We start from the raw sequence: 53,568 nt of genomic DNA, 5'->3' as shown, positions 1-53,568 counted from the left end.
ATGCGGACACACTTTTCTTTACTTAACCCCGTAGCGTGGACAACCGTCTTTTTTAGTGATGCATCACAGTGCCCAACCGCCGAAGGAGGCCATACCGGAATTGAAGGAGAACACCACAGCCACACTCCAGCCTCCAGCAGATGACAAGCTGGTCACCCCCGCATTCGCCCTCGCGTGGGTCATTAACTTCACCCAGTACCTCGCCTTCTACATCCTGGTCACGACGATGGCCCTCTACGCGGTGAAACAGTTCGCCGCCTCGGATGCGGCGGCGGGTTTCGCCTCCAGCTCCTTCGTCGTCGGTGCCACGGTGGCGCGCTTGTTCTCCGGATACCTCGTGGACGCCTTCGGCAGGCGGCGGGTGCTGTGGATCTCCCTGGCAGTGGTGGCGGTCAGCAGCGTCGGCTACCTGCTGGAGGGCTCCTTCTGGGTGCTGATCCTGGTTCGCATGCTGCACGGCCTGAGCTACGCGATCGCCTCCACGGCGGTGATGACCACCGCCCAGCGGGTGATCCCGCCGGCTCGCCGTGCGGAGGGCACCGGCTTCTTCGCGCTGGGTAATACGCTCTCCACGGCGCTGGGCCCGGCATTCGGGCTGTTCCTGGTCGGTCAGTTCAGCTACCGCGCATTGTTCACGACGACGATCGCGGTTGCGGTGGTCAGCCTGGTTCTCGGCGTCCTCCTCGGAATGACGGCGGGGGAGCGCGCCGCAGCGGAAGAGGCCCGCGACGGGGAACGACCGAGCTTCCACGCCTCGGACATCGCGGACGGTCGGGTCGTGCCGATCGGTGTGTTCATGCTGATCGTGGGCGTGAGCTACTCGGGCGTGATCACGTTCCTGATGAGCTACTCGGAAGATCGGGGCACGCAGACGGGCGCCTCGGTGTTCTTCCTGGCTTATGCCGCCGCGATGTTCATCTCCCGCTTCTTCCTGGGCCGTATTCAGGACGAGCGCGGCGATAACGCGGTGGTGTACTTCGGCGTGGCCATGTTCATCCTGGCGCTGGTTGTGTTGGCACTGGCGGGTAATGACGCGCTGGTCATCGTTGCTGGTGTGCTGAGCGGTCTGGGTTACGGGACGCTGATGCCCGCTTCGCAGGCGATCGCGGTGCGGTTGGTGGACGCCTCCCGGCTGGGCACCGGGATCTCTACGCTCATGCTGCTTGTTGACGTAGGTGTGGCTCTGGGGCCGATCTTCCTGGGCTCGCTGATCAGCGCGACGGGGTACTCGGCGTTGTATCTGCTGCTCGCGGGGCTGGTCGCGGTGGCTGGAGTGTTCTACTTCTTCGTCCACGGGCGGCGGCCGCAGGCCAGGCAGGGCTACGCGGAGGCTTAAGCCGACGCCTGGCTGCACAACGCGGTGGGCTAGCGTTAGTTGATATGGCACGTGATGGTGAGGAGTTAACGCAGGGGGAGGGGCCCGAAGAAAAGCCTGCGCTGGTAGCTGGAGGGGAGTCGAACTCGGCGACCGGCATGAAGCCCGATGCGGGGGCTGGCGAAAAGCCGGGCTCGGCGAAGGCCGAGAAACCAGCGGTACCGCAGTCCATCTGGGTGCTGGTCGCCGCGGCGTTCATCATCGCGTTGGGCTATGGGCTGATCGCGCCGATCCTGCCGCAGTTCGCGCAGTCCTTCAACGTGGGCGTGGCCGCGGCTGGTGCGGTGGTCAGTATCTTCGCCTTCTCTCGCCTGGCCTTCGCTCCGGTCTCAGGGCGGCTGGTGGATCGCCTGGGATCGCGGCGCGTCTACCTTTCGGGCCTGCTCATCGTGGCTCTCACGACCGGGCTGGTCGCGTTCGTGGGGGAATACTGGCACATCCTGCTGCTGCGCGCGGTCGCTGGCATTGGTTCTACGATGTTCACGGTTTCCGCGATGGGGCTGATTGTGCGGCTCTCCCCACCGGAGATCCGCGGGCGCTGCTCCAGCCTGTACGCCACGGCTTTTCTGCTGGGTAATGTGCTGGGGCCGGTGCTGGGTGCGCTGCTGACGGTGCTGGGGATGCGCGCGCCCTTCGCGATCTACGGCGCTGGGGTGTTCTTGGCTGCTGTGGTGGTGTGGTGGCGCATGCCCGCCTCGGTCGGGGTGCGGCCCACCGAGGGCGGGCGGCCGACCACCCCGATGCGTTTCCGCGAGGCCTTCGCGGATTCCGCATACCGCAGCGCCCTGGTTGGTGGTTTCGCCAATGGCTGGCTGAGCTTCGGCGTGCGCGTGGCGACGCTACCGCTGCTGGCGGCGGCGATCTTCGAATCCGGTGCGGCTTATGCGGGGCTGGCGATGGCGACTTTTGCTGCGGGCAATGCCGTGGTGCAGCAGTTCAGCGGGCGCGCGGCTGACCGAGTGGGACGCAAGCCGCTGATCCTGGTGGGGCTGTTGGCCAATGGTGCGTTCACGGCGGCGCTGGGCTTTTCGGACCGCGTGTGGTCGCTGTTGCTGCTCAGCGTGCTCGCGGGAGCGGGTGCCGGGCTGTTCAACCCGGCCCAGCAGGCGGTGCTCGCGGATGTGATCGGTGCGGAGCGTTCGGGTGGCCGGGTGCTTGCGAACTTCCAGATGGCGCAGGACACCGGTGCGATCCTGGGGCCGATCGTGGTGGGGCTGCTGATTCAGTGGGCTGGCTTCCACGCGGGTTTCCTGGCCTGTGGGGTGGTCGCGGGGCTCGCGGTGGTGGCGTGGTGCTTCGGGAGGGAGACGCTGCGCAAGCCGAGCTCGGTCTCCGCGCTCTAGGGGGCTGGAAAGTCTGCTCCCCGCGATAGCTGCGCGCCATGGCGAAGCGGGGAGGGAAGCGGAGATGTAGGGGAATGGGAGCCCAGTGGGAAAGAAGACAAAAAGGGGGTTAAGCAACAAAAAGCGGGGCCCGAGGGTGATCCTCGGGTCCCGCTGGGGCTCAGGCCGACTGTTGAGCCGGGCAGAGCGGCAGATTACTTGGTGAACTGCTTGGCGATCTTCTCGATGTTCGCGACGAGAGCGGAGATGGAGCCGAGCAGAGCCACGACCGCGGCGACGGCGCCAGCGATATCCTTGAACTTCTTGCCGAAGGTGGTCTTCTCCTCAGGCACCGGGTTGCCCTTGGCGTCGAAGACCGGAACACCGTTCTTGTAAGCCTGCTGGGTGCCGTCCTGCCAGCCGAAGATCTCGCGACCGAGGTCGCGGTCAGAGGAACCCTTGGCCTCATTCCCGCCCTTGTTGGAGGAGCCGGCGGTCTGGCCAGCCTCAGCGGTGACTTCGGTACCGACCTTGGAATCCTCAGCGACGGCGACGCCGTGGGACAGAGCGACGGAGGAAGCAGCTGCGAGTGCGATGATGGTCTTCTTCACGAAGAATCCTTCCCGGCCCCTGATTACGAGGACCGATTGTGTCAATGAAGTGTGAGAACGATCCGGCGCTGAATCCTCATGCATCACCGGCTCCCCGGTGCTGCCACGAACCTGGCGAAAAATTTTCGACCACGTCCAGCGCGTACGCAGCAAAGTATAAGCGAAAGATGATAAAAAACAACCACTATTTTTATTTCTTTCCAGCTTTTCGTGCAGTTAGCCGGTAAAGCCCCAGCCCGCGCGCGAAAAACAGGCTGAAAAGCGCGCTCAATGTGCGGAAATTCACAATCCATCGCCCTGGGGTTTGGCTGAAGCCATAGCACCTCGACAGTCAAGATTTGGGAGGCCAGTCAGCCTGTGCCATAATGTGCAGGTTGCCTCGCGCGGGCACGCCTTGTCGTGCGCGCACAACCGAGGCAAGGACCGCGTGCGTGAGGGTCGGAAATCCCGCGCACACCAACTACTAGGTTCTAGGAGACTCTAAAGTGCTTCAGCAAGAATCGCGCGTGCGAGTAGCTGACAACTCGGGTGCCCGGGAAATCCTGGTCATCCGCGTGCTCGGCGGCTCCGTCAAGCGCAGCGCTGGCATTGGCGATGTCGTGGTTGCAACCGTCAAGGAAGCAGCCCCAGGCGGCACCGTCAAGGAAAACGAAATCGTGCGTGCAGTCATCGTCCGCACCAAGAAGCCAACCCGCCGCCCAGACGGTTCCTACATCTCTTTCGATGAGAACGCAGCCGTCATCATCAAGGCCAACGATAACGACCCACGTGGTACCCGTATCTTCGGCCCAGTCGCTCGTGAGCTTCGCGAGAAGAAGTTCATGAAGATCGTTTCGCTTGCTCCGGAGGTGCTGTAAATGAAGATCCGCAAGGGCGATACCGTCATTGTTATCTCCGGCCCGGACAAGGGTGCTAAGGGCAAGGTCATCGAGGCCTACCCGAAGCGCGACAAGGTTCTTGTCGAGGGCGTCAACCGCATCAAGAAGCACGTAGCCAACTCCGCCCCTGAGCGTGGCGCAGAGTCCGGCGGCATCGTGACCCAGGAGGCACCGATCCACGTCTCCAACGTGATGGTCATCGACTCCGACGGCAACCCGACCCGCATTGGTTACCGCTTCGAAGACGGCAAGAAGATCCGCGTATCCAAGCGCAACGGGAAGGACATCTAAGGATGAGCGACAACTACACTCCTCGTCTGAAGGCTCAGTACCGTGAGGAAATCCGGGAAAAGCTGCAGGCCGAGTTCAACTTCGACAACGTCATGCAGATCCCTGGCGTGACCAAGGTTGTCGTCAACATGGGCGTCGGCGACGCTGCACGTGACTCCAAGATGATCAACGGCGCAATCGCTGACCTGACCGCAATCACCGGCCAGAAGCCGCAGGTCCGCACCGCGAAGAAGGCAATCGCTAACTTCAAGCTGCGCGAGGGCATGCCGATCGGCGCCCGCGTCACCCTGCGTGGCGACCGCATGTGGGAGTTCCTGGACCGCCTGCTCACGATCGCCCTGCCGCGTATTCGTGACTTCCGCGGCCTCTCCGACCGTCAGTTCGACGGCCACGGCAACTACACCTTCGGCCTCTCCGAGCAGACCATGTTCTACGAGATCGACGTGGACAAGATGGACCGTCCGCGCGGTATGAACATCACCGTCGTCACCACTGCCACGAACGACGAAGAGGGCCGCGCACTGCTGCGCCGCCTCGGCTTCCCGTTCAAGGACAAGGACGGCAAGATGCAGCAGGCTGACTAGTTTCTAGTCTTCTGTAGCACTCTGGCAGCGCCCCACCGATCACGGTGGGGCGCTGTTGCCATCTGGGAGAGGGGTATTCGCGGAACAAGGTGATACGTCATCGACAGGGGTGGGGTTTCGTCGCTAGGCTGGGGACCATTCTGCATTTATTAGCATCCCGGCGTTTCCGTGCCGGAGGTGCGAAGAACAGCAAAGGAGCAAAAATGTCTTTCCTGCCTAGCGCAATCCTGCGTTCCGTCCCGGGCGCCTACATCGTTAACTCTGCCATCGAGAAGTTCGGTGCCGAGCCAGCCAAGTCCGCCGGCCTCCAGCAGTTCGCTGCCTCTGGCGTGCCTGCCCTGAAGAAGCTGCCCAGCGATCAATTCGCCAATATCCTCGGCGGGGCAGAACTCGCGGTCGGCGGCGCCCTGCTCGCGCCCTTCGTCTCCAACAAGCTCGCCGGCGCGGCCCTGGCCACCTTCGGCGCCGGGCTGCTCTCCATGTACTTCCGCAACCCCAACATGACCCACGAGGACGGCATCCGCCCCACCGAGGAGGGCCTGCAGCTTTCCTCCAACGTTTTCCTCGTCGCGATCGGCGCCGGGCTCGTCGCCATGGATGCCGCCGACGGTGCCAATAAGTTCGCCACGAAGCGGAAGATCAAGAAGGCCGAGAAGCGCGCAGCAAAGCGGGCGCTCAAGGCCGACAACTAACCCCGCGCAGGTTCTGGCGCGGCGCACTCCGGGGGAGCGCAAACGAGTAGGGGAGGCGCCACGCCAGGGGGTACAGACAATTAATGCCGGATTCACTCTGGCCTCCCTTGCAGGTCACCTCGCTTGCCTATCTTGTTCTTCGCAAGACCCACAAGAAGAAGGACAATTACGTGGCAATCAAGGGCATGAACCTGCTGTTCCAATCTCGTCGCTCGTCCCGCACCTGTACCTACAAGTGCGGTAACGCCTGCTTCGGGGAGTGCTCAAACACCTCCTCGAACCCATACTTCGGGGACATCTCCCGCCGCAGCGTGCTGCGCGGCGCCGGTCTGGCAGCGCTGACCATCGGCGGCGGAACGGCACTGGCGGCCTGCGCGGACGGCAGTACCGCCCAGTCCTCCGGTTCCTCGGAAGGTGGCAAGGCTCCCGGCCCGCTGAAGGGCATGCAGTTCGAGCCAGTGGCTGCCAACGAGAAGGACGAACTCGTGGTCCCGGCAGGCTACGCCTCCGGCGTCCTGATCGCCTGGGGCGACCCGATCTTCCCGGACGCCCCGAAGTTTGACCCGTACAAGCAGACCGCCAAGGCCGCGGAGCGCCAGTTCGGCTTCAACAACGACTTCGCCGGCCTGCTGGAGCACCCGAAGGACCCGAATCGCCTGCTGTACGTGTGCTCCCACGAGTACACTACCGAGCCACACATGTTCCCGCGCTACGATGCGGAGAACCCCACCGATGAGCAGATCAACATCGGCCTGGCCAACCACGGCCACACCATCCTCGAGGTCTCCAAGGTCGGCAAGACCGGCGAGCTCAAGCGCGAGTTCGGCCCGCTGAACCGCCGCATCACCGGCGAGACCATCTTCGAGATGCGCGGCGTGGCCGCCGGCCACGATCTGGTCAAGACTAAGGCCGACCCGAGCGGCAAGAAGGTCCGCGGCACTCTGAACAACTGCTCCGGCGGCATCACCCCGTGGGGCACCTTCCTCTCCGGCGAGGAGAACTTCGAACAGTACTGGGCCAACGCCGACAAGGCCCAGGTCGAGGGCAAGGCCAAGGAAGATATCAAGCGCTTCGATGCCCCAGAGGGTGCCTCCGAGCGCAAGTGGGAGCGCCTCCACGACCGCTTCGACCTTTCAAAGGAGCCCAACGAGTTCCACCGCTTCGGCTGGATGGTCGAGGTCGACCCGACCGACCCGTACTCCACCCCGGTCAAGCACACCTCCATGGGCCGCTTCAAGCACGAGGCCGGCAACATCTACGTCACCGACGACGGCACCGTCGTCTGCTACTCCGGCGACGACGCCCGCTTCGAGTACATCTACAAGTTCGTCTCCTCCAAGAAGATCAGGGAGGGGGACATGAAGCACAACATGACCATCCTCGACGAGGGCACTCTCTACGTCGCCACCCTGAAGGGCAACTCCCCGGACAAGGAGATCACCGGCGACGGCGAGCTGCCAGAGGATGGCAAGTTCGACGGCACCGGCCAGTGGAAGAAGCTGCTGACCGTCACCGCGGACGGTGCGGAGTCCCACGTCGAGGGCTTCACCCCGGAGGAGGTCGCCGTCTACACCCGCATGGCTGCAGACAAGGTGGGTGCGACCAAGATGGACCGCCCGGAGGACTTCGAGGCCAACCCGCACACCGGCCTGCTCTACGTCTCCCTGACCAATAACAAGTACCGCGGTGCGACCGGCGAGAACGCCGAGAAGAACCAGGAAGACCCGACGGAGTACGCTCCGATCAAGGAGAACAAGAACGGCCTGGTCATGGAGATCGACGATGAGCACGCGGGGGAGAAGTTCACCTGGAACCTGCTGCTGGTCTGTGGCGACCCGGAGGAAGCCGAGACTTACTTCGGCGGCTTCGATAAGTCCAAGGTTTCCCCAATCTCCTGCCCGGATAACCTGGCCTTCGACTCCCACGGCAACCTGTGGATCTCCACCGACGGCAACGCCCTGGACAGCAACGACGGCCTGTACGCGGTCGGCCTGAAGGGCGAGAACCGTGGCGAGACCCGCTGCTTCCTCACCGTTCCGGTGGCTGCGGAGACCTGTGGCCCGATCGTTACGGACGAGCGCGTCATGGTGAACGTCCAGCACCCAGGCGAGGACGACGACGCCACCTTCGAAAAGCCCGCCTCCCACTGGCCGGAGGGCGGCAACTCGGTGCCGCGCCCGGCCGTGGCGGTGGTCTGGCGCCGTGACGGTAAGAAGATCGGTATTGAGGCCTAGCGGAAAGGCCTAGCGGAAAGGCCTTGTGGAAGGCCTTGGGGGAGGCCTAGAGGGGGAGCCACAGGATAAAGCCGCGGTGCAGCGAATGGGTCTGCGCCTCGGCTTCGTGGTCAGTCGCCCAAGGAGAGCGCGCGAACTTGGAGTGGATAGCTAGCGGGCCCACCGCCCTCGGCTTGGCAATAAATACGCAGGTTGCTAAGCTTGTTGAGTCTTGTTGCGGGAAAAGTGTGCCCACAGCACACTTGACGTGCGCAGATCTGCTCACACAGTCAACAAGAGCTAGTAAGAAAACATCCACTTTGTTGTAGGCCCCCTGCCCATAGCGGCCGCGGACACATCTTGGTAGCGAGCGCCCCAAGCTATTGGGCTTGGAAGTGCGTTAGTCGCCAGCGAGTCGCGGTGCACGCGAAAAGGGTGGGAACGGGAACCGCAACGAGAAAGGTAAAGGTCACCTAAACCATGACCATGACTGACCCGATCGCGGACATGTTGTCCCGCGTGCGGAACGCTTCCAACGCGTTCCACGACAGCGTCACGATGCCTTCCTCCAAGCTCAAGGCTCACATTGCTGAGATCCTGAAGCAGGAAGGCTACATCGAAGACTTTGCCGTCAACGACCGCACGGATGGCAAGGCAGGCAAGGAGCTTGAGATCACCCTCAAGTACGGCCCGACCCGCGAGCGCGCTCTCGCCGGTGTCCGCCGCGTCTCCAAGCCAGGCCTGCGTGTGTACACCAAGTCCACCAATCTGCCAAAGGTTCTCGGTGGTCTGGGCGTGGCGATCATCTCCACGTCCCACGGCCTGCTGACTGACCGTGAGGCCTCGAACAAGGGCGTCGGCGGCGAAGTGCTCGCCTACGTCTGGTAATAGAAGGAGGAACCAAGCATGTCTCGTATCGGCTTCGCTCCGGTGTCCGTCCCTTCTGGCGTCACCGTCACCATCAACGGTCAGAACGTTGAGGTCAAGGGCCCAAAGGGCACCCTCAACACTGACATCCCAGCGCCGATCGCAGTGGCACAGGAAGGCGACGAGATCGTCGTCTCCCGCCCGGACGATCACCGCAAGAACCGCTCCCTGCACGGCCTTTCCCGCTCCCTCGTCAACAACATGGTTGTTGGCGTGACCGAGGGGTACACCACGAAGATGGAGATCTTCGGCGTTGGTTACCGTGTGCAGCTCAAGGGCAAGGACCTCGAGTTCTCCCTGGGCTACTCCCACCCAATCCTGATCAAGGCTGACGAAGGTATCACCTTCGCCGTGGACGGAAACACCAAGTTCTCCATCTCTGGCATCGACAAGCAGAAGGTCGGACAGATCGCCGCCAACATTCGTGGCCTGCGTAAGGATGACCCATACAAGGGTAAGGGCATCCGCTACGAGGGCGAGCAGGTCCGTCGCAAGGTCGGAAAGACGGGTAAGTAATGAGCAACAACGATTCCAACAAGGCTGGCAAGCGCCTTCCGCTGGGCAAGGACATCTCCACTCGCCGTCGCGTTGCGCGCTCCCGCCGTCACAACCGCATCCGCAAGACCATCCAGGGCACCCCGGAGACCCCGCGTCTCGTCGTGCACCGTTCTTCTCGCCACATGCACGCACAGATCATCGACGACACCGTCGGTCACACCCTGTGCGCTGCGTCCACCCTCGAAGCAGAGGTCCGTGGAGTCGAGGGCGACAAGAAGGCACGTGGCGCCAAGGTTGGCGAACTGATCGCACAGCGTGCGAAGGAAGCTGGCATCGAGGCAGTCGTCTTCGACCGCGCTGGCTACCAGTACCACGGCCGCGTCGCCGCTCTGGCAGACGCCGCCCGCGAAGGTGGTCTGAAGTTCTAATGACCACCAACACCATGAACTCCAACGGAAGGAACGCGTGATGTCGGAACGTGACCGTAACGGCGGACGCTCCGCCGAGAACAACCGCAACGATCGCAACCAGCGCGGCGGCCGCAACGAGCGCGGTGGCCGTAACGATCGTCGCAACAACCAGCAGGACGAGCGCAACCAGTACATCGAGCGCGTCGTCACCATCAACCGTGTGTCCAAGGTCGTCAAGGGTGGTCGTCGCTTCAGCTTCACCGCTCTGGTGATCGTGGGTGACGGCCAGGGCATGGTCGGTGTCGGCTACGGCAAGGCCAAGGAAGTCCCAGCCGCTATCCAGAAGGGTGCCGAGGAAGCTCGCAAGAACTTCTTCCGCGTCCCGATGATCAACGGCACCATCACCCACCCGGTGCAGGGTGAGGCCGCAGCAGGCGTCGTCATGCTGCGTCCGGCTGCCCCAGGTACCGGTGTTATCGCCGGTGGCGCAGCCCGCCCGGTGCTGGAGTGCGCTGGCGTCCAGGACATTCTCTGCAAGTCGCTCGGCTCGCCGAACGCCATCAACGTTGTTCACGCAACGGTGGCCGGCCTCAAGGAGCTCGTGCGCCCAGAAGAGGTCGCCGCACGTCGTGGCAAGAGCCTCGAAGAGGTTGCTCCGGCAGCCATGCTGCGCGCCCGTGCTGCAGGACAGGGGGCATAACCCATGGCACTGAAGATCCGTCAGATCAAGGGCACTGTTGGTAAGAAGCAGAACCAGCGTGACACGCTGCGTTCCCTCGGCCTGAAGCGCATCGGTCAGGAGGTCATCCGCGAGGACAACTCTGTCACCCGCGGCATGGTCCACACCGTTCGCCACCTGGTCGAGGTTGAAGAAGTGGCAGGGGAGTAAAAATGAGCGATCCAATCAAGCTCCACGACCTCCGTCCGGCCAAGGGTGCAAACAAGGCTAAGACCCGCGTGGGTCGCGGTGAAGCATCCAAGGGTAAGACCGCTGGTCGTGGTACGAAGGGCACCAAGGCCCGCAACAAGGTTCCTGCATACTTTGAGGGTGGCCAGATGCCACTGCAGATGCGTCTGCCGAAGCTCAAGGGATTCAAGAACAACAACAAGGTCATCTTCCAGGTCGTGAACGTCTCCGACCTCGAGAAGGCCTTCCCGAACGGCGGCGACGTCGCAGTTGCAGACCTCGTCGCAGCTGGCCTGGTCCGCGCTAAGCAGCCGGTCAAGGTTCTGGGCAACGGCGAGATCAGCGTCAAGCTGAACGTCACCGCAAACAAGTTCTCGGGCTCCGCTAAGGAGAAGATCGAGAAGGCAGGCGGCTCCGTCACGGAGGCTTAAGCCTGAAAAAGCGCAGCCCGGTGAGGGACTTTCCTCGCCCGGTAGCGATATAGCAAGACCCCGCTCGGTGCATCTCGCACCGGCGGGGTCTTGTGCTTTCTGCGAACCATTCCCTTAGCAGGCCGAAGACTTTCTAAACCAGTAGCCAAACTGTTACTCTGGTTTGGTTATCTGCCTAGGCGCCTCTCACTCAGTGGCCGCCTAGGGGTGGCATAATAAGCAACCGGCAGCGTGGCAAAGAAAACCGTGTCCGCACCGGCTGCTACTTTGCTACTAGAGACTTCAATTCCATGGCGCACGCTCTGCGGCACCGGCCCTGCGATAACTCGCGCGGCCACCACAGCGCGGGCCCACCAACACAGGAGGCCAGTTTGTCCGCCATCACCGGGGCGTTCAAAAACGTTGATCTCCGCAAGAAGATCCTTTTCACTCTTGCGATGATCATCCTGTACCGCATCGGCTCGCAGATCCCAACGCCGGGCGTCGACTACGCAAACATCACCAAGCAGATCTCGGAACTCACCGAATCCTCCGCCGTCTACTCGCTGATCAACCTCTTCTCCGGCGGCGCGCTGCTGCAGCTGTCCATCTTCGCGATCGGCATCATGCCGTACATTACGGCGTCGATTATCGTGCAGCTGCTCACCGTGGTGATTCCGAAGTTCGAGCAGCTGAAGAAGGAGGGCCAGACTGGGCAGGCGAAGATGACGGAATACACCCGTTATCTCACCGTCGCGCTGGCCCTGCTGCAGTCCGCGGGCATCGTCGCCCTGGCGGACCGCGAGCAGCTGCTCGGCCAGGGCATCCCAGTCCTCAAGGACGAGGTCGGCATCTTCGGCCTGATCGTCATGGTGCTCATCATGACCTCCGGCGCTGTTCTCGTGATGTGGCTCGGCGAGCTCATCACCGACCGCGGCGTGGGCAACGGCATGTCCCTGCTCATCATGGCGGGTATTGCAACCACCCTGCCGGGGGAGGGTGTGTCCATCCTCTCCAACTCCGGTGGCTTCATCTTCGGTGCGGTGGTCTTCGGCATGCTGCTGCTCATCGTCGGCGTGGTCTTCGTCGAGCAGGGCCAGCGCCGCATCCCGGTGCAGTACGCCAAGCGCATGATCGGCCGCCGCCAGTACGGCGAGACCTCCACCTACCTGCCGCTCAAGGTCAACCAGGCCGGCGTGATCCCGGTGATCTTCGCGTCCTCCCTGCTGACCGTCCCGATCCTGATCACCCAGATCATCCAGTCTGGTGCCGCTGCAGGCGAGGACGTCGCGAACAACTGGTGGAACCGCAACGTCATGTCCGTGCTGCAGAACCCCGCGGCATGGCAGTACATCCTGGTCTACCTCGCGCTGATCATCTTCTTCTCCTTCTTCTACGTCTCCGTCCAGTACGACCCGTACGACCAGGCAGACAACATGAAGAAGTACGGTGGCTTCATCCCGGGTATCCGCCCGGGTCGCCCAACCGCCGAGTACCTCGGCTACGTCATGAACCGCCTTCTGGTCGTGGGCTCCCTGTACTTGGGTATCATTGCGGTGTTGCCCAACATCCTCATTAACTTGGGAGTGGACACGTCCCAGGCCTCCGGCGGCGGCATGCCGTTCGGTGGTACCGCGGTTCTGATTCTCGTGTCCGTGGCCCTGACCACGGTCAAGCAGATCGAATCGCAAATGATGCAAGCTAACTACGAAGGATTCCTCAAATGAGACTAGTTCTCCTCGGCCCTCCCGGTGCCGGCAAGGGCACCCAGGCCCAGCTGCTCTCCGACGCACTGAACATCCCGCACATCTCCACGGGCGACCTGTTCCGCGCGAACATCTCCCAGGGCACCGAGCTTGGCAAGCAGGCTCAGGAGTACATGGACGCTGGCAAGCTGGTCCCGACCGAGGTCACCGCGAACATGGTTCGTGCCCGCCTCGACGAGGGCGACGCCGCCAACGGCTTCCTGCTGGACGGTTTCCCGCGCACCATCGAGCAGGCCGACCTGCTCGAGGAGATGCTCAAGGACAAGGACCTGAAGCTGGACGCGGTGATCAACTACCAGGTCTCCGAGGACGTCGTGGTCGAGCGCATGCTCTCCCGTGGCCGTAACGACGACAACGAGTCCACGATCCGCACCCGCCTGCAGGTCTACCGCGAGGAGACCGCACCGCTGATCGACTACTACCAGGGCCGCATCCTCAACATCGATGCCGAAGGCTCCGTCGAGGACATCTCCGAGACCACCCTGTCCGCCCTGGACAAGTAAAACCGGGACTAGCCGCCACCCGCATGCGCGGCGCCGATCCTGGTAGGGCCCAACGGTCCGCCTTTTCCCGCCCATCTTCCGGACGTCACCGGTGGGCGGGTTTAACTTTTGGCCCACCAATCCGGGCTACAAGAACACAAGAACAAGGAGGCTTTCGGTGGCTTTCCGAAAGAAGAGCAAGAAGATCGCCGCGAAGACACCCGCGGAACTCGACGCCATGCAAGCCGCAGGCGAGGTCGTCGGCCGAACACTGCAGGCCGTGAAGGCCGCCGCGAAGCCAGGGGTGAGCACCCTCGACCTCGACGAGATCGCCGAGGCCACCATCCGTGACGCCGGTGCAACCCCAGCCTTCCTCGGCTACCAGGGCTTCCCGGGCTCCATCTGCAGCTCCGTCAACGACATGGTCGTCCACGGCATCCCGGCGGCAGATGTGGTCCTCAAGGAAGGCGACCTCGTCTCCATCGACTGCGGCGCGATCCTCGACGGCTGGGTAGGGGACTCCGCATGGACCTTCGGCATTGGCAAGATCGCCCGCGAACACGAACTGCTCAACCAGGCCACCGAGTGGGTCCTCATGGAGGGCCTGAAGGCGATGCGCCCGGGCAACCACCTCACGGACATCTCCCACGCCCTCGAACTCGCGACCCGCAAGGCCGAGGAGAAGTTCGGCGTGCCACTGCACATCATCGACGGCTACGGCGGGCACGGCATCGGCCGCAGCATGCACGAGGACCCGTACCTCGCCAACGAGGGCCGCCCGGGCCGCGGTCCGGTCATCCAGGAAGGCTCCGTGCTCGCGATCGAGCCGATGCTCTCGCTCGGCACCATCGACACCGCCGTCCTCGACGACGATTGGGGAGTGGTCACCGTGGACGGCAGCTACTCCTCCCACTGGGAGCACACCGTCGCCGCCACCGCCGGCGGCCCGCGCATCCTCACTCCGCGCCGCTAATCCACCGGCCTCCTCCGCCCTGGCCAGCAGTTGTTAAAGCCCCAGGTCACGTGTACGATAGACCGATGGTGCAGGTGACGCACCCCAAAAACGGGGAGCCAAGCAGACCGCACCATCGTAGCGATACACGCACAAATAGCCGATGACCAGCATGTTCATCGGGGAAATGTGGAGGATATGGCCAAAGAAGGTGCCATTGAGGTTGAGGGCCGCATCGTCGAGCCCCTGCCGAATGCAATGTTCCGAGTCGAGCTGGATAACGGGCACAAGGTGCTCGCACACATCTCTGGCAAGATGCGCCAGCACTACATCCGCATCCTTCCTGAGGATCGCGTTGTAGTCGAGCTTTCTCCATACGACCTCTCTCGTGGTCGTATCGTCTACCGCTACAAGTAAAAAAACTCTGTCAGCCTTCGTACATCCAAATCTCACCCGCCCATGGTCACATGCGGCACGGCCGCGCAACACGTGGCCATGTGGGTGAGGTTGCCTACCTCTGGCCGCGGCGGCCGGAGCCCGCTGCTGAACCTCTTAAGATTGATCCGCCCCATTGCGGGTGACGTCGTCAAAAGAAGGAAGCAGGCCACCGGGATGAGTACGGAGAAAACCGCCGTAAAACCGGAAGGATAATGCCATATGGCACGCCTTGCTGGTGTAGACCTGCCACGCGAAAAGCGCATGGAGGTCGCACTGACCTACATCTTCGGAATCGGCCCAGCCCGATCCAAGGAGCTGCTGGAAAAGACCGGCATCTCCCCGGACCTGCGTTCCAAGGACCTGAGCGACGAGCAGCTCGCAGCTCTGCGTGACGTGATCGAGAACAACTGGAAGGTTGAGGGTGACCTCCGCCGCGAAATCCAGGCCGACATCCGTCGCAAGATCGAGATTGGTTCCTACCAGGGACTGCGCCACCGCCGTGGCCTGCCAGTCCGTGGCCAGCGCACCAAGACCAACGCTCGTACCCGTAAGGGCCCGAAGAAGACGATCGCAGGAAAGAAGAAGTAATGGCTGCACCGAAGAGCACCGCTACGCGCGCCCGCCGCGGCCGTCGCGTAGTCAAGAAGAACGTGACCCAGGGTCACGCGTACATCAAGTCCACCTTCAACAACACCATCGTGTCCATCACGGACCCGAAGGGCCACGTCATCTCGTGGGCATCCTCCGGCCAGGTCGGCTTCAAGGGTTCCCGCAAGTCCACGCCTTTCGCCGCACAGATGGCTGCCGAGTCCGCTGCCCGCAAGGCAATGGAGCACGGCATGAAGAAGGTCGACGTTTTCGTCAAGGGGCCGGGCTCTGGTCGCGAGACCGCAATCCGCTCCCTGTCCACCGCTGGGCTTGAGGTCGGCACCATCGCCGACGTCACCCCACAGCCGCACAACGGCTGCCGCCCACCGAAGCGTCGTCGCGTCTAAGAAAAGAAAGGTTAAGGGATAAACAATGGCTCGTTATACCGGCCCAGTTACCCGTAAGTCCCGTCGCCTCCGCGTCGACCTCGTCGGTGGCGACCGTTCCTTCGAGCGCCGCCCGTACCCACCGGGTCAGGCTGGCCGCGCTCGCATCAAGGAGTCGGAGTACCTGATCCAGCTGCAGGAGAAGCAGAAGGCTCGCTTCACCTACGGCGTCATGGAGAAGCAGTTCCGTCGCTACTACGCAGAGGCCAACGCAATGCCGGGCAAGACCGGTGACAACCTGGTCATCCTGCTGGAGGCACGCCTCGACAACGTGATCTACCGCGCTGGTCTGGCACGCACCCGTCGCCAGGCACGTCAGCTGGTCTCCCACGGTCACTTCACCGTGAACGGCAAGAAGATCAACGTTCCGTCCTTCCGTGTCTCCCAGTACGACATCATCGATGTCCGCGATCGTTCCCGCTCCATGCTGTGGTTCGATGAGGCACAGGACAACCTGGTTGACGCCAACGTTCCGGCGTGGCTGCAGGTCGTTCCGTCCACCCTGCGCATCCTCGTGCACCAGCTGCCCGAGCGCGCTCAGATCGACATCCCGCTGCAGGAGCAGCTCATCGTCGAGTACTACTCCAAGTAGTCCGCGACAACGATCTGAAAAACAGACATTTACTCCCCGCCGTCTACCACCACGGTGCACGGCAATCCTGCTACCGGCGTCAAATAGCGGTCGCCGACAAGGAGAAGTAACACATGCTGATTTCCCAGCGTCCAGAGCTGTCCGAGGAGTTCATCGACGACTCCCGCTCCCGGTTCGTCATCGAGCCGCTCGAGCCGGGCTTCGGCTACACCCTCGGCAACTCCCTGCGCCGCACCCTGCTGTCCTCCATCCCAGGTGCAGCCGTGACCTCCCTGCGGATCGATGGTGTGCTCCACGAGTTCACCACCGTCCCGGGCGTGAAGGAGGATGTCTCCGACATCATCCTGAACATCAAGTCCCTCGTCCTGTCGAGCGACTTCGATGAGCCGGTCACCATGTACCTGCGCAAGGAAGGCCCAGGAGCGGTCACCGGCGCAGACATCGAGACCCCAGCAGGCGTGGAGATCCACAACAAGGACCTGCACATCGCCACCCTCAACGAGCAGGGAAAGCTGGATATCGAGCTGGTCGTTGAGCGCGGCCGTGGCTACGTCCCAGCCGCAACCTCCACCGACGAGATCGGTCGCATCCCAGTCGACCAGATCTACTCCCCGGTCCTGAAGGTCAGCTACAAGGTCGAGGCAACCCGTGTCGAACAGCGCACGGACTTCGACAAGCTGATCCTCGACGTGGAGACCAAGAGCTCCATGTCCGCGCGCGACGCCATGGCGTCCGCCGGCAAGACCCTGGTCGAACTCTTCGGCCTGGCACAGGAGCTCAACACCGAGGCGGAGGGCATCGAAATCGGCCCGTCCCCCCAGGAATCCGAGCACATCGCCGCATACAACATGCCGATCGAGGACCTGGACTTCTCCGTGCGCAGCTACAACTGCCTGAAGCGGGAAGAGATCCACACCGTTGGTGAGCTGGCTGCTCGTACCGAGTCCGATCTGCTGGACATCCGGAACTTCGGCCAGAAGTCCATCAACGAGGTCAAGGTCAAGCTGGCTGGCTTGGGCCTGGCACTCAAGGACTCCCCAGAAGGTTTCGACCTCTCCGACATCGAAGGCTACGACGCCGAGACCGGTGAGTGGGTCGAGACCGAGGGCGAAGACATCGCGGAGTAAATCGCACTTAAGCGCTCAAAGCTTTTAACCCACTCGAGGAGAAGACATGCCAACCCCTAAGAAGGGCGCCCGTCTGGGCGGATCTGCTTCCCACCAGAAGAAGATCCTGTCCAATCTCGCAGCCCAGCTGTTCGAGAACGGCGCAATCAAGACCACGGACGCCAAGGCGAAGCTCCTGCGTCCCTACGCTGAGAAGATCATCACCAAGGCCAAGAACGGCACCCTGGCTGATCGTCGCAACGTTCTGAAGCTCATCCCGAACAAGGACGTCGTGTCCCATCTGTTCACCGAGCTGGCCCCGAAGTTCGAAGGCCGTGAGGGCGGTTACACCCGCATCATCAAGCTGGAGAACCGTAAGGGCGACAACGCTCCGATGTCCCAGATCTCCCTGGTGACCGAGGAGCTGGCTTCCAAGGAGGCAGAGCGTGCAACCCGCGCTGCTGCATCCAAGAAGGCCGAGGAGAAGAAGGCTGCTGAGGCAGCTGAGGAGAAGGACGAGGCCGCAGAGGAGAAGTAATTCTCCACTGAGGTGATCCTTCGATCTCTTCAACCGGCGGGTTCTGTAGGGCCTGCCGGTAAGCCGGGTACTACGCACGAGCGTGGTGCCCGGCTTTTGCTATTGGAGGGGTTTCGGGGGCAACGAGCCCGCCGGGTAGGTTTGGGGGCATGAGTTCAACGGACACTGGGGCAGCGACGACCGCGGCTGGGGCGACGGGGACTGGGACGACGGTGACGGGGGCGGACGTCGACGTCGCAGCTAACGGTGCGGTGAGCGACGTCGTCAACGACACCGCGGACGGTGACGGAGAGACCGTTCGGGTGCGGATGGACGTCTCCTACGACGGGACGGATTTCCACGGCTGGGCGGCGCAAAAGGGCGGCTTGCGGACCGTGCAGGGCGTGCTGGAGGAAAAGCTCTCGCTGGTGTGCCGTACGCCCGTTGAGCTGACGGTGGCGGGGCGGACGGATGCCGGCGTACACGCCGATGGGCAGGTCTGCCACGCGGATATTCCAGCGGAGGCCTTCACGCAGCGGAGCCTCGCTAGGCCGGAGGATCTGGTGCGGCGGCTCTCCCGGATGCTGCCGGAGGATATTCGCCTGAACGCGGCGGTGGCTGCCCCGGAGGGTTTCGACGCCCGCTTTTCTGCTTTGCGGCGGCACTACGTGTATCGGGTGTGCACGGCCCCGGGCGGACCGCTGCCGCGGCGTGTGCGGGATACCGCCCGCTGGCGCCGACCCGTGGACCTGGAGAAGGTGCAGGTTGCGGCGGATGCGCTGGTGGGGCTGAATAACTTCGCTGCCTACTGCAAGGCCCGCGAGGGGGCGACGACGATCCGGGAGCTGCAGGAGTTCACCTGGAAGGATGTGTCCACGGCCTCGGAGCCGCAGACTTATGAGGCGCACGTGGTGGCGGATGCGTTTTGCTGGTCGATGGTGCGCTCCATCGTGGGGGCGTGCCTGACGGTGGGGGAGGGTAAGCGGCCGGAGACTTTCACGGCCGAGTTGCTGGAGATGGATGAACGCAGCTCCCAGGTGCCGGTGGCCCCGGCGGAGGGGCTGAACCTCGTGGGCGTGGACTACCCGGCACCGGAGGAGCTGGCGGCGCGGGCCGCGGAGACGCGGGCGGTGCGGGAGCTATAGGGGCGGTAGAGCTGCTTGGCGAGAGCTGGGGCAGCTCCGACGCGTAACCACTGGGCGTGGGGCTGAAGCCCTGGCTAGCGGGGCACTTCCGCGTGCTCTAGCGTGCTGGAACTTGGCAAATGCATCGGATCGAAGCGAACCTCATGCCGGCGGTGGCTCACGGTGCCCCGGGAATCGATCACTAGATCCGCGATGATGCCGTGGCGAGTGGCCTCCTCGGTGGAGGAAGCCAACACCACCCGGCAGACTGTCGGTGACCACGCCTCGCGCCAGCGGGCCCCGAGATCACGGGGCTCCTTAGCCGGTGTCGAAGCCCCGGCGAAGGACTGCGTGTTCGTGGTCTTTGCCTCGCCGCTTGGGAGGGGGAGGGTTTCCGCGCGGAGAACCCGAACCCAGGGCAGGTCTGCGGGCAGGCGTTCCAGCAGGCGCTCGGCGGAACCAGCCCCATGCAGCAGCACGGTCGCCCCCGGCACGAGCTGCACCTGCACCGGATTGCCCGTAGCGCTCAACCCCAGCAGCCAGCCGGGCGCAGGCAGCGCCTGGAACGTCGGGCCCGGGTCAGTGAACTCCCGCTGCGCGCCGTTCTCTGGCCCTGTGTCGGTGGACGGAGCAGCACCATCTACCGGCCAGGCCACCACCCCGGAGCCGGCAGCCGCGAACGGCACACGCCCGCTGAATGGCGCCGGGATCGAGGCGAAAGTTGCGCCCACGTTCCCGGTGAGCAGGGCGGGCAGTTCCCCGCCGAGATCCTGCTGGTGTACCAGCAGCGGCGGGGCGGCCACCGCGCTGGCGCTCGTGCTGACGTCCCCAATGGAAGAAGACGGAGCGTGAGAAACGCTGCTGGAGTGGGCGGCGTCGACGTCCTCTCCCGGCACCTCGGAGCCGGACGCGCCCATGCCGGCAACCAGGCGCGAAACACCCACGGTGACCGGCTCCGGGGCGTGGAAAAAATCGTGCGGAGCAGGCGCGATCCGCCACACCTGCCGCTCCTGATCCTCCGGACGGACACGGGCGCTCCACAGCCACCAACCACCCGCAGCAGCCAGTGCCGCAATGATCCCGATGAGCAAAACATGCACTACAACCACGCGAATTCCCCCTGAATATCCCCCGGGATGCCCCACATCCCTTGTTGATTCTCCCGAATTTTGTCACAGCGGACCGGCGCGCGCATTAGATTGAAGAAATCGCCCTCGGGGGAGGGCAGCGGTGCGGCTCCTGCGGCAGGACTGCGGGGAACGAGCGTTAAGCACCGCGCACCAGGGACAACGCACAGAATTCAGGGGGAGATCGTGCGCACCACAAGTCTGCAAGTATCGGGCTACCGTTTTCTGCTCCGACGGCTGGAGCTCGCGCTGATCATCGGCGATCCGCGCATGGCGCACGACCCGCTGCGCGCCCAACGCCGCAGCATCGGGGTCGGGCTTCTGCTGAGCGCACTGATCGCAGGTGGTGCGGTGATGCTTTCGCTGTTGCGGCCGGCCCCTTCCATTGACGACGCCGCCCTCGTCGCCGATGAGCAGGGAAGCCTTCATGTCCGCTTGGAGGACGGTTTCCACCCGGTGAGCAACGTGGCGAGCGCCCGGCTGGTGCTGCGGCAGCCGGTGGAGGTGAAGAACTCCACTGCGGCGCTGATCCAGGAGGGCAATGGGGGAGCTCCGATGGGGCCCGCGGTGGGCATTGGGCACGTGCCGGGGCTGAACCCCGCGCCGGTGCGGCAGTGGCTGGTGTGCGATACCTCGGAGGCTGCGGGGAAGCCGGATACGCTGCAGGTCCGGGCCGTCGGGGAGGTGGCAAGCTACCAGCGGGGCGTGGTGCGCTCCGGCAAGGCGGTCTGGCTGATCGACGGGACGAAGCGCAGCCTCGCGGAGGGTGGGGCCGCGCGCGCCCTCGGGGCGGTGGAGATCCCGATGGCCCCGGAGCTGCTGAATCGCTTCGATGAGCAGGCCGATAGCTTGATCCCGCGTGGGCTTTCCGGGTTGAAGAAACCCTTCCACCGGGCGGGGACGGTGGCGCACGCCGGTGACCGGGCATTCCTGGTTGGCCACGGCGGGGTCTCGGAGGTGACCGGCCCGCGCCGGGAGTACGTGGAGGCCCTCGCACCGGGTGGGAGCTTCGATGCGGAGCTGGGGGCGGTCATGGCGCAGCCGATGATTGACCTGCTGCCAAACGTTCCCGACCGGGAGGCCTCTTGGGCGCACCCGGAGCAATCCTGCCTGGGGGAGAAGGGCTTGGCGGAGCCGGCGGGTGACGGTGACGGTAAGAGCACCGGGACTGACGGGGACGGCGACGGTAAGCGCACCGGTGCCGGTGACGGGGCCGCTGACGGTTCTGCTGGCGGGGCTGGGACCGAAAGCAAGGACGACGCCGCGGGGCAAGACCCCCGGGCGGCTTACGTCGGACCTGCGGGCACGAGCGCGCTACTCACCGAGCGCGGTTTCTTCCTGATCGACGCCACCGGCACCCGCTTCACGGTGGGCAAGGCCGAGGACCTCACGGCCCTCGGCTTCACCGAGCACACTCAGGTGCCCTGGCGGGTGATCTCCGGGCTGCCGGAGGGTGGGGTGCTCTCCGAAGCGAATGCCCGGGCAACGAGCACGAGCACCAAGGCCACCGCCAACACCGCAGAGAGCGCCAACGGCACCCGGTAGTCCGTCACCTGCTCGGCGACGGGCGCGGCGGTGACCGCCACCGGGACGTCGGCCACGGCATCGCCGGGCGCATCGAAGGCACCGGAAGTGGCCGCGTCGTGGGCCCCGGCTTCGTTGCCGGGGCCTTTATCGTGGGGGCCGCCGGGCAGGCCCGCCTGGGCGCGTTCCACGGCACCGTCCCCACGGTGATCCTGGCCCGCCGCGTCCGCCACGTGGTTCCGTTGCTGGTCGCGGGCCAGGCTCAGGGCGGCCGAAGGATCCACGACCCTCGCGGTCTGCAACCCCTCCACACCGTCGATGGCGCCACCTGGTTGCGCGGTTTCCCGCAGCAGGCCTGTCACCTCTGCGGCCGTGAGCTCCGGGCGGAGCTGCCAGACCATCGCAGCCACCCCACTGACCACGGGGGCGGCGAAACTCGTGCCGATGAAAGGCTCCGGCGAGCCCACCACCGGCGGACTATCGCCCACCTGCGCGACCACCGGGCCACCCGGCGCGTAAATGTCCGCGGGAACTCCGGCCAGCCCGTAGGCGGCGGGCACCCGGCCGCTGTTGAGGACGGCCGGGGCGGGCTGGTCGCCCGGAGAACCCCCGCCCGTGGCGGCGCGTCCTGCACCAGCTCCGGCGGTGCTCGTCGCCGCGGAGCCTCCGGCAGACCCCGCACCACCAGCGCCCATGACGGTGTCGTTCTCCACAGCCCCGACGGACAGCACCCCCGGCAGGGAAGCCGGGAACGTCGCGGCCCCGGCGTCGCACTGCCCCATATTTCCGATGGGTGCGACCACCAGTGCGTTGTCGGCGACGAGCTCGCGCACCGCTTTCTCCAGCGCCGGGGCGGGTTCGCAGGTGACCATCGAGACGTTGACGATCTTGTGCTTGGCCTTGACCTTCCGCGCCTGGTCGAGAGCCGTGACCAGCTCCTCGACGGTGCCCTCCACCGCGTCGGGCCTAGAAGCGTGTCGGAGGCTGTGGATGTGCGCGCCGGGCGCGGCCTGCGCGGCGGTCGTGGCCACCGCGGTGCCATGCAGAATGCACGAATCCCGTTCCCCAGTCGCCCCCGGCAGGGCCACACCGGTGTCCACCACGATGATGGTGCTGCCATGGCCAGTGGCCAGGTCGTGCGGATAAGCCGGTGCTGGTAGGTGGAGGTCCGGGTCGCGAGCCTGTTCCTGGCAGTTGAGGTTGATGTTCCCGCGTGCGGGAGCTGCTGGTGGGGGAGTCATCCGAGCCCCCTGATCAGCTCAAACACGCCCGCGCCATGCAGCGTCAGCGGGACTGCGGCGCAGAAGGCCACGGCCTCCAGGGCGTCGACGATCCGGCCCACCCGGGGCGAGGAGATCTGCACCAGAGGTAAGGCCACCAGCACCAACGCCAGCACCCCCCACGGCACCTGATGACCCAGCCACACGATCGAACAACCCGCCATCACGGCCAGCGCATTGGCGTGGAAGGGGCGCGTACCGCGGGCAGACAGCGCGGCTACGACCAGCGCGATCACCAGCAGCACCGTCCACACTGACGGGGTGGGCCCACCCCACGGCACCAGCTGAACCACGGAGGCGAATAACCACGTACAGGCCGCCGCCACCAGAGCGGAGTGCACCTGCACCACCGGGCCGGCCTCGTTGGCCACCGGATCGCGGAACACACCCGCAGCCGGTACGCGCGGGACCACGACCTTCGCAATCGCCAGCGCCAACTGGCCGGAGTAGATCAGCAGCACCACCGCGGCCAGCGCAGTGATCGGCGACCAGAAATTGATGGCCGCCAACACCGCAGCCGCGATCGTTCCCACTCGCACCGGCCCCGGGCGCCACACCAACAGCGCGGCGACCACGCAGCCCACCAGCACGTTCACGTTCAACCCGACGGCAAAACCCAGGGCCGCTGCCACCGGGACAAACCGCCGATCAAACAAGCTCAGTGCGGCCACTGCCACCGCAGCGAAGGTGCTGAAGACCAGCGGCAACAACACTGCGAGGTCGACCCCACCGCCCGCGGCGGCGTCCTGAAAACCAAAATGAGCGGCACTGTGGAAATCCAACGGATGCCACAACGGGGTCGCGCGGAAGGCGAGCAACACCACGGCAGCAGCGATGATCCACGCGGCGTAATTGGTGCCGACGTCCCCGGAAAGCTCATCCGCCGCCTCCAACGGCGGGGCGGGTGGTTCGGCGGGCTTGCGGCAGTGCAAAGCCAAGGCCTCGCCCGCGTGGATGCCGGCCTCCGCGAGCGACTGCTCCGGGGCAACCACCCCCACCGCGCGGCGCAGCTCCCACAGCTGCCCCGGCTCCGGGTCCACGAGATGCGGAATGAGCTCAGCGACCGGCACGTGATCCGCCACCGCGGCGTTAATCACCTTGCCCGTGCTGGGCACCGAAATGCTGATGGCAATCAAAATATCCCCCTCAAATTTTCCCCCAATTTTTCGCCCCGACCCGAATACCCCAGCCAGGACTGAACAGAACAATAGCGGGTGGGGCGGACACGGGGGTGGCAAATTGGGGGATTTCGCCACGCGATGTCTGCACCGGGGTCTATGTTTAGGCGCACACGGCCATTGAGCTGACCCGTCCGGCGCATTCCCGCTGGGCACACGGGGTGGCGGTAGTGCCAGCAACCTGCGGGGGCAGGGGCGCGAGTGGTCAGTTGAGGGGTTCAATACAAGGGGGAAACGCGGTGAAAGCGCAATCACCACCAACTTTGCCGAAGGAAAAACAGCCCTTCGTCCGCATACTCATGCCCGCGATCATGCTGGTCGCGGTGCTGGGAATGGTCGCGGCGATGGTGATGTCCGGGGCGGGACGCTCGCCAATGACATTCATCTTTCCGCTGATGATGCTGGGGTCGATGGCGATGATGTTCCAGTCCGGCACGGACGTCAACGAGGTCCGTAGGGGGTTCCACCGGCACCTGGACGCGCTGTCCGATTCGGTCAAGAAGGCCCGGCGCGAGCAGCTGGTTCGCATGAACCGCGAGCACCCACACCCGGGCACGCTGTGGAACCACATCCATGCCGGCGAGTTGCCGAGCGCGGCCCCTGGGGTGGTGCGCATCGGGGTGGCGGTGCAGGCACCGGATGATCCGCTGGAGATCCCGGTTAATGCTCCGCCGGAGGACCTGGAGCCGGTGAGCGCGATGAGCCTGCGTGACCTGGCGCTACGCACCGCGACGATCGAGGCACCGGTGGCGGTGGATGTGCGTGCATTCCCGTATATCGCGATCGTCGGCGACGGTGCGGCGGGGTTGGCGCGTGCGATGCAGGCGCAGCTGGTTGCCCAACCGCCGGAGGACGTCGGTGTGCGCGGGCCGCATGATCAGTGGCTGCCCCACGATGGGGCGGTGCGGGTGAACTTCTGCACGGGCGCGGACCCGGTGACGTTGAACTCGGTGGTGGTGGAGCCGAGCAGCGAGTGGGTGGATGCCGCACAGAGCCAGGGGTTGTACCTGCACGTCGCGGGGGCTGAGGAAGGCTTCGCGATGAGCGCGTGGACCGTTGATGGTTGGGCGCCGTTCGGCCTGGCGGACCAGCTCAGCGACGTGGAACTGGCGATGGTGTGCCGGTCGCGCTCCCAGGTGACTTCCGGCACGAGCCTGCTGGAGCTGCCGGGCGGGGACCTGCGCGCCCCGATCGGGTTCTCTGGCGCGCCGGTGTACCTGGACATTAAAGAATCCGCACTGGGCGGGATCGGGCCACACGGGTTGTGCATCGGGGCGACGGGCTCAGGTAAATCCGAACTGTTGAAATCCGTGGTGGTCAGCTTCGCGCACAACCACAGTCCGGAGGAGTTGAACTTCATCCTCGTGGACTTCAAGGGTGGCGCGGCCTTCCTGGGCTTGGACAAGCTGCCGCACACCTCTGCGGTGATCACCAACCTGGTGGATGAGGCCGGGCTGGTGGATCGCATGCAGGACTCGCTGCTCGGTGAGATGCACCGGCGGCAGGAGCGGCTCCGGGCGGCAGGGATGTCCACGGCCCTGGAGTTCAACGAGGCCTTCCCGGGTCAGATGCCGGCGCTGTTCATCGTCGTGGATGAGTTCTCTGAGCTGCTGCAGAACCGGCCGGAGTTCGCGGAGGTCTTCGCCGCGATCGGGCGGCTGGGCCGCAGCCTGCGGATGCACCTGTTGCTGGCCAGCCAGCGCTTCGAGGAGGGGAGGCTGCGCGGCCTGGAATCCCACCTGAGTTACAGGATTGCGCTGCGGACATTCTCGGCGGCGGAGTCGCGGGCGCTGATCGGTTCCACTGCGGCGTTTGAGCTACCCGCGAATCCGGGTGCCGCCATCCTTTCAGCCCACGACACGGTGCGCTTCCACAGCGCCTACGTCTCCGGCCCAGAGCTGCCCCGTGACCAGCGGCTGATCCAGGAGCTCGGCAGCGAGGTGGAGTCCACGACCACCACCCTGCAGCTGGTGGTGGACCGGCTGCAGGGGCCGAACAAGAACCCGATCTGGTTGCCGCCACTGCCCACGATGCTGCCAGCCCACGAGGTGCTGGCGGAGTCGGATACAGGCGCACCGGAGGCTGGACCAGAGAACACCGGGACGGGGATCGGAGCGGGTGCGGCGGCAGCGGCGTCGTCGTCGGTGAAGATGGAACCGCTGACGGCGACGATCGGGCTGGAGGACCTGCCGTTCGAAGGGGTGCAGCGGGCTTACCGGATGGACCTGAACCGGCGGCACTGGGCGATCGTCGGGCAACCACGGACGGGCAAGACAATGACGGTGCGGGCGCTGGTGCTCGCACTTGGGCTGAGCAGCCCGGGCGTGCCGATCTACATCTTCGACCCCGGTGGTTCGCTGCGCGATCTGGCGCGGTTGCCGCAGGTCGCGGCGGTGGTTGGCCCGGAGCATGCGGGGCGCCTACTGGACGAGGTGGACCTGGTGGAAGGCCCGCGCGTGCTGATCGTGGACGGGCTGGATCAGCTCACCGCGATTGGGGAGGAGGAGCAGCGGCTCATCCAGCTGGCCACCAGCGGGCTGGAACGTGGCCTGCACGTGGTGGTCACCGCACTGCGCTGGAACTTCCGGCCCTCGCTGCGTGACGTGCTGACCGGACACGTGGAGATGAAGATGACCGCGCTGGATGCTGAATTCCGCGATGCGCAGAAGTCCCTGCCGGACGTGCCGGGGCGGGGCGTGTCGCATAACGGCAAGCACATCCAGGTGGCGTTCTGCGCTGCCCAGGATGTGGAGCACGTGCGCAAAGTCAGCGTGGATCGGGGCGAGAAGGATGTTGCGATGCGGGTTCTGCCGGACCGGATCGGGCTGGCGGAGCTGTTGGACGGCGTGCCGGGTTGTGGATCCGCGCCGGACGTGGATGCCGGGACCAGCGGTTTTGGCACGGGTACAGCTACGGCTGGCAAGCACGCTGCCGTGGACTCAACGGGGGAGGTCGCAGCAGGCAGCCACGCGATGGGTGCACACGCCCCGGTGGTGCCTTTCGCCCTGGGCGGCCCCCGCCTGGATGCGGTGGCCTGGGACAGCGGGGAGTTCCCGCACCTGGTCGTCATCGGTCAGGCCGGGGCAGGCGCGACCAGCGCGCTGCGCACGGTGGCCGCCAGCATCAACCAGCTTCCCGAGGGGCGCGCGGAAGTGTTGGCCACGGACACCCGGCGCGGCCTGCTCGGCAGCCCCGGTTACCTGGGCGCGGAGCAGTTCCGCCAGCGCCTCGCCGAATGGGGCGAGGTGCTGCAGTCCCGCGTGCCGAAGGACGTCTCCGTCGAGCAGCTCCGGGACCGTTCCTGGTGGTCCGGGCCCGAATTGTTTGTGATTGTCGACGATTCGGACAACGACCCTGGCCTCGACGCGCTCGTGCCGTTGCTGCCCTACGCGGCGGACATTGGCTTGCACCTGGTGCTCGCCCGTCGTTCGGGGCAGTTCGCCCGCTCGGCCTTCCAGCCCCTCATGCAGGCGATGCGCGACCACAGCGCGTGGCTGCTGCTCTCCGCGCCGCGTGAGGACGGTCCGATCGCGGGCCAGAAACTGTGCCGACGCCAACCCGGCCGCGGCGTGTACGTCCACGCAGAATCCTGGCTGGTCCAGGTCGCAGAAGCGGAGGTCGGTGCATCGTCAAAACCAGTTGAAGCTTGTGAACAAACCGGAACCGACGCCACGGGTGCGTCCGAGAAGGAGGAAGAGTGATGAATCCGAGTGCAACCAAACCCCCGATCCCAGCGATGGGGCTGCTCGCGGAGGCCGTTGCCCGTTACGAGTCGGGGTTGCTGGTCCACGGTGACCAGGTCACGGACCTGCTCACCGGGTTCAGTCTCACGATGCCTCCTATCACCGGGCCCGATACAGCCAGCACACTCGCGTTCCGCGGCAGCGGGATTGACCTGCAGGAGCTGGACGACCTCACCGAACTGGTCACCCAAGTAATGCAGCAGCGGATGAATAGTCCGCACGCAGCGGGGCTGGACTCCGGTATCCCGCGGGACCACTTCCCCTATGGAGTGGGTGAGTCCGAGCCGGACGTGCTGGTCACGGGTGGGCAGGCTGCCCCGATTGCTACCTATCTGCGTGCGGCTGGGTTCCGAGCGCGGGTGGTGGACACCCAGTACGCGATGAACCTGGCCAGCAGCCTCGCGGTCGCACAACAGGAGCTATTGGCGCTGAGCCCGGAAGAGCCGATGAGGGCAGGCGCCGGGGCCACGGGTGGCGCCGGAGGTGGCGCGGATGCTGGGAAGCTCACGCACGCGGAAGCACTCGGGCAGGGAGCACCCGCGCCGGGCGTGCCTCCCGGGGAAGAGGCACGGGCGACACCCAACCGGGTTCTGTCCTGGGACTTTTCAGGCTCACGGGACAAGGCTGGGCCAACTCGGCCCGCAGTAAACCGTGGGGAAGCGGGTGCGGCGGCACCGCGGAAACTCCCGCTGGGAGCCAGCCCGGTGGCTGCGGCCTTCGTCGCGATCATCATCGTGGCTGGAGCAATGGCCGCCGGGCTTGCGCTGGACGCTGCCGGTGGTGCCGGGGAGGACACCCAGGCGGTCGCGAACGCCGAAGGCGGTGCCGCCGGGCAGGCCGGGCAGGTCGAGCCAGGTGCCGGGGAGAGCGCCGGCGGGGAAGATTCCGACGAGGAGGACGCGGATCGCAACCGCCAGCCAGAGACCCCGCCACCATTCACCCCGCCGCCGAACCGGCCGGGCATGCAGGACCCGAAGATCAACGGTAAAGGTGCCGACCACCGCGCCGCCGACCGTGCCGACGTCCCTGTGACAGCGGACTGGCCGAAGGGATGGAACCTCGCCGAAGCCACCCCGCAGCGGGAGACCTACCAGTCTGAGAAGGACGCCGGAATGCGCGTACTGCTCGCCGCGAAACCCGCACCACTAAAGAGCCAGGCCGAATTGGACAAAGCCGTGCTCAAAGCGTTGCGGGACGCGCCGGGCACGAAGGTCGCCAGCGAATCCCCGGTTAGCTACCGGGAGAAGTACCCGGACTCCGAAACGCTCTGGTACGTCCGGCTCGTGGATGGCCACCAGGTATCCATCGGCTGCCAATATCGGGAACCCAACCCAGTGCGCTCGCGGGTCTGCGAACAGGTGGTGGACTCGGCCCGGCCGGAGAAGTAAGCGCTGCGGCACCGGCGCCCTTTCCGCCGCACCCGACGGGGAGAGGTGTCCGCCGGGGTGAAGCGCCCCCGCCACGCCGGGATGAGGTGCCCGCGCCAGGCGGGTGAGGCGTGTGCGCCAGTTCCGCCTCGACCAATTCGCCACGCCGGAACGATGCCATTGCCGAGTCAGTGCCGGGCCGAGGCCACGCCAGGGCCGCTTCGGTAGGGTGCAGCCGCTTCGGTAGGGTGCAGGCAGAAGCGGTGCTTAGTGACAGCACCACAGGAACGGCTGGGAAGAGCGGAGGTGAACGCGGTGACGTCCCCGGAAAACATCCTGCTGCACCTCGCGGAAGAACAAGAAGCGCAGGTCCGGGAGATCTTCGCCGCGCTCGAACAGCGAGGTTTTCCCACCCAGCACCAAACCCCGCACATCACCATCACCTTCGCCCCGCGCATGGAACAGCCCGTCGTGGATCTGGCCGAAGAACTCCTCGCGCCCCTGATGCCCGCCACCCTGCAGCGGATGGGCACGGTCGTGTTCGGCACCCGGCGCAAGCAGACCGTCGCGTGGCTGCTGGAAACCAGCGACGAGCTCGACGCTGCGGCGCGCGCGATCAGCACCGCCAACCCGGAGGGGCGCGGCCCGCGTTGGATCCCGCACCTGACGATGGGGCTGCGCCTACCGCGGGCCATCGTCCCGGACTACATCCGCGCCCTCGACGAACTCAGCCCGCCAGAACTGCGCCAGCTCACCGCGGCGGAAGCCGGCCTCCGCGTGCCGAGCACAGGCCAGTTCTTCCCCTTTTAAACCCGCTGTTTTCCCGGGGGAGGGCGATCCCCCTCCCGGAGCTGGCTAATCCCTCCAGCCAGTCCCAGGCAGCTACGCCTTGCGCCGGAAGACGAGCAGCGCGTCGCGGATGATGTCGTGCGGATACTCATCCCATTCGATCTCCACCACGGCCACCTGCTCTAGGTGCTCTGCCAGCAATTCGGCGCAGTCCACGATCAGCGGGGTCAGCACCCCGGCATGCTGAATATCGCCCACGTTCCACACCACGTGCCCACCGGGAACCACCAGTCGCGCGCATTCGGCCGCCACCTCGCCCAGCTCCGCGAGGTAACGCCGATAGTCCCCGCCGCCGCACTCATAAGCCTCCAGCGGATCGGCCTCGCCCTCCGTCGCGGCCATGTACGGCGGGGACGTGAGAACCAGGTCCACCGCAGGTCGCGGCCCGTTTTCTTGCCGATGTTCTGACGACGACGCCAACATCGGCAGGATCCGGCGCGCGTCTCCTGCGACCATGCTCGCCCCCGGTGCGGCGGCGCGAATTTGAGCCACCCGTTCCGGCAGCAGTTCGATGCCCCCGGCCCGCCGGCCGAGCCGCACGGCACGGATGAGTGTGGTTCCAAAGCCCGCGAAGGGATCAAAAACCATGTCGCCAGGAGCGGAATATGCACGGATCACGTGGTCCACGATCGCGGTGCACATGTGGACGTCCTCGTCCGCGCCGGCAGGGCGATCCACGAGGAACTCGGCGATGCTCGTCCGCAGGGGTGTGGCGGGGGCTGCCGTTGGCGCATCCAGGGGCGGGGAAGGCGTCATGACCTGCAGTTTAGCCCGACGTCCTGAAAAGACCAGTGACCGGTCCGTGGCGTTTTGGGGCATCCCGGCCCCGTGTGTTTCCCTCCACCCCGTGTGTTTTGCGCTCCGCCCTCCCGTGGGTGTTGCACTCCACCCGTGCGTTTCGCGTTCCGCCCGTGTGTTTTGCAGAGTTTGATGCCGGAAATCGGGCCAAAAGCGACATCAAACTCTGCAAAACGTGCTGGGAGTGCGGGGAACGCGAGGGGAATACGCGGGGCACAGGAACGCAGGGGGTGGGGAGGAGAGGGATGGGCCGGAACGCAGGGGAACGCGGGGGAGTGGGCAGGCAGCGCGAGGAATTTAAAGGATTTTTGGGAAACCGGGAACCTTTTGGGCCCGTTAGTTGTCTAATACTTCTGACGGACCGATAACCGGTTCGCGAAAACATGGGGAGGGAACATGAGTTTTAGGACAGATGTCGCAACGATGACCGGGGCGGCCAGCAACGTTGACCAGGTCAACGCCAGCATCCAGGGGGAGCTGTCCCGGCTACAGGGTATCGTCGCGGAAACCTCAGGCGTGTGGCGTGGCCAGGCGCAGGGGGCATTCCAGAACCTGATGGAGCGGTGGAACACCAGCGCCCGGGAGCTCAGCGAGGCGCTGAACAGCATCTCCGAGAACATCCGGGCCAACGCACGCTCCTTCGACGACACCGAGCTCGAGAACATGCAGGCATTCCGCTAAACCAGCGACTGATGCGGCCGCTTCCGCAACAGAGGCCGCACCGCACAGAGAAAATCCAGGGGGGATTTGAGAACAATGATCAAGTACAACTTCGGCATGATCGCGCAGACAGCCGACGATATTAACCAGACCCGGGGGCGGATCAACGGCAATCTGGAGGATCTCAAGCAGCAGCTGCAGCCACTGGTTGCGGACTGGGAGGGCGAATCCTCCGAGGCCTACCAGCAGGCGCAGCTGCGCTGGGACCGTGCGGCCGCTGAGCTCAACGAGGTGCTCGGTCAGATCAGCGTGACGGTCCGCCAGGCCAACGATCGCATGAGCCAGATCAACACCTCGGCGGCCCGCAGCTGGGCGTAACTGACCACACCAGCCCGATCAGCTGAACCGGCCGAAGCGCTTGGAAGCCTGAACGGCTGCGCACGCACCCCGTGGGGAACTGTCCCTGCGGGGTGTTGCCGTGCGTGGGGGTGCAGTGAAGAGCGCGTGGGCAAGGGACAGGACACCACCGTTTTCCCGGGCACGGGTCGTTCAAGAGGAGGACGTCGCCGTGCCCAGTGTCACCGCGAATCGCGCCCTGCGTGGCCATGAGGCGCTCGGCTGGCGGGCCAGGAGGCGGGCGTAGCGACGTCCCAAAATTTGGCGTATGAGCTGCGGATAGCTAGGGTATTAAAGGTTGCATAACGTGTCCTCGGGTCTCCACCGGCCGCCGAGGATCCTTGAGCAGCGGAAGAAACTGCCTCTGAGCAGTACATTGACCGCGCTCGAGCGCAGCTCTGGCTGGCAGTTCCGATTCGACCTACAGGAGTCCAACGTGACTACTTTCCACCCGAAGAGCGGTGACATTACCCGTAAGTGGTACGTCATCGACGCCACTGACGTGGTGCTGGGTCGCCTGGCCGTCACCGCAGCTGACCTGCTGCGCGGCAAGGGCAAGCCGACCTTCGCGCCGAACGTTGACTGCGGCGACAACGTCATCATCATCAACGCCGACAAGGTTCACATCTCCTCCAACAAGCGTGACCGCGAGATGCGCTACCGCCACTCTGGCTACCCAGGTGGCCTGAAGTCCATGACCCTGGGCCGTTCCCTGGAGCTGAACCCAGAGCGCGTCATCGAAGAGGCTGTCCGTGGCATGATGCCGCAGAACAAGCTGTCCAACGCTTCCGTTAAGAAGCTTCGCGTCTTCGCCGGCTCCGAGCACCCGTACGCTGCTCAGAAGCCAGAGACCTACGAGATCAAGCAGGTGGCACAGTAATGGCTGAGAACTTCGACAACACCGAGGCCTTCGAGAACGAGGCCGCACAGTACACCTCCACCGACGCTGCCAACGAGGAGTTCGTGGCATCCATCGGTGACTCCCTCAACGTTGAGGGCCAGGAGGCCGAAGAGGCCGCACCGGCTGCTCCGCTGTACGAGGGCCCGATCCAGACCGTTGGTCGCCGTAAGCGCGCCATCGTCCGCGTCCGCATGGTTGAGGGCTCCGGCCAGATCACCTGCAACGGCCGCGCACTGGAGGACTACTTCCCGAACAAGCTCCACGAGCAGCTCATCAAGGACCCACTGGTCCTGCTGGAGCGCGAGAACCAGTTCGACATCCAGGCAACCCTGTCCGGCGGCGGCCCGTCCGGCCAGGCTGGTGCGATGCGTCTGGCTATCGCCCGCGCCCTGAACAAGTACAACCCGGAGGAGCGCACCCAGCTGAAGAAGGCTGGCTTCCTGACCCGCGACGCTCGTGCTGTCGAGCGTAAGAAGGCAGGTCTGCACGGTGCACGTCGTGCCCCGCAGTACTCCAAGCGCTAAACCTTCACCGGTTTTACTGCCCCACACCCCCGCATCGGCTTTGTCGGCCGGTCGGGGGTTTCGGCGTTCCTGGGGGAGGTACGGATGCCGGCCCAGGGGCAGACGGGGGCATGGGTGCGCGAGCCGCCCTGGGCGCTGAAACGGGCCGACTCCAGCTGCGGGGCTGGCCTCACGCCAACCCCAGCACTGCAGTTGCTAGGCTGTGGAGCCACAGGTCAAAAATAACGCAAGGGGTGCGGCCCCGCACGCGCGCAATCCGCGCAAATGCGCAGGTGGCAGACACTCGCCACCCGCCACCGAGGCCGCTGAGAACACACCCTAAGAACCTGATCTAGTTCGTACTAGCGAAGGGATGCTCGCACAATGCACAACTCGAATCTGCCCACCGCCAACCCAACCCCCGCGATCCCGCGCGTGCTCTCCATCGCGGGCACCGACCCCACAGGCGGCGCGGGCCAGACCGCGGACCTGAAGTCCATCGCAGCAGCCGGCGGCTTCGGCATGTCCGTCGTCACCGCCCTGGTCTCCCAGAACACCCACGGCGTGCAGGCCATCGCGGAGATCGACCACGACTTCGTCCGCAAGCAATTCGACTCCGTCTTCGGGGACGTCACCGTCGACGCCATCAAGATCGGCATGCTCGGCGACGCCGCGACCGTCGCCCTCGTCCGGGAGGCGCTGCGCGACAACCGGGCGCCCGTCGTCGTCCTCGACCCGGTCATGGTCTCCAGCTCCGGTCACCGCCTGCTGGAAGAGGACGCGGAAGAAGCGGTGCGCGGCCTGGTCGCGGACGTGGACGTCATCACCCCGAACGTCCCAGAACTCGCCGTCCTGACTGGGAAGGACGCCGCCACCGACTACGACGCCGCCGTCGCCCAAGCGCAGCCGCTCGCGCGGGAGAACGGCACCATCGTCATCGTCAAGGGCGGCCACCTCAGCGGGGAGCGCGCGGACAACGCCGTCGTGTACCCGGACGGGCGGGTCGACCGCGTGCCGACCTACCGCATCGATACGCGCAATACCCACGGCACCGGCTGCAGCCTCTCCTCGGCGCTGGCTACCCGCATGGGGCTCGGTGAGGACGCCGGGGCCGCGTTGCGCTGGTCGACCCGCTGGCTGCACGAGGCGATCGAGAACGGCGAGCAGCTGCAGGTCGGCGACGGCACCGGCTTCGGCCCCGTCGATCACAGTCATCGTTCCCGTCGGCTGGAGCAGGTCGCGAGCAGCGAGATCTGGCCGCACCTGCGCGGCGAGCTGCCGGAAGGTCAGGGCTACGCCGCCGCCCCGACCCCGCACCTGGAACCGGCGGGCCCGCACACCCGCCGCCTGTGGGAGCTGACGGGCCAGGTGTGGCAGGAGATCATGGAGCTGCCGTTCATCCGTGGGCTGGCTTCCGGGCGGCTGCCGGAGGAGGATTTCAACTTCTACCTCGCCCAGGACGCCCTGTACCTGAACCGCTACTCGCGCGCGCTGGCGGAGCTGTCCACCAAGGCCCCGGATTCGGCGGGCCAGGTGATGTGGGCGAATTCCGCGGCCGGCTGCATCGAGGGAGAGGCGGAGCTGCACCGCTCCTGGCTGGCGGGTCGTGGCATCGAGGACGCGTCCGCTAACCCGGTCGCGCCCTCCCCGGTCACGCTCGCGTACACGAACTTCCTGGTCGCGACAGCCGCCGTGGAGCCGTATGTGTGCGGTGTTGCCGGGGTGCTGCCGTGCTTCTGGCTGTATGCGGAGATCGGCCTGGAGCTGACGCGGGCGAACCACAGCGGCCACCCGTTTAAGGCGTGGCTGGATACTTACGCTGACGAGGAGTTCCTCTCCGGGGCGCGGGAGGCGATCCAGCGCACCGAGGCAGCCTTCGAGGCGGCGAGCGAGGCGGAGCGGGAGGCGGCGACGTCCGCGTATCTCAACGCTGCGGTTTACGAGCGGGAGTTCTTCGACCAGGCGGATCGCCGCTGGTAGCAGGCGGTGGCGCTCGTCCCCACAGTGTGGACGATGACGTCCGTCCCTTCCGCTTAGCTTTCGACGGGGACGTCCCTGCTGGTTAGGGCCCGCCCTTTGGCGCGCCACCGCACCCGCTCGCGCCGCAACCCGGTGGTGTCGCAGGCCTCTTGTAAGCTATTGAGCCATGGGAAGATTGTTCGGAACCGACGGTGTCCGTGGCCTTGCTAACGAGAAGCTGACTGCCCCGCTGGCTATGCGGCTGGGTGCGGCGGCGGCCCGGGTACTGACGGAAAAGAAGTCCACCGACCGCCGCCCGACCGCGATCATCGGCCGGGACCCGCGCGTGTCCGGGGAGATGCTGACTGCCGCCCTGTCCGCGGGCTTGGCTTCGCAGGGGGTGGACGTGCTGGACGTGGGCGTGCTGCCTACCCCGGCGGTTGCGTTCCTGACCGATGATTATGGCTCCGACATGGGGGTTATGGTCTCCGCGAGCCACAATCCGATGCCGGATAACGGCATCAAGTTCTTCGCCATCGGTGGGCGCAAGCTCGAGGACTGGATCGAGGACGAGATCGAGCAGGAGATGGGCAAGCTGCCGGAGGAAGGCCCCACCGGTGCGGCCATCGGCCGGGTTTTCGACCAGTCCCACAGCGCGCTGGACCGCTACCTGCACCACTTGCAGCAGGCGGTGCACACCCGCCTGGACGGCATCAAGGTCGTGGTGGACTGCGCCCACGGCGCGGCGTACCAGGCCGCCCCGATGGCCTACGGGGCCGCGGGCGCGGAGGTCGTCGCCGTGTCGAATAAGCCGAATGGCTACAACATCAACGACGGTGTTGGTTCCACGCACATCGACCAGCTGCAGAAGGCTGTCGTCGAGCATGGTGCGGACCTGGGCCTGGCGCACGACGGCGACGCCGACCGCTGCCTCGCCGTGGACGCGCAGGGCAACGTCGTTGACGGGGACCAGATCATGGCCGTCCTCGCGCTGTCGATGAAGGACGGCGGTGAGCTGAAGCGCAACACGCTGGTCGCGACGGTGATGTCCAACCTCGGGCTGAAGCTGGCGATGGAGCGCAACGGCATCACGCTGCGGCAGACGCAGGTGGGCGACCGTTATGTGGTGGAGGACCTGCGCGCTGGGGATTACTCCCTGGGTGGCGAGCAGTCCGGCCACATCGTGATCCCGGAGCACGGCACGACCGGGGACGGTCTGCTCACGGGGCTGTTCCTGATGGCGCGGATGGCGACGACGGGCAAGACGCTGGCGGAGCTGGCGTCCGCGATGCAGGTGTTGCCGCAGACGCTGATTAACGTGCCGGTGTCCAACAAGGCCGCGATCGCTGGTGACGAGCGGGTGAAGCAGGCCATCGCGAAGGCGGAGGAGGAGCTCGGCGAGACCGGCCGGGTGCTGCTGCGCCCGTCCGGCACCGAGGAGCTGTTCCGCGTGATGGTGGAGGCCGCGGATTCCGCGACGGCGCGCAAGATCGCCGGCCAGCTGGCCGCAGTCGTCGCCGAGGTGTAGCCGGGCGCGGGCCGGGGCTCAGTCTGCGCGTAGGCGTTGCATCCGGGCCTGGGGTTCGCGCCACGTGCCCACGAAGCCCCGCGGATTTCGGATTTTCGGGAACCTTTCGCCCCGTGGCGTTGTCTAATAGGGCGGAAGGTTTTTTGCTGCCCGGTGCCGGCCACGACCGGTAGGTGTTGGGCGCGATGCGCGAAGGGGGCGCGGGGGACGTGTCTGAGGGGTCGAAGTCGCTTGCGGTGGAGCCGCAGAAGCTGATCGAGTACGCGGAGCTGCTGGGGCGGCACCAGCAGTCCTGGTCGCAACTTTTGGCAGGTCAGCGGCCAGACATCGCGGCCGGTGCGTTCGGAGAGGGCTTGAGCGCGCAGGGGCACCGCATCGAGCGTGTGCTCGCGCAGCTGCATGAGCTGCGGCAACGCCAGTCCGAGCAGGTCGCAGCGGAGGCGCGGGCGGCCTCCAAGCTCGCCCGTGATGCCGAGGACGCCGACCACAGCGCGGCAGGTGCGATCGCTGAGGTGCTCCGATGAGGCAACAGCAGCGCGTGGAGCGCGCCATCAAGCAGCTAGCCAGTTACGGGGTCCCGGTGGGCCCTGCGGAGTCCGCCGCCGGATTCACCCGCGGCCTGGACCCGGATGCCCTGCAGTCCGCCGCCCATCTTCTGTTCCGGACGCCACCGCCGGTGCTCCAGGCGGACCCGAAGGATCTTGCGGGCTGCGGGGGCGTGCAACTAGCCCAGGCGTGTGCTGCGCAGCAGCAGTACGACCAGGGCTTGGTGCATGTTGCGGAGTCCGGCCGGGGTGCCACGGAGCTCATCGGCAACCTCTGTGAGCACACCGCCGCGGAGGTGGAGCGGATCGTCTCCCGCTTCGAGGACCAGGTGGAGCAGTCCCGCATCGCGTTGCCGGAGTGCCCGCCGGAGCTGCTGAAGGCGATGGGGGATTCGGCCCAGCGCGCGGTGTGCGAGCAGCTGGAACGCCGCAACAAGGCGCTCACCGAGGCGGCTGATCAGCTGGTCGTAGATTGCGAAGCGGCCGTGGCTGGCAGCGAGGGGGAGGTACAGCTCAGCACCACCGATCCGGCGGTGCTGGAGGCGGTGATCGGACAGGACGCCGCCGGTGGCCACGGTGAGCAGCCGGAGCAGGGCAGTGCGGTTGTTCAGGGCAGCCCGGAGGGGCAGGACGCCGCGCCGGTGGCCGGCACGGACTCGCCGGAACATGGAACCCCAGGGGCCGAGGATTCGGCAGCCGGAGCGGAACAGACGGAGGAGCCACCGCAGCCCCAGGAAGCCCCGAGTCCTGAGGCTGACGCGGCAGATCCAGGCAACGGTGATTCTGCGGCCCACGATGCAGGAGGAACCCCGACGGACGGCGGGGAGGGGCAGTCGGGTGATGAGGCACCCGTCGTCGAACTGGAGACCTCCGGGGCGCTGCCGCAGGACGTCGAGCCTGCCGAGGTGGCGGCCTGGAGCCCGGATATCTGGCTGGCCGAGGGCGCGGGCACCGCCCAGGCAGAGCAGGCTTTCCATGCTTCCGGCGATGGGGCGATCGGTGGGGTGAATGCTGAGCCCGGAGGCTCACCCGCGGTGAAGCCCGCGACCACCGGGATCACCCTGGAACGGACCTATGAGGTGGGGATTGAAAGGAGCGGGCAGTGGTAGACCGCGATAAGTACGAGGCGATCATGGGGGAGTTCCTCGCCCGCATGGACGAGGCAGCGACGGCCTTCGAGCGGGAGATGTCCCAGCACCGGGACACCCTGGAGAAGCTCGTGGAACGCCAAGCGCAGGCGGGGCAGGACGGCAAGAACACTCACGGGGGATTCGAGGCGAGCACCGCGGGTGGCCGGGAGGCAGCGGACCGGGCGGTCAGCGGCACGGCCGTCGATAGTGAAGAAACCGCGAGCCGCCGGGCGGGGGCCGAACGCCCCGGCCCGGGTCTGGCGGAGCGTGACCTCAAGCGGGCCGGCTGGTGCGTGCCCTCGAACCTCTTCGATTAGACGGCATTCGATTAGACGGCATTCGATTAGGAAAACTCACCACGCTACTCTGAATCCATGGCGTGCTTCGATACTCCGCTTATCAAGGCTTTCTTTGCGGACGAGACGATCCGGAACGCCCGAGCTCTCGACTACCCGGTCCAACTGAGGGATACTGCCCCTTTCGTCTACCGCACTACGATCGGGGGTGCGGAAGTGCAACTCGACGGAGCTATGTTTCCTGGTTGTAGCGACTGCAGTTGTGCCGATTTCCGGGCGGGGGACCTCTGTGCGCACCTATGCGCCGCTGCCGCCCATCATTTCTCGAACACAACGAATGAATTGGAGTTCTTCCTGCCGGACGCCTCTGCCGCGGTACGTCCAGAGCTTCTGGAACACCCGCTCTTTTATGAGCTGCGAATGGCCTTGGTGACCTACTCTCCGGCCTACGAAGAGCAGACACTGACCGAGACTATTTTGAATAAGGCTGTGCCGTGCCGCGGCAAAATAGCCGACGAAAAGATCGCAGCGGAGGTTCTTCGCCTTCTCAACGAGAGTTTCCGCTTTTTGAATGAAAAAGAGGACCCTGCGCTCGAAGCGCTCTTCGATCTTCTCGAGGAGTTGAATGCACCAGAAGGGGAGATCGAATCTCTGAGGGCACAATGGGAGTACCTGTGGGAGCCCCGCGATGACGAGTGGGAGTTTGAATGGCTCGATGACGAAGAAGAGGATTCTTGCTAGCTGACTCGAATCTGATCGAGCGCTCGCCGGCGCAAACATTCGGAAAGCTCACGTTGTGGTCAGAAAATGCCATGAAATTGACCGGAACGTGAGCTTTCCGAGATCGGAACATGTGCGCAGAGCGGGACTCTAAAACTGTGCGATTAAGCATTGTGACGCTACATACTCTCGAGGAATTCCTCGACACTGCCCCTGAAAGCGCCAAACGTGAGTGCCTGGTGGGCGTGTTCGGCTAGGTGAAGGCAACTATCCCTGCTGGGTTATCGCCTGGGCTGCTACCAGGCGATGGTCGGGAAGCGCAGCTAGCGGTCGTCCAGCTGCCTGAAGGTGATGTTGATCCGGCCTTCCTTGAGCCCGCATCCGTCGGGCAGGGTCTCTGGCCTGGTCTGGGGGACACCGTGGAAGGCGAGGCGTTTCGGTCCACCGAAGACGATGACGTCGCCGCTGATCAGGGTCACTTCATCCCACGGTTGATTGCGAGTCTCGGTGCTCCCGATGCGGAACAGGGCCTCATCACCGATGGACAGCGAGACGACCGGTGCCAGCGAGTTCTCGTTGCGGTCCTGGTGCATGCCCATGGTCGCGCCGGGCGGGTAGTAGTTGACCAGCGCCATGTCGGGTCGGAAAGTGTCCGCCCAGGCGGACAATGCAGCGTCGTAGCGTCCGGCGCTGGTCAGCGCCTGCCTAGCGATCTCCGCGAGGTTCTTCGGCACTTGGGGCACGCGATGCCCTGCGACGTGGGTGACGTAGCGGTACGTCGGTTCGGTCACCCACATGCGGCCCAGGTGCAGCATGAATACCTGCATGCGGCCGCTTTTCAGCTGCGGGCGGCTCATGCTCAACGGGGTGCCCGCCAGCTCACGGGCGATCTCACGGAGCTGGGAGACGACCGCGGCCTGCTGCCCAAGCTCGAGCCATCCCGGAAGGTGTACGACGCCAGGGGTGATGCGGGCGTCGTCACGCGGGAGGTCGTCGAAAAGCATGATGCCCCAGTCTAGGACGCCTCGTGCCGGCCCGCCCGAGCTAAAGGGAAGTGACATCAAACAAGGGATAGTGACCTCACGACGTGACCTATTGTCTTGTGGCCGGAATTGCGATAGTCTTGAATCAAGAATCTAAAAGTGATTCAAGGTTCGGGGGTGAGTGAAATGATTTCGGCAATTGAGAGCGCTCTTAGCTCTGCAGGCCTCTCGCAGCGTGACCTGGCCGCACGTACTGGACTTTCACAGTCAACGGTGCATCGCATACTCAAGGGGGAGCGGAACGTGAAGATGCCGGAGCTAATTCGCATCGCCGATGCAACTGGCTGCACCGTTGCGCAGCTCACGGGTGAAGGGGTTGCGAAACGTGTCGTGTGCGCGGCGCGCAGCACCAATGGAGCCAAGATGGAGGCAATGCGCCAGAGATTGCTCCACTTTATGGAGCTGGATGCCTACCTGGACGATCAAGCGATCGCGAAGGTCCTATGAACAGCTCGAACGAGACCCAAGCGAAAAAGGCAGCCCAAGAATTTCGCACTGCCCATGGGTTGGGCGTGCAACCACTAGGAGACCTGGTCGGGCTCGTCGAGCGATTCACGGGGTACGACGTCGCGGTTGTTGATGCGGATGCAGACGAACATGGGCTGACGATGTTTGATCCGGTGCGCGAACACATCCTTATTGGTGTGGCTCGCACCCGTCATCCGATGCGGCAGCGCAGCACTCTTGCACATGAGCTCGGGCACGTAATTTTCGAAGATTTCCGTGAAAACCTGCAAGGATCTCCAGTTGGAGGAGGCCCCAGACGTCCAGCTGAAGAGATCCGCGCCGATGCCTTCGCCCGGCACCTGTTGATCCCTCAAGAGGGCCTCAAGGCGTGGCTGGGGGCCGAGGAGCCTGTCTCAGAGGTGACACTCTCGCGGGTTGTGCAGCGTTACCTCGTGTCGCCAGCGATCGCTGCTATCGCGCTACGGGACACGGGTTATATCAATTCTGATTTAACGGAAAAGTGGCAGCAGATCTCCACTGGCGCCCTGGCGACGAAATACGGTTGGCGTGACTATTATCACGGACTCCAGGAGGAATCAGATCGGATCCGGGCGCCGCAGAAACTTTTAGCTCGCGCAACCAAGGGGTATATCGAAGGCGTGGTGAGCGCCCAAACCATTGCCACGCTGCGTGGCATTCCGGAGGCGGATCTGCTTGCTGAGTTCGCCGAAGCAGGAATTGCGCCGAAGCCTCAGCCCGACGATGAATTTGAGATTCAGCACTTGCCGCCTGTGAACGTGGATCTCAGCGGTTTGGAATAGATACGGTCATCGCGCATGCCGTCGTCGCTGCTGAACAGGGGAACGACATTATCGTCCTGATCGATGACGGAGAGGGACGCCGGATGGCAAATCAGGAGGCCCGCCGCCTTCAAAGGCTACGGGCGAGCGGATCCTCGGTCGGCAGCCTGGCGCTCATAAGTACGGTGACGGTTCTGAAAAATGCCGCCGGGAAAGAAGAGTTGCCGGATCGTTCGTCATTGCGGAAGCTGTACGCCCGGCTGCGCAGCCTTGATGACGGCTTAAAACCGCTGGAGGAGACAGGACTATTAGGCCTGGATGTGTGGAGATGAGAGGCCGGAGGAACCTACACCACAGTTCCGGCATCATCGGAAAACCGGAGCGCAGCCCTGCGCGTCCAGCAGCCAGCTAGCCCAGCCGGATGTTGCTCAGCGCTTCCTCAACGTCGATGTTCTCCGGCAGCTCGCGGTACAGCTCCAGCTGATCCTTCACGCTCGTGTCCTTCAGTTCCGCGCGAGGGTCGCGGAAAGCCTTGTACTTCCGGGACTCATCAGCCAGCACGAAACCAGTCATCAGGCCACGCACCGTCTCTTGTGCGGCGAACTCCGGCAGCCCAGAGCCCATCACCAGGCGGCGGCCGTAGTTCTCGTGGAAACCGGCCTGCGAGGCCTTATCCATCCGGCGGTACACAACTTCGCCCTGCCAGTTCGCGGCTAGGCGCTCCGGGTTGCCGGACGGGGCGGCGTGAATACCACCAGGGGAGAGCACCAGGCCCGGGGCATCCACGTGCTGCGCGGCGTCATACGGGCTCGGATTCGCATCAGCCGGGTACACAGCCATCACACCAGCCAGGGTCGGCTTGTCCCCATAAGAATCAAAGCTGTCCTTGACGTACTCGCGGGCCGTTGCCGCCAGCACCGCTGCCGCCGCGCCCATGCCGTGACCAGCCAGGTACAGCTTCGACGGGTGCACCGTCACGTTGCCCTGACCCAGCTTCACGCCAGCCAGGATCTGCAGGGAGGTCTCCAGGTCGGAGGCGAAGCCACGGTGGTTCGGCAGCACGCCGCGCTCCGTATCGGGAGCGGCCACGGCGAAACCCCAGCTCGCAAGGTGCCGCAACGTCGCGTGGTAGGCCTTCGCGCCCACCCGCCAGTCGTGTCCGAACGCGATGCCCGGGATGCCCTTGCCCTCGGCAGGGGTGTACACGCGGCCCGGGATGCCAGCGAAATTCAGGTCGCCGGTGAGCACCCGGTGCGGGCCACGCTTGCCGAGCCTTGGAACGAGGTTTTTCAAACTATCAGCCACGTAACTCACACTAGTAGAAACTGCTTCCGCATGGGCCAAGCAGGCGTGTATCGTTTCCATTTATGTGCGCAATCGTTGGATACGTAGGAAAGAACCAAGCCCTGGAAATCGGGCTCGATGCACTGCAGAGGATGGAGTACCGGGGCTACGATTCCGCCGGTATCGCCGTCAATAACGCAGAAGGTATCCGCGTAGAAAAAGCCGAGGGCAAGCTCAGCAACCTCGTCGAACGCATCGACATCATCGGCCGCGACACCCTGACCGGCAACACCTGCCTGGGGCACACCCGTTGGGCAACCCACGGTCGCCCGAACGACGTCAACGCGCACCCACACCTCTCCTTCGACGGCAAGGCCGCCATCGTCCACAACGGCATCATCGAGAACTTCGCCGCCCTGCGCGACGAGCTCGAGGCCCGCGGCATCGAACTGGTCTCGGACACGGACTCCGAGGTCGCCGCCCACCTGCTCGCCATCGAGTACAACGAGGGAGCCCACGCTGGGGACGTCAAGGCCTCCGCGCTCGCCGTTCTGCGCCGCCTGGAAGGTGCGTTCACTGTCCTGTTCACCCACGTTGACGAGCCGGGGCTCATCGTCGCCGGTCGCCGCAACACCCCGCTGATCGTCGGGGTCGGGGAGGACGGCATGTTCCTGGGCTCGGATGTTGCGGCCTTCATCGCCCACACTAAGAACGCCGTCGAGCTCGGCCAGGACAGCGCCGTCGCCATCACCGCCGATAACTACGAGATCATGGACTTCGACGGCGCCCCCGCCGAGGGCAGCCCGTTCACCATCGACTGGGACCAGGAGGCCGCCGAGAAGGACGGCTTCGACTCCTTCATGATGAAGGAAATCCACGAGCAGCCCGCCGCCGTCCGCGACACCCTGGCCGGCCGCTTCGTCGACGGCAAGGTCGTCCTCGACGAGCAGCGCCTCTCCGGCGACGACCTCCGCAACATCCAGAAGGTCTACGTCGTCGCCTGCGGTTCCGCCTACCACTCCGGGCTGCTGGCGAAGTACGCCATCGAGCACTGGGCCCGCATCCCCGTGGAGATCGAGGTCGCATCCGAGTTCCGCTACCGCGACCCGGTGCTGAACCAGCAGACCCTCGTCGTCGCCGTCTCCCAGTCCGGCGAGACCGCCGACACCCTGGAGGCCGTGCGCCACGCCAAGACCCAGGGTGCGCGCGTGTTGGCGGTGTGCAACACCAACGGCTCCCAGATTCCGCGCGAATCCGACGCGGTGCTCTACACCCACGCCGGCCCGGAGATCGGCGTTGCCTCCACCAAGGCCTTCCTCGCCCAGGTCGCGGCGAACTACGTGGTTGGCCTGGCTCTCGCCCAGGCACGCGGCACGATGTACCCCGACGAGATCGGTGACATCTACGACACCCTCGCCGAGCTGCCCACCAAGATCGAAAAGACCCTGGAGCTCGCCGAGCCGATCGAGCAGCTCGCCGAGGAGCTCGGGTCCGTGAAGACGATGCTCTTCCTGGGCCGCCACGTCGGCTTCCCGGTCGCGCTCGAGGGCGCATTGAAGCTCAAGGAACTGGCCTATATCCACGCCGAGGGCTTCGCCGCCGGCGAGCTCAAGCACGGCCCGATCGCCCTGATTGAGGACGACCTGCCGGTGGTCGTCGTCGTCCCGTCCCCGACGGGCCGCCCGGTGCTGCACTCCAAGATCGTGTCCAATATCCAGGAGATCCGCGCCCGAGGTGCGAAGACGATCGTCATCGCGGAGGAGGGCGACGAGGCGGTGCGCCCGTACGCCAACTGGCTGCTGGAGATCCCGGCCACCGGCACGCTGATGCAGCCGCTGCTGTCCACCGTCCCGCTGCAGTTCCTGGCCGCGGACATCGCCCGCCAGTGCGGCAACGAGGACATCGACAAGCCGCGCAACCTGGCCAAGTCCGTCACCGTGGAGTAGTCCGCGGGGCGCCCGGGCTACTCCGCTTTCACTTCACCCACCACCACGTTTCACCATCTCACCCGGAACGTTTTCCATCACCACACAGGAGCTTCGCCCCATGCCGAATTTTTTGGACGACACCCCGCCCGGCGAGTTGCTCGCCGCACGCGATTGCCTGGTCGCGGCCGGGGAGGTCTGGCCCTCCCCGCAACCACTGGAGGATAAGTACGCCGGTGTGGTGGGCATTTTCGCAGGCTCCGATACGTTCCCGGGGGCCGCGCTGCTGGCGCTCAAGGCGGCGGTGAAATCCACCGCTCCGATGGTGCGCTACGCAGGCCCCGTGGACCCACGCCTGATCGCCCTGGCCCTGCCGGAGGTGGTCAGCGCCCCACGCCCGGAGAAGGCCGGGAGGGTGCAGGCCTGGGTCGCAGGCCCCGGGATCGACGAAAACTCGCCGGAAGCGCTGAACATCCTGGACTGGCTGGTGCGCCAGCCCGAACCCCTGCTGCTGGACGCCTCGGCGCTGCAGCTGGCGGCGAAGAATACGCAGCTGCTGCGCGGGATTATCAACCGCCGCACCACCGGCCGGGCGACCGTCCTGACCCCACACGCCGGGGAATTCGCTGCCCTCGCGCGGGCGCTGGGCAACGAGGAGCAGGCCGAGGCCGCGGCCGTCGACCAGGATTTTGACCGCCGCCGCACCGCGTGCGCCTGGCTGGCCCGACAGACCAAGTCGGTGGTGCTGCTCAAGGGGCGGCACACCATCGTCTCCGATGGGGATGTCGCCTGGGGCGTGGACGCAGGCCACTCCTGGTCCGCCACGCCCGGCTCCGGGGACGTGCTGGCGGGCATCGCTGGTGCTGTGATTGCGGCGGCCGAAGAGGCTCCGCTGCTGCACTGCATCCTGGGCGCGGTGGCGGTGCACGCGGTGGCGGCACTCCGTGCCGCGGAGACCCCGGAGGGCGTTGCGCCGATCTCGGCGTCCGACATCGTGGAGAGCATCCACACCGTGGTCGCCGTCGCGCTCCGCCACGCGCATGAAGACGCCGACGGCGACTAGCCTTAAGGCCATGACCCACACCCCGAAGGACACAACGGGTCGCGGCGAGCTCATCCAGCTCATCGTCGACCTTCCAGCACTGGCCACCAACACCCGCTTCTTCGCGGACTTCGTCGCGCCTGCCCAACTCATGGCGGTCGTGAAGGCCGATGGCTACAACCACGGCGCGCTGCGTATCGCGCAGACCGCGCTGGATCACGGCGCTGCGGTGCTGGGGGTGGCTACTGTCCCGGAGGCTCTGTTACTTCGCGGCGAAGGCCCTGTGAAGGACGGCGAGCCGGCCACCATCTTCGCCTGGATGTGGGAACCGGCTATGGACCTCACCCCGGCCTTCGAGGCCGAGCTGACCCTGGGCGTGCCCTCCCTGGCACACGCCCGCAGCCTCATCGACCAGGCCCGCTCCTGGCAGGGCAAAGCATGCCCGGTGGTCGGCGTGATGGCCGATACCGGTATGTCCCGCTCCGGGATCAGCCCGGCCGAATGGCAGGAAACCATCGCGCTGCTCGCCGCCGCAGAGAAGGAGGGGCTCATCGCGGTGGACGGGGTGTTCACGCACTTGGCGTCCGCGGATGAGGACACGCAGCGCGCCGTGACCGACCGGCAGCACCAGCGCTTCCAGCAAGCCATCGCCGACTGCCGGGCCGCGGGCATGGCAGTGCCCCGCAACCACATCGCCAACACCCCGGCAACGCTGACCCGCCCGGATATGCACCACGAGCTCGTGCGCCCTGGCCTCGGCGTCTACGGCGTGGACCCGGTGGCAGGCGGAACCCCCACCGGGGCAGCGGAGAACGCCGTACCGGGACTACCGGACGTCCTGCCCCTCCAGCGGACGATGAGCATGCGCGCGAAGGTCATCACCACCCGCGTCGTCCCGAAGGGCGAATCCGTCAGCTACGGCGGCATCTGGACCGCCCCGGAGGACACGCGCACTGCCGTCGTCGCCGCAGGCTACGCGGACGGGGTGCCACGGTCGGCGTCCGGAAAGATGCAGGTCAGCATCAACGGCGAGAGCTACCAGCAGGTCGGGAGGATCTGCATGGACCAGTTCGTCGTCGCCCTGGGTCCCGCCGAGAGCGCTGCCGCCGAGGCCGTGCAGCCGGGCGACTGGGCCGTGATCTTCGGCGACCCGGCAGCAGGGGAGCCCGGCGCGGAGGACCTGGCAGCCGCCGCCGATACCATCCCCTATGAGATCGTCACGATGCCGCGCGGGCCACGCGTCCAGCGGGTCGTCGTGGACGTGGAAGGCGAGGAACACGTTGTCGAACGCTAAGGCTGGCAGCGGGGTGGACCTGGGCGAGGTAAAGGGGAACGCGCATGCCCGGACCCCCGAAGACATGCGTGCCATCGGCCGCGAGCTGGGGGAGCAGCTCGCCGCGGGCACCGTCGTGATCCTCACCGGGCCACTCGGGGCGGGCAAAACCACCATCACGCAGGGTATTGCCGAGGGGCTGGCGGTCAAGGGGCGCGTGCAGTCGCCGACCTTCACCATCGTGCGCACCCACAAGCCCGGGGCGCGCGGCATTCGGCTGCTGCACATGGATGCCTACCGCCTGCTCGGCGAGGGCGTGGCCGAGTCCATCGCGCCGGGCGAGCAGCTCTCCCGCGACGACGTCCTGGACACGCTGGAGTCCCTGGATATCGACGCCGACCTGGACGACGCCGTGCTCGTCGCCGAATGGGGGCGCGGGGTCGTGGAGGAGCTCGCGGACCGGGTCCTGGACGTGGAGATCATGCGCGCCGTGGGTGCTGAGGGAGATGATGACAGCGACGTCGCGACCGCGGACGTCAACGGTGATGGCTCGGACGTCGTAGATGGCGACCTCGCGGACGGCGGGGTCATCGACATGACCGACGGCGACGAGGACGACCCGCGCGAGGTCCACTGGCGCTGGCGCGAGTAGCTGGTGCTGTCGGCGCGGGGGACGTCGGCGTCGTAGCGTGCGCTGGATGAGCGCGAAAGGCGTGTCTGCGCGGGGTAGTACACTAACCCCATGCTCGTGCTCACGATTGATACCGCCACGTCCTACGTTGTTTCTGGCCTCGTTGAGGTCAACCGTCGGGCGGGCAGTTGGGGCACGTTCGAGTACTCCGCGACCACGCTCACGCAGCGGGTGCAGCGCAACCCGCGCGGCCACATGGAGCTGCTTGTGCCGCATATTCAGGAGTCCCTCGCGGAGGCGGGGCTGCGGCCACGGGACGTCGAGGCGGTGGTCGTCGGCACTGGTCCGGGGCCGTTTACGGGGCTGCGCGTCGGGATGGCGACGGGGGCGGCGTTCGCGGACGCGATCGGTGTTCCGGTGTTCGGGGTGGATTCGTTGTCCGCCACCGCTGCCAGTGTTGCGGCTGGTCACCAGGAATGCCTCGTTCTTTCCGACGCCAGAAGGCGCGAGTGGTACTCCGCCACCGCCACCGAGGCCGGTCGGCTGGTCGCTGGGCCCGCGGTGGGCAAGCCCGCGGACGTGCTGGCTGAGCACGGCTCCAAGCCCATCGCGGTGGCGCTGACCGCCGAGGTGGCGCGTGCGATCGAGAAGCTTGAGGGGGAGGAGAAGGCCGCGACCGAGGCCTGGCGCATCATCACGGAGGATGCGTACCCCACGCCCGAGGGGCTGGCGCTGGCGGGCGCGGATCAGCTGTGGTGGCTCGAGGGGGAGGGCCACTTTGTGGAGCGGCTGGGGCGCCCGCTGGTGGCGCAGTATTTGCGCCGGCCGGATGCCGCGGAGCCGAAGCGCAAGGAGCGCACTGCCGCGGTGAACTTCGCCGCGGCCGCTGAGGATGTGGCGGCTTTTGATCGGCTGGAGGCTGAGCAGCGGGCGGCGGAGGCCGCGCCGGAAGGGGCGATGACCGAAGCAGCGGGTGTCGGCGCCGAGTCTGCGAATGCTGAGGCTGCGAAGGCCGAGGCGGCGGATGCTGAAGCTGGGAATGTCGAACCTGCGGATGCTGAACCCGCGAATGCTGAACTCACAGTGGAGCTGCTGACCCTGGATCGCGCATCCCTGGCTGACCTGGAGGAGATGGCGCGGATCGAGCAGGAACTCTTCAGCGAAGAATCCCCCTGGTCCCTGGAGGCCTTCCGCGCTGAGCTCGCCAACCCCCGCAACTACTACGTCGCCCTGCGGGTGGCAGGCCAGCTGCAGGGCTATGCGGGCATCGCGCTCAACGGGACGCCCGCGGACCCGGAGTGGGAGATCCACACCGTGGCGCTGTCCCCGGAGCAGCAAGGCAAGGGCCACTCGCGGCTGCTGATGGACAAGCTCTTCGAGCCTCTGCAGGTCATCGGCGGGCCGGTGTACCTCGAGGTCCGCGACGGCAACGCCCCGGCCGTGGGGCTCTACGAAAGCTATGGCTTCGCGGTCACCGGCCGCCGTAAGGGCTACTACCAGCCCTCCGGGGCCGATGCCCTCACCATGTTCCGCCCCGACGAGAAGCGCCCAGATCAGGTCGAGGAGGGCGTGCCGGGGAGCGCTACTGATGCTGCAGAGTCCATGCTCGTCATGGGTATTGAAAGTTCCTGCGACGAGACCGGTGTTGGCGTCGTGCGCATGAGCGCGCCTGCCGGTGACCAAGAGGAAACAGGCAGCGCCCCGGTCGTCGAGGAACTCGTCAACCAGGTCGCCAGCTCCATGGAACAGCACGCCCGCTTCGGTGGCGTGGTCCCGGAGATCGCCAGCCGCGCCCACCTGGAGGCCATGCAGCCCACCATGCGGGCGGCGATGCGCAGCCTGCAGAAGCAGACCCGCATCGGCCAGCGCCCGGACGCCGTCGCCGTGACCATCGGACCTGGGCTCGCCGGCGCGCTCATGGTTGGTGCCGCCGCGGCCAAGGCCTACGCCGCCGCCTGGGAGGTGCCGTTTTACGCGGTGAACCACCTGGGCGGGCACGTCGCCGTCGAGGCGCTGACGAAGGAGGGCCGCGAGCCGCTGAAGAATGCCATCGCGCTGCTCGTCAGCGGCGGGCACACCCAGATCCTGCAGGTCGACGGCGTGGGTAAGCCCATGACGGAGCTCGGCAGCACCCTCGATGATGCCGCCGGTGAGGCCTATGACAAGGTCTCCCGCCTCCTCGGGCTCGGCTACCCGGGCGGGCCAGTGATCGACCGGCTCGCCCGCCAGGGCAACCGCAAGGCCATCGCCTTCCCGCGTGGCATGATGCGACCGCAGGACTCCCGCTACGACTTCTCCTTCTCCGGGCTGAAGACCGCCGTCGCGCGCTTCGTCGAGCGCGCCGAAGCCGCCGGGCAGGTGGGGGAGAACGCCATCCCGGTGGAGGACGTCTGCGCCTCCTTCCAGGAGGCCGTGGCCGACGTGCTCACCGCCAAGGCACTGCGCGCCTGCGAGGACACCGGTGCGAAGGTGCTGCTGCTCGGCGGGGGAGTCTCCGCGAACTCCCGGCTGCGCGGGCTGGCCGCCGACCGCTGCCGCGACGCCGGGGTGGAGCTGCGCATCCCACCGCTGCCGCTGTGCACCGATAACGGGGTGATGATCGCCGCCTTGGCCGCGCAGCTCATCAGTGAAGGCGCCCAACCGACCGCAATGTCCGTCGGCACCGACCCGGCCCTCGAGGTGGAGGTCCCGATCCTCACGGACTAGGTGGAAGATACGGGCCAGCGGTGGCGGGGGCGCCATCCGGGCGGGGCGTCGGACCCCACCGCCGAAACAGACGGACCAGCGGTGGTGGTGGCGTCGTCGTCAAAGAAAAAGAGGGGGACAAAGAACGGGAACGGGAGGGGCAGCGCCGGCGACTGAAACACGACGAGCGACCATCGCGCCACGCTGAGCAAGCCCGAGCAAGCCTGAGTAAGCCCGACTCAACCGGCGCTGTTGAGGCTTAGCACTTGGGTGGGTAGAGTGCTAGTCAGGTTGTTTGACACACAGTTGTTCACCCGCGACGACGGCTGTGCACGGAAAACAAACCGGCACAAAAGAACCAAGCCCCAATCAACGGGGGCACAAAGAAACCTTGAGGAATACACGGAGGTATTCAACGTGGCTAACGTCAACATCAAGCCGCTCGAGGACCGCGTTCTGGTCCAGATCGTCGAAGCAGAAACCACCACTGCATCCGGCCTGGTGATCCCAGATTCCGCACAGGAGAAGCCACAGGAAGCAACCGTCGTCGCAGTCGGCCCGGGCCGTTGGGCAGACGATGACGACCGCATCCCGATGGACGTCAAGGAAGGCGACACCGTCATCTTCTCCAAGTTCGGCGGCACCGAGCTGAAGTACGAGGGCCAGGAGTACCTGCTGCTCAACCAGCGCGACATCCTCGCCGTCATCGAAAAGTAAGCGGGTAACGCATGTCCAAACTCATCGCATTTGATCAAGAAGCCCGCCAGGGCCTCCAGAAGGGTGTCGACACGCTCGCTGACGCGGTGAAGGTGACGCTCGGCCCGCGCGGCCGCAACGTCGTGCTGGACCGTGCCTTCGGTGGCCCACTGGTCACCAACGACGGCGTGACCATCGCCCGCGACATCGACCTCGAAGACCCCTTCGAGGACCTCGGTGCACAGCTGGTGAAGTCCGTCGCCATCAAGACCAACGACATCGCAGGCGACGGCACCACCACCGCCACCCTGCTGGCCCAGGCGCTCATCAACGAGGGCCTGCGCAACGTCGCCGCCGGCGCCAACCCGATCGCGCTGAACCGCGGCATCGCCACCGCCTCCGAGAAGGTCGTGGAGCTGCTGAAGGAGCGCGCACAGGAAGTTTCCGACGCCGCTGCGATCGCCAACGTCGCCACCGTCTCCTCCCGCGACGAGTCCATCGGCACGATGGTCTCCGACGCCTTCGAGAAGGTCGGACGCGACGGCGTGGTCACCGTCGAGGAGTCCCAGTCCCTCGAGGACGAAGCCACCGTCACCGAAGGCCTCTCCTTCGACAAGGGCTTCCTGTCCCCGTACTTCGTCACCGACACTGACTCCGGTCAGGCCGTCCTGGAGAACCCGCTGGTCCTGCTGGTCCGCGAGAAGATCTCCAGCCTGCCGGACTTCCTGCCAGTCCTGGAGCAGATCGCCCAGTCCGGCAAGGAAGTACTGATCATCGCCGAGGATATCGAGGGCGAGCCTCTGCAGATGCTGGTGGTCAACTCCATCCGCAAGTCCCTGAAGGTCGTGGGCGTGAAGTCCCCGTACTTCGGCGACCGCCGCAAGGCATTCATGGATGATCTGGCCATCGTCACCGGCGCCACCGTCGTCGATAAGGAGCTCGGCGGGAAGCTGTCCGCCGTCACCCTGGACGACATGGGCACCGCGCGCCGCATCACCGTCACGAAGGACGAGACTGTCATCGTCGACGGCGGCGGTTCGCAGGACGCTGTGGCTGAGCGCCGCACCCAGTTGCGTCGGGACATCGAGAACACCGACTCGAACTGGGACCGCGAGAAGCTCGAGGAGCGCCTCGCGAAGCTCTCCGGCGGCGTGGCTGTGCTGCGCGTCGGTGGCGCGACCGAGACCGAGGTCAACGAGCGCAAGCTGCGCGTTGAGGATGCGATCAACGCGGCACGTGCCGCGGCGCAGGAGGGCGTGATCGCCGGTGGCGGTTCCGTGCTCGTGCAGATCGCTGAGGAGATCGACAAGCTGGCTGCTGCTGAGGCCGGCGACGAGGCCGTGGGCATGAAGACCCTGGCTAAGGCGCTGCGCCGCCCGGCGTTCTGGATCGCTGAGAACGCTGGCCTCGATGGGGCAGTGGTGGTCTCCAAGACCGCGGAGCAGGAGAATGGCTCCGGCTTCAACGCTGCGACCCTCGAGTACGGCAACCTGCTGGAGCAGGGCATCATCGACCCGGTGAAGGTCACGCACAGCGCCGTCGTGAACGCCACCTCTGTGGCGCGCATGGTGCTGACCACCGAGACCGCTGTGGTTGATAAGCCAGAGAAGGTTGAGCCTGCCGCCGGTGGCCACCAGCACTAGTTGCTAGGGCGCTCTTGGGTGCTCTGGGGTGGCGCTGGGCGCTCGGAAAATGAGCGCCCTGCGGGATGCTCTGGGGTGGCGTGCCCTGAGGATGCTCTGGGGTGGCGCTAGAAACGCGCCCTGGGGATGCTCTTGGGTGGCGCGCCCTGCGCAACCTTGGAGTGCTCTGGGGTGGCGCTGGGCGCTCGGAAAATGAGCGCCCTGGGGGATGCTCTTGGGTGGCGCGCCCTGCGCAACCTTGGAGTGCTCTGGAACGCAATCTGGGAGCGCGTAGCCCCCGGGACTAGTTCATCGTGAACTGTCCCGGGGGTTTCGCTTTGGGTATTGCTTCCGCCCCGGGCGCGTGGGGCCACCTCGCCCCGTTTTGCAGAGTTTGATGCCGGAAAATCGTGAAAAACCGGCATTAAACTCTGCAAAACATAGAGAGTGGGAGGGATGGGGTGCTGGGGCCAGTGGGTCGGGGCGG

The 53,568-nt window shown here is 65.6% G+C and carries 53 protein-coding genes, 1 pseudogene and 1 riboswitch; of the genes and pseudogenes, 47 read left to right on the top strand and 7 right to left on the bottom strand.

The features are described 5' to 3' along the window. Positions 1 to 100 precede the first annotated feature (100 nt). Positions 101 to 1,336 (top strand): MFS transporter, encoded by a 1,236-nt coding sequence (locus HMPREF3097_RS06155; protein ID WP_070761550.1) that lies wholly within the window; start codon positions 101 to 103, stop codon positions 1,334 to 1,336. 137 nt (positions 1,337 to 1,473) lie between these two features. Further along, positions 1,474 to 2,718 (top strand): MFS transporter, encoded by a 1,245-nt coding sequence (locus HMPREF3097_RS06150; protein ID WP_070761549.1) that lies wholly within the window; start codon positions 1,474 to 1,476, stop codon positions 2,716 to 2,718. A gap of 194 nt (positions 2,719 to 2,912) precedes the next feature. Here the strand turns inward: HMPREF3097_RS06150 and HMPREF3097_RS06145 are convergent, their stop codons facing one another. Then, positions 2,913 to 3,308 (bottom strand): hypothetical protein, encoded by a 396-nt coding sequence (locus HMPREF3097_RS06145; RefSeq protein WP_070758298.1) that lies wholly within the window; start codon positions 3,306 to 3,308, stop codon positions 2,913 to 2,915. A gap of 485 nt (positions 3,309 to 3,793) precedes the next feature. Here HMPREF3097_RS06145 and rplN point away from each other — a divergent pair, with 485 nt between their 5' ends. From rplN to truA, 21 genes are all read left to right on the top strand, one after another. Next, entirely contained in the window at positions 3,794 to 4,165 is a 372-nt protein-coding gene (rplN, locus tag HMPREF3097_RS06140; RefSeq protein ID WP_070758299.1) for a 50S ribosomal protein L14, read from the top strand. After that, positions 4,166 to 4,477 (top strand): 50S ribosomal protein L24, encoded by a 312-nt coding sequence (gene rplX, locus HMPREF3097_RS06135; protein WP_012359597.1) that lies wholly within the window; start codon positions 4,166 to 4,168, stop codon positions 4,475 to 4,477. It abuts the gene before it with no gap. Between the two features lie 2 nt (positions 4,478 to 4,479). Beyond that, positions 4,480 to 5,061 carry a 50S ribosomal protein L5 gene (rplE, locus tag HMPREF3097_RS06130; protein ID WP_012359598.1) on the top strand — a complete coding sequence of 194 codons (582 nt, stop codon included), beginning with the start codon at positions 4,480 to 4,482 and terminating at the stop codon, positions 5,059 to 5,061. 203 nt (positions 5,062 to 5,264) lie between these two features. Beyond that, positions 5,265 to 5,753, top strand: a complete 489-nt coding sequence (locus HMPREF3097_RS06125; protein WP_070761548.1) for a hypothetical protein — start codon at positions 5,265 to 5,267, stop codon at positions 5,751 to 5,753. A 170-nt stretch (positions 5,754 to 5,923) separates the two neighbouring features. Then, the gene (locus tag HMPREF3097_RS06120) at positions 5,924 to 7,987 is read left to right on the top strand and encodes a PhoX family protein (protein ID WP_070761547.1); all 2,064 of its coding nucleotides are present in this window, start codon (positions 5,924 to 5,926) and stop codon (positions 7,985 to 7,987) included. Positions 7,988 to 8,446: 459 nt separating this feature from the next. After that, on the top strand, positions 8,447 to 8,854 hold the full coding sequence (rpsH, locus tag HMPREF3097_RS06115) for a 30S ribosomal protein S8 (RefSeq protein ID WP_070761546.1): 408 nt from the start codon (positions 8,447 to 8,449) through the stop codon (positions 8,852 to 8,854). 18 nt (positions 8,855 to 8,872) lie between these two features. Then, on the top strand, positions 8,873 to 9,409 hold the full coding sequence (gene rplF / locus HMPREF3097_RS06110) for a 50S ribosomal protein L6 (protein WP_012359602.1): 537 nt from the start codon (positions 8,873 to 8,875) through the stop codon (positions 9,407 to 9,409). Beyond that, positions 9,409 to 9,819 carry a 50S ribosomal protein L18 gene (gene rplR / locus HMPREF3097_RS06105; RefSeq protein WP_012359603.1) on the top strand — a complete coding sequence of 137 codons (411 nt, stop codon included), beginning with the start codon at positions 9,409 to 9,411 and terminating at the stop codon, positions 9,817 to 9,819. The genes rplF and rplR overlap by 1 nt, the downstream gene beginning before the upstream one ends. Positions 9,820 to 9,859: 40 nt before the next feature. Further along, positions 9,860 to 10,501 carry a 30S ribosomal protein S5 gene (gene rpsE, locus HMPREF3097_RS06100; protein ID WP_070644713.1) on the top strand — a complete coding sequence of 214 codons (642 nt, stop codon included), beginning with the start codon at positions 9,860 to 9,862 and terminating at the stop codon, positions 10,499 to 10,501. A gap of 3 nt (positions 10,502 to 10,504) precedes the next feature. After that, positions 10,505 to 10,690, top strand: a complete 186-nt coding sequence (gene rpmD / locus HMPREF3097_RS06095) for a 50S ribosomal protein L30 (RefSeq protein WP_070644714.1) — start codon at positions 10,505 to 10,507, stop codon at positions 10,688 to 10,690. 2 nt (positions 10,691 to 10,692) lie between these two features. Continuing rightward, entirely contained in the window at positions 10,693 to 11,139 is a 447-nt protein-coding gene (gene rplO / locus HMPREF3097_RS06090) for a 50S ribosomal protein L15 (RefSeq protein WP_070644715.1), read from the top strand. Between the two features lie 371 nt (positions 11,140 to 11,510). Then, positions 11,511 to 12,845, top strand: coding sequence for a preprotein translocase subunit SecY (gene secY / locus HMPREF3097_RS06085; RefSeq protein ID WP_070761545.1), 1,335 nt, complete (start codon positions 11,511 to 11,513; stop codon positions 12,843 to 12,845). Continuing rightward, a complete protein-coding gene (locus tag HMPREF3097_RS06080) occupies positions 12,842 to 13,387 on the top strand; it encodes an adenylate kinase (RefSeq protein WP_070761544.1) in 546 nt (181 codons plus the stop codon). The genes secY and HMPREF3097_RS06080 overlap by 4 nt, the downstream gene beginning before the upstream one ends. A gap of 157 nt (positions 13,388 to 13,544) precedes the next feature. After that, a complete protein-coding gene (gene map, locus HMPREF3097_RS06075; protein ID WP_070761543.1) occupies positions 13,545 to 14,339 on the top strand; it encodes a type I methionyl aminopeptidase in 795 nt (264 codons plus the stop codon). Between the two features lie 177 nt (positions 14,340 to 14,516). Beyond that, a complete protein-coding gene (gene infA, locus HMPREF3097_RS06070; protein ID WP_018018723.1) occupies positions 14,517 to 14,735 on the top strand; it encodes a translation initiation factor IF-1 in 219 nt (72 codons plus the stop codon). 240 nt (positions 14,736 to 14,975) lie between these two features. After that, the gene (gene rpsM, locus HMPREF3097_RS06065; protein WP_012359611.1) at positions 14,976 to 15,344 is read left to right on the top strand and encodes a 30S ribosomal protein S13; all 369 of its coding nucleotides are present in this window, start codon (positions 14,976 to 14,978) and stop codon (positions 15,342 to 15,344) included. Continuing rightward, complete coding sequence (rpsK, locus tag HMPREF3097_RS06060; protein ID WP_070761542.1) at positions 15,344 to 15,751, top strand: 30S ribosomal protein S11; 408 nt, start codon at positions 15,344 to 15,346, stop codon at positions 15,749 to 15,751. Before rpsM ends, rpsK begins: the two co-directional genes overlap by 1 nt. A 25-nt stretch (positions 15,752 to 15,776) precedes the next feature. Next, on the top strand, positions 15,777 to 16,382 hold the full coding sequence (rpsD, locus tag HMPREF3097_RS06055) for a 30S ribosomal protein S4 (protein WP_012359613.1): 606 nt from the start codon (positions 15,777 to 15,779) through the stop codon (positions 16,380 to 16,382). Between the two features lie 113 nt (positions 16,383 to 16,495). Next, on the top strand, positions 16,496 to 17,509 hold the full coding sequence (locus HMPREF3097_RS06050; protein ID WP_070761541.1) for a DNA-directed RNA polymerase subunit alpha: 1,014 nt from the start codon (positions 16,496 to 16,498) through the stop codon (positions 17,507 to 17,509). 46 nt (positions 17,510 to 17,555) lie between these two features. Continuing rightward, the gene (gene rplQ / locus HMPREF3097_RS06045; protein ID WP_070761540.1) at positions 17,556 to 18,026 is read left to right on the top strand and encodes a 50S ribosomal protein L17; all 471 of its coding nucleotides are present in this window, start codon (positions 17,556 to 17,558) and stop codon (positions 18,024 to 18,026) included. Between the two features lie 149 nt (positions 18,027 to 18,175). Continuing rightward, positions 18,176 to 19,150: a tRNA pseudouridine(38-40) synthase TruA gene (gene truA / locus HMPREF3097_RS06040; RefSeq protein ID WP_070761539.1), complete on the top strand. Its 975-nt coding sequence runs from the start codon at positions 18,176 to 18,178 to the stop codon at positions 19,148 to 19,150. Positions 19,151 to 19,224: 74 nt separating this feature from the next. Here the strand turns inward: truA and HMPREF3097_RS06035 are convergent, their stop codons facing one another. Continuing rightward, a complete protein-coding gene (locus tag HMPREF3097_RS06035) occupies positions 19,225 to 20,229 on the bottom strand; it encodes a hypothetical protein (RefSeq protein WP_246821305.1) in 1,005 nt (334 codons plus the stop codon). Positions 20,230 to 20,442: 213 nt separating this feature from the next. Between HMPREF3097_RS06035 and eccB the strand changes: the two are divergent. Beyond that, positions 20,443 to 21,684, top strand: a pseudogene (gene eccB, locus HMPREF3097_RS06030) (type VII secretion protein EccB); the annotation flags it as partial. Here the strand turns inward: eccB and HMPREF3097_RS09965 are convergent. Together HMPREF3097_RS09965 and HMPREF3097_RS06025 are read right to left on the bottom strand one after the other, a co-directional pair. Continuing rightward, positions 21,672 to 23,021: a S8/S53 family peptidase gene (locus tag HMPREF3097_RS09965; protein WP_083317968.1), complete on the bottom strand. Its 1,350-nt coding sequence runs from the start codon at positions 23,019 to 23,021 to the stop codon at positions 21,672 to 21,674. The pseudogene eccB and the gene HMPREF3097_RS09965 sit on opposite strands and share 13 nt — an antisense overlap. After that, a complete protein-coding gene (locus HMPREF3097_RS06025; RefSeq protein ID WP_070761536.1) occupies positions 23,018 to 24,196 on the bottom strand; it encodes an EsaB/YukD family protein in 1,179 nt (392 codons plus the stop codon). Before HMPREF3097_RS06025 ends, HMPREF3097_RS09965 begins: the two co-directional genes overlap by 4 nt. Positions 24,197 to 24,477: 281 nt before the next feature. On the opposite strand from HMPREF3097_RS06025, the gene HMPREF3097_RS06020 reads away from it, so the two are divergent. The 3 genes from HMPREF3097_RS06020 (at position 24,478) to HMPREF3097_RS06010 (ending at position 30,158) form a co-directional block, all read left to right on the top strand. Next, positions 24,478 to 27,939: an FtsK/SpoIIIE domain-containing protein gene (locus HMPREF3097_RS06020; protein WP_070761535.1), complete on the top strand. Its 3,462-nt coding sequence runs from the start codon at positions 24,478 to 24,480 to the stop codon at positions 27,937 to 27,939. Next, entirely contained in the window at positions 27,939 to 29,369 is a 1,431-nt protein-coding gene (locus HMPREF3097_RS06015) for a type VII secretion-associated protein (RefSeq protein ID WP_070761534.1), read from the top strand. Before HMPREF3097_RS06020 ends, HMPREF3097_RS06015 begins: the two co-directional genes overlap by 1 nt. A 294-nt stretch (positions 29,370 to 29,663) precedes the next feature. Then, on the top strand, positions 29,664 to 30,158 hold the full coding sequence (locus tag HMPREF3097_RS06010; RefSeq protein WP_070761553.1) for a 2'-5' RNA ligase family protein: 495 nt from the start codon (positions 29,664 to 29,666) through the stop codon (positions 30,156 to 30,158). A gap of 72 nt (positions 30,159 to 30,230) precedes the next feature. Here the strand turns inward: HMPREF3097_RS06010 and HMPREF3097_RS06005 are convergent, their stop codons facing one another. After that, complete coding sequence (locus HMPREF3097_RS06005) at positions 30,231 to 30,953, bottom strand: DNA methyltransferase (RefSeq protein ID WP_246821304.1); 723 nt, start codon at positions 30,951 to 30,953, stop codon at positions 30,231 to 30,233. 438 nt (positions 30,954 to 31,391) lie between these two features. Between HMPREF3097_RS06005 and HMPREF3097_RS06000 the strand changes: the two genes are divergently transcribed. The 10 genes from HMPREF3097_RS06000 (at position 31,392) to HMPREF3097_RS05955 (ending at position 39,654) form a co-directional block, all read left to right on the top strand. Further along, the gene (locus HMPREF3097_RS06000) at positions 31,392 to 31,676 is read left to right on the top strand and encodes a WXG100 family type VII secretion target (RefSeq protein ID WP_012359626.1); all 285 of its coding nucleotides are present in this window, start codon (positions 31,392 to 31,394) and stop codon (positions 31,674 to 31,676) included. A 75-nt stretch (positions 31,677 to 31,751) separates the two neighbouring features. After that, positions 31,752 to 32,033 (top strand): WXG100 family type VII secretion target, encoded by a 282-nt coding sequence (locus tag HMPREF3097_RS05995; RefSeq protein ID WP_012359627.1) that lies wholly within the window; start codon positions 31,752 to 31,754, stop codon positions 32,031 to 32,033. 454 nt (positions 32,034 to 32,487) lie between these two features. Then, on the top strand, positions 32,488 to 32,931 hold the full coding sequence (gene rplM, locus HMPREF3097_RS05990) for a 50S ribosomal protein L13 (protein WP_015381272.1): 444 nt from the start codon (positions 32,488 to 32,490) through the stop codon (positions 32,929 to 32,931). Continuing rightward, entirely contained in the window at positions 32,931 to 33,476 is a 546-nt protein-coding gene (rpsI, locus tag HMPREF3097_RS05985) for a 30S ribosomal protein S9 (protein WP_070758321.1), read from the top strand. Before rplM ends, rpsI begins: the two co-directional genes overlap by 1 nt. 219 nt (positions 33,477 to 33,695) lie before the next feature. Then, a riboswitch (TPP riboswitch) is annotated at positions 33,696 to 33,846 on the top strand. After that, positions 33,840 to 35,435 (top strand): bifunctional hydroxymethylpyrimidine kinase/phosphomethylpyrimidine kinase, encoded by a 1,596-nt coding sequence (locus HMPREF3097_RS05980; protein WP_070761532.1) that lies wholly within the window; start codon positions 33,840 to 33,842, stop codon positions 35,433 to 35,435. It overlaps the preceding riboswitch by 7 nt. 166 nt (positions 35,436 to 35,601) lie before the next feature. Further along, a complete protein-coding gene (gene glmM / locus HMPREF3097_RS05975) occupies positions 35,602 to 36,942 on the top strand; it encodes a phosphoglucosamine mutase (RefSeq protein ID WP_070758322.1) in 1,341 nt (446 codons plus the stop codon). A gap of 209 nt (positions 36,943 to 37,151) precedes the next feature. Then, positions 37,152 to 37,466, top strand: a complete 315-nt coding sequence (locus tag HMPREF3097_RS05970) for a hypothetical protein (RefSeq protein WP_246818013.1) — start codon at positions 37,152 to 37,154, stop codon at positions 37,464 to 37,466. Beyond that, complete coding sequence (locus HMPREF3097_RS05965; protein WP_070758324.1) at positions 37,463 to 38,596, top strand: hypothetical protein; 1,134 nt, start codon at positions 37,463 to 37,465, stop codon at positions 38,594 to 38,596. Before HMPREF3097_RS05970 ends, HMPREF3097_RS05965 begins: the two co-directional genes overlap by 4 nt. Further along, the gene (locus HMPREF3097_RS05960) at positions 38,590 to 38,934 is read left to right on the top strand and encodes a hypothetical protein (RefSeq protein WP_070758325.1); all 345 of its coding nucleotides are present in this window, start codon (positions 38,590 to 38,592) and stop codon (positions 38,932 to 38,934) included. The genes HMPREF3097_RS05965 and HMPREF3097_RS05960 overlap by 7 nt, the downstream gene beginning before the upstream one ends. A gap of 57 nt (positions 38,935 to 38,991) precedes the next feature. After that, complete coding sequence (locus tag HMPREF3097_RS05955) at positions 38,992 to 39,654, top strand: hypothetical protein (RefSeq protein ID WP_070758326.1); 663 nt, start codon at positions 38,992 to 38,994, stop codon at positions 39,652 to 39,654. A 302-nt stretch (positions 39,655 to 39,956) separates the two neighbouring features. On the opposite strand, the gene HMPREF3097_RS05950 is transcribed toward HMPREF3097_RS05955, so the two are convergent. Continuing rightward, complete coding sequence (locus tag HMPREF3097_RS05950; RefSeq protein ID WP_070758327.1) at positions 39,957 to 40,637, bottom strand: alpha-ketoglutarate-dependent dioxygenase AlkB family protein; 681 nt, start codon at positions 40,635 to 40,637, stop codon at positions 39,957 to 39,959. Positions 40,638 to 40,802: 165 nt separating this feature from the next. Here HMPREF3097_RS05950 and HMPREF3097_RS05945 point away from each other — a divergent pair, with 165 nt between their 5' ends. The 3 genes from HMPREF3097_RS05945 (at position 40,803) to HMPREF3097_RS09665 (ending at position 42,255) form a co-directional block, all read left to right on the top strand. Beyond that, on the top strand, positions 40,803 to 41,123 hold the full coding sequence (locus HMPREF3097_RS05945) for a helix-turn-helix domain-containing protein (RefSeq protein WP_070758329.1): 321 nt from the start codon (positions 40,803 to 40,805) through the stop codon (positions 41,121 to 41,123). Then, on the top strand, positions 41,120 to 41,944 hold the full coding sequence (locus HMPREF3097_RS05940) for an ImmA/IrrE family metallo-endopeptidase (protein WP_070758331.1): 825 nt from the start codon (positions 41,120 to 41,122) through the stop codon (positions 41,942 to 41,944). The genes HMPREF3097_RS05945 and HMPREF3097_RS05940 overlap by 4 nt, the downstream gene beginning before the upstream one ends. Before the next feature lie 83 nt (positions 41,945 to 42,027). Further along, positions 42,028 to 42,255 carry a hypothetical protein gene (locus HMPREF3097_RS09665; RefSeq protein WP_187441110.1) on the top strand — a complete coding sequence of 76 codons (228 nt, stop codon included), beginning with the start codon at positions 42,028 to 42,030 and terminating at the stop codon, positions 42,253 to 42,255. Between the two features lie 76 nt (positions 42,256 to 42,331). On the opposite strand, the gene HMPREF3097_RS05935 is transcribed toward HMPREF3097_RS09665, so the two are convergent. Further along, positions 42,332 to 43,288: a dienelactone hydrolase family protein gene (locus tag HMPREF3097_RS05935; protein ID WP_070761531.1), complete on the bottom strand. Its 957-nt coding sequence runs from the start codon at positions 43,286 to 43,288 to the stop codon at positions 42,332 to 42,334. Positions 43,289 to 43,290: 2 nt separating this feature from the next. Here HMPREF3097_RS05935 and glmS point away from each other — a divergent pair, with 2 nt between their 5' ends. From glmS to groL, 7 genes are all read left to right on the top strand, one after another. Further along, entirely contained in the window at positions 43,291 to 45,153 is a 1,863-nt protein-coding gene (gene glmS, locus HMPREF3097_RS05930; protein ID WP_070758334.1) for a glutamine--fructose-6-phosphate transaminase (isomerizing), read from the top strand. A gap of 100 nt (positions 45,154 to 45,253) precedes the next feature. Further along, the gene (locus tag HMPREF3097_RS09960) at positions 45,254 to 46,195 is read left to right on the top strand and encodes an ADP-dependent NAD(P)H-hydrate dehydratase (RefSeq protein ID WP_083317307.1); all 942 of its coding nucleotides are present in this window, start codon (positions 45,254 to 45,256) and stop codon (positions 46,193 to 46,195) included. A gap of 10 nt (positions 46,196 to 46,205) precedes the next feature. Beyond that, positions 46,206 to 47,468: an alanine racemase gene (gene alr / locus HMPREF3097_RS05925; RefSeq protein WP_246818014.1), complete on the top strand. Its 1,263-nt coding sequence runs from the start codon at positions 46,206 to 46,208 to the stop codon at positions 47,466 to 47,468. Beyond that, positions 47,455 to 48,099, top strand: coding sequence for a tRNA (adenosine(37)-N6)-threonylcarbamoyltransferase complex ATPase subunit type 1 TsaE (gene tsaE, locus HMPREF3097_RS05920; RefSeq protein WP_070758337.1), 645 nt, complete (start codon positions 47,455 to 47,457; stop codon positions 48,097 to 48,099). Before alr ends, tsaE begins: the two co-directional genes overlap by 14 nt. A 90-nt stretch (positions 48,100 to 48,189) precedes the next feature. After that, positions 48,190 to 50,784, top strand: a complete 2,595-nt coding sequence (gene tsaD, locus HMPREF3097_RS09525) for a tRNA (adenosine(37)-N6)-threonylcarbamoyltransferase complex transferase subunit TsaD (protein ID WP_083317308.1) — start codon at positions 48,190 to 48,192, stop codon at positions 50,782 to 50,784. A gap of 396 nt (positions 50,785 to 51,180) precedes the next feature. After that, complete coding sequence (gene groES, locus HMPREF3097_RS05910) at positions 51,181 to 51,480, top strand: co-chaperone GroES (protein ID WP_041628457.1); 300 nt, start codon at positions 51,181 to 51,183, stop codon at positions 51,478 to 51,480. Positions 51,481 to 51,491: 11 nt separating this feature from the next. After that, positions 51,492 to 53,102, top strand: coding sequence for a chaperonin GroEL (gene groL, locus HMPREF3097_RS05905; protein WP_070758341.1), 1,611 nt, complete (start codon positions 51,492 to 51,494; stop codon positions 53,100 to 53,102). Positions 53,103 to 53,568 lie beyond the last annotated feature (466 nt).

Source organism: Corynebacterium sp. HMSC27B11 (assembly GCF_001815985.1).
Classification (GTDB): Bacteria; Actinomycetota; Actinomycetes; order Mycobacteriales; family Mycobacteriaceae; genus Corynebacterium.
This window is presented reverse-complemented; position numbering and strand designations above follow the sequence as displayed.

What these genes read in the sequence shown, in the direction of transcription:
- glmM (WP_070758322.1), top strand. Translation starts at nt 35,602, where the DNA reads ATGGGAAGATTGTTCGGAACCGACGGTGTCCGTGGCCTTGCTAACGAG.
- rpsD (WP_012359613.1), top strand. Translation starts at nt 15,777, where the DNA reads ATGGCTCGTTATACCGGCCCAGTTACCCGTAAGTCCCGTCGCCTCCGC.
- glmS (WP_070758334.1), top strand. Translation starts at nt 43,291, where the DNA reads ATGTGCGCAATCGTTGGATACGTAGGAAAGAACCAAGCCCTGGAAATC.
- HMPREF3097_RS09665 (WP_187441110.1), top strand. Translation starts at nt 42,028, where the DNA reads ATGGCAAATCAGGAGGCCCGCCGCCTTCAAAGGCTACGGGCGAGCGGA.
- rplE (WP_012359598.1), top strand. Translation starts at nt 4,480, where the DNA reads ATGAGCGACAACTACACTCCTCGTCTGAAGGCTCAGTACCGTGAGGAA.
- rpsI (WP_070758321.1), top strand. Translation starts at nt 32,931, where the DNA reads ATGGCTGAGAACTTCGACAACACCGAGGCCTTCGAGAACGAGGCCGCA.
- rplF (WP_012359602.1), top strand. Translation starts at nt 8,873, where the DNA reads ATGTCTCGTATCGGCTTCGCTCCGGTGTCCGTCCCTTCTGGCGTCACC.
- rpsK (WP_070761542.1), top strand. Translation starts at nt 15,344, where the DNA reads ATGGCTGCACCGAAGAGCACCGCTACGCGCGCCCGCCGCGGCCGTCGC.
- rpsH (WP_070761546.1), top strand. Translation starts at nt 8,447, where the DNA reads ATGACCATGACTGACCCGATCGCGGACATGTTGTCCCGCGTGCGGAAC.
- HMPREF3097_RS06005 (WP_246821304.1), bottom strand. Translation starts at nt 30,953, where the DNA reads ATGACGCCTTCCCCGCCCCTGGATGCGCCAACGGCAGCCCCCGCCACA.
- rplR (WP_012359603.1), top strand. Translation starts at nt 9,409, where the DNA reads ATGAGCAACAACGATTCCAACAAGGCTGGCAAGCGCCTTCCGCTGGGC.
- HMPREF3097_RS05950 (WP_070758327.1), bottom strand. Translation starts at nt 40,637, where the DNA reads ATGCTTTTCGACGACCTCCCGCGTGACGACGCCCGCATCACCCCTGGC.
- rpsM (WP_012359611.1), top strand. Translation starts at nt 14,976, where the DNA reads ATGGCACGCCTTGCTGGTGTAGACCTGCCACGCGAAAAGCGCATGGAG.
- HMPREF3097_RS06000 (WP_012359626.1), top strand. Translation starts at nt 31,392, where the DNA reads ATGAGTTTTAGGACAGATGTCGCAACGATGACCGGGGCGGCCAGCAAC.
- HMPREF3097_RS05965 (WP_070758324.1), top strand. Translation starts at nt 37,463, where the DNA reads ATGAGGCAACAGCAGCGCGTGGAGCGCGCCATCAAGCAGCTAGCCAGT.
- rplX (WP_012359597.1), top strand. Translation starts at nt 4,166, where the DNA reads ATGAAGATCCGCAAGGGCGATACCGTCATTGTTATCTCCGGCCCGGAC.
- HMPREF3097_RS06015 (WP_070761534.1), top strand. Translation starts at nt 27,939, where the DNA reads ATGAATCCGAGTGCAACCAAACCCCCGATCCCAGCGATGGGGCTGCTC.
- HMPREF3097_RS05980 (WP_070761532.1), top strand. Translation starts at nt 33,840, where the DNA reads ATGCACAACTCGAATCTGCCCACCGCCAACCCAACCCCCGCGATCCCG.
- HMPREF3097_RS06125 (WP_070761548.1), top strand. Translation starts at nt 5,265, where the DNA reads ATGTCTTTCCTGCCTAGCGCAATCCTGCGTTCCGTCCCGGGCGCCTAC.
- truA (WP_070761539.1), top strand. Translation starts at nt 18,176, where the DNA reads ATGAGTTCAACGGACACTGGGGCAGCGACGACCGCGGCTGGGGCGACG.
- infA (WP_018018723.1), top strand. Translation starts at nt 14,517, where the DNA reads ATGGCCAAAGAAGGTGCCATTGAGGTTGAGGGCCGCATCGTCGAGCCC.
- alr (WP_246818014.1), top strand. Translation starts at nt 46,206, where the DNA reads ATGACCCACACCCCGAAGGACACAACGGGTCGCGGCGAGCTCATCCAG.
- HMPREF3097_RS05935 (WP_070761531.1), bottom strand. Translation starts at nt 43,288, where the DNA reads ATGGAAACGATACACGCCTGCTTGGCCCATGCGGAAGCAGTTTCTACT.
- HMPREF3097_RS05955 (WP_070758326.1), top strand. Translation starts at nt 38,992, where the DNA reads ATGGCGTGCTTCGATACTCCGCTTATCAAGGCTTTCTTTGCGGACGAG.
- HMPREF3097_RS09960 (WP_083317307.1), top strand. Translation starts at nt 45,254, where the DNA reads ATGCCGAATTTTTTGGACGACACCCCGCCCGGCGAGTTGCTCGCCGCA.
- HMPREF3097_RS06080 (WP_070761544.1), top strand. Translation starts at nt 12,842, where the DNA reads ATGAGACTAGTTCTCCTCGGCCCTCCCGGTGCCGGCAAGGGCACCCAG.
- HMPREF3097_RS06150 (WP_070761549.1), top strand. Translation starts at nt 1,474, where the DNA reads ATGAAGCCCGATGCGGGGGCTGGCGAAAAGCCGGGCTCGGCGAAGGCC.
- HMPREF3097_RS09965 (WP_083317968.1), bottom strand. Translation starts at nt 23,021, where the DNA reads ATGACTCCCCCACCAGCAGCTCCCGCACGCGGGAACATCAACCTCAAC.
- rpsE (WP_070644713.1), top strand. Translation starts at nt 9,860, where the DNA reads ATGTCGGAACGTGACCGTAACGGCGGACGCTCCGCCGAGAACAACCGC.
- tsaD (WP_083317308.1), top strand. Translation starts at nt 48,190, where the DNA reads ATGCTCGTGCTCACGATTGATACCGCCACGTCCTACGTTGTTTCTGGC.
- rplQ (WP_070761540.1), top strand. Translation starts at nt 17,556, where the DNA reads ATGCCAACCCCTAAGAAGGGCGCCCGTCTGGGCGGATCTGCTTCCCAC.
- HMPREF3097_RS05940 (WP_070758331.1), top strand. Translation starts at nt 41,120, where the DNA reads ATGAACAGCTCGAACGAGACCCAAGCGAAAAAGGCAGCCCAAGAATTT.
- rpmD (WP_070644714.1), top strand. Translation starts at nt 10,505, where the DNA reads ATGGCACTGAAGATCCGTCAGATCAAGGGCACTGTTGGTAAGAAGCAG.
- HMPREF3097_RS05945 (WP_070758329.1), top strand. Translation starts at nt 40,803, where the DNA reads ATGATTTCGGCAATTGAGAGCGCTCTTAGCTCTGCAGGCCTCTCGCAG.
- HMPREF3097_RS05995 (WP_012359627.1), top strand. Translation starts at nt 31,752, where the DNA reads ATGATCAAGTACAACTTCGGCATGATCGCGCAGACAGCCGACGATATT.
- HMPREF3097_RS06050 (WP_070761541.1), top strand. Translation starts at nt 16,496, where the DNA reads ATGCTGATTTCCCAGCGTCCAGAGCTGTCCGAGGAGTTCATCGACGAC.
- groL (WP_070758341.1), top strand. Translation starts at nt 51,492, where the DNA reads ATGTCCAAACTCATCGCATTTGATCAAGAAGCCCGCCAGGGCCTCCAG.
- rplO (WP_070644715.1), top strand. Translation starts at nt 10,693, where the DNA reads ATGAGCGATCCAATCAAGCTCCACGACCTCCGTCCGGCCAAGGGTGCA.